At 45.7% G+C, this 57,671-nt stretch carries 39 protein-coding genes and 1 pseudogene (2 of these 40 running past the window's edge); 23 read left to right on the top strand and 17 right to left on the bottom strand.

Features of this window, described 5'->3' with window-relative positions:
• The 8 genes from mnmA to RB604_RS00950 form a co-directional block, all read left to right on the top strand.
• Positions 1 to 63 carry the end of a tRNA 2-thiouridine(34) synthase MnmA gene (mnmA, locus tag RB604_RS00985; protein WP_005934054.1) on the top strand. It extends 1,023 nt beyond the left edge of the window, so 63 of the gene's 1,086 nt are visible here — the last part of the coding sequence; its start codon lies off the left edge, out of view; it ends in the stop codon at positions 61 to 63.
• A 22-nt stretch (positions 64 to 85) separates the two neighbouring features.
• Positions 86 to 1,438 (top strand): S8 family peptidase, encoded by a 1,353-nt coding sequence (locus RB604_RS00980; protein ID WP_055295267.1) that lies wholly within the window; start codon positions 86 to 88, stop codon positions 1,436 to 1,438.
• Positions 1,435 to 2,691: an exodeoxyribonuclease VII large subunit gene (xseA, locus tag RB604_RS00975; protein ID WP_005934050.1), complete on the top strand. Its 1,257-nt coding sequence runs from the start codon at positions 1,435 to 1,437 to the stop codon at positions 2,689 to 2,691. Before RB604_RS00980 ends, xseA begins: the two co-directional genes overlap by 4 nt.
• Before the next feature lie 7 nt (positions 2,692 to 2,698).
• A complete protein-coding gene (xseB, locus tag RB604_RS00970; protein WP_005934046.1) occupies positions 2,699 to 2,908 on the top strand; it encodes an exodeoxyribonuclease VII small subunit in 210 nt (69 codons plus the stop codon).
• Between the two features lie 49 nt (positions 2,909 to 2,957).
• Positions 2,958 to 3,977 carry a branched-chain amino acid aminotransferase gene (locus RB604_RS00965; protein ID WP_005934043.1) on the top strand — a complete coding sequence of 340 codons (1,020 nt, stop codon included), beginning with the start codon at positions 2,958 to 2,960 and terminating at the stop codon, positions 3,975 to 3,977.
• Positions 3,978 to 4,009: 32 nt separating this feature from the next.
• Positions 4,010 to 4,624: a DUF975 family protein gene (locus RB604_RS00960; protein WP_055295265.1), complete on the top strand. Its 615-nt coding sequence runs from the start codon at positions 4,010 to 4,012 to the stop codon at positions 4,622 to 4,624.
• Between the two features lie 152 nt (positions 4,625 to 4,776).
• Entirely contained in the window at positions 4,777 to 5,535 is a 759-nt protein-coding gene (trmB, locus tag RB604_RS00955) for a tRNA (guanosine(46)-N7)-methyltransferase TrmB (RefSeq protein WP_005934039.1), read from the top strand.
• A 150-nt stretch (positions 5,536 to 5,685) separates the two neighbouring features.
• Entirely contained in the window at positions 5,686 to 6,792 is a 1,107-nt protein-coding gene (locus RB604_RS00950) for an Mrp/NBP35 family ATP-binding protein (RefSeq protein ID WP_055295263.1), read from the top strand.
• Between the two features lie 286 nt (positions 6,793 to 7,078).
• Here RB604_RS00950 and RB604_RS00945 read toward each other — a convergent pair whose 3' ends face one another.
• From RB604_RS00945 to RB604_RS00875, 15 genes and pseudogenes are all read right to left on the bottom strand, one after another.
• A complete protein-coding gene (locus tag RB604_RS00945) occupies positions 7,079 to 8,962 on the bottom strand; it encodes a TlpA family protein disulfide reductase (protein ID WP_005934034.1) in 1,884 nt (627 codons plus the stop codon).
• Between the two features lie 144 nt (positions 8,963 to 9,106).
• Positions 9,107 to 11,143, bottom strand: coding sequence for a M56 family metallopeptidase (locus tag RB604_RS00940; RefSeq protein WP_055295260.1), 2,037 nt, complete (start codon positions 11,141 to 11,143; stop codon positions 9,107 to 9,109).
• A gap of 18 nt (positions 11,144 to 11,161) precedes the next feature.
• Positions 11,162 to 11,527, bottom strand: a complete 366-nt coding sequence (locus RB604_RS00935) for a BlaI/MecI/CopY family transcriptional regulator (protein WP_005934028.1) — start codon at positions 11,525 to 11,527, stop codon at positions 11,162 to 11,164.
• Between the two features lie 137 nt (positions 11,528 to 11,664).
• A pseudogene (locus RB604_RS00930) lies at positions 11,665 to 12,450 on the bottom strand (helix-turn-helix domain-containing protein); the annotation flags it as partial.
• A 647-nt stretch (positions 12,451 to 13,097) separates the two neighbouring features.
• A complete protein-coding gene (locus tag RB604_RS00925; RefSeq protein ID WP_229103624.1) occupies positions 13,098 to 15,809 on the bottom strand; it encodes a glycosyl hydrolase family 28 protein in 2,712 nt (903 codons plus the stop codon).
• A 27-nt stretch (positions 15,810 to 15,836) separates the two neighbouring features.
• The gene (locus RB604_RS00920; RefSeq protein ID WP_007482499.1) at positions 15,837 to 17,132 is read right to left on the bottom strand and encodes an acetylxylan esterase; all 1,296 of its coding nucleotides are present in this window, start codon (positions 17,130 to 17,132) and stop codon (positions 15,837 to 15,839) included.
• Positions 17,133 to 17,149: 17 nt separating this feature from the next.
• On the bottom strand, positions 17,150 to 18,556 hold the full coding sequence (locus tag RB604_RS00915) for a glycoside hydrolase family 28 protein (protein WP_007482497.1): 1,407 nt from the start codon (positions 18,554 to 18,556) through the stop codon (positions 17,150 to 17,152).
• A 57-nt stretch (positions 18,557 to 18,613) separates the two neighbouring features.
• Entirely contained in the window at positions 18,614 to 19,711 is a 1,098-nt protein-coding gene (locus RB604_RS00910) for an SGNH/GDSL hydrolase family protein (RefSeq protein ID WP_005934013.1), read from the bottom strand.
• Between the two features lie 44 nt (positions 19,712 to 19,755).
• Complete coding sequence (locus RB604_RS00905; protein ID WP_007482495.1) at positions 19,756 to 20,145, bottom strand: SGBP N-terminal domain-containing protein; 390 nt, start codon at positions 20,143 to 20,145, stop codon at positions 19,756 to 19,758.
• Between the two features lie 31 nt (positions 20,146 to 20,176).
• Entirely contained in the window at positions 20,177 to 21,985 is a 1,809-nt protein-coding gene (locus RB604_RS00900; RefSeq protein ID WP_227096948.1) for a RagB/SusD family nutrient uptake outer membrane protein, read from the bottom strand.
• Positions 21,986 to 21,996: 11 nt separating this feature from the next.
• Positions 21,997 to 25,062 (bottom strand): SusC/RagA family TonB-linked outer membrane protein, encoded by a 3,066-nt coding sequence (locus RB604_RS00895; protein ID WP_227096949.1) that lies wholly within the window; start codon positions 25,060 to 25,062, stop codon positions 21,997 to 21,999.
• A gap of 179 nt (positions 25,063 to 25,241) precedes the next feature.
• Complete coding sequence (locus RB604_RS00890) at positions 25,242 to 26,651, bottom strand: T9SS type A sorting domain-containing protein (protein ID WP_227096950.1); 1,410 nt, start codon at positions 26,649 to 26,651, stop codon at positions 25,242 to 25,244.
• A 46-nt stretch (positions 26,652 to 26,697) separates the two neighbouring features.
• On the bottom strand, positions 26,698 to 27,756 hold the full coding sequence (locus RB604_RS00885; RefSeq protein ID WP_195558475.1) for a glycoside hydrolase family 26 protein: 1,059 nt from the start codon (positions 27,754 to 27,756) through the stop codon (positions 26,698 to 26,700).
• Positions 27,757 to 27,852: 96 nt separating this feature from the next.
• On the bottom strand, positions 27,853 to 29,049 hold the full coding sequence (locus RB604_RS00880; protein ID WP_005934000.1) for a glycoside hydrolase family 130 protein: 1,197 nt from the start codon (positions 29,047 to 29,049) through the stop codon (positions 27,853 to 27,855).
• A gap of 246 nt (positions 29,050 to 29,295) precedes the next feature.
• Positions 29,296 to 31,434, bottom strand: coding sequence for a glycoside hydrolase family 97 protein (locus tag RB604_RS00875; RefSeq protein WP_007482488.1), 2,139 nt, complete (start codon positions 31,432 to 31,434; stop codon positions 29,296 to 29,298).
• Positions 31,435 to 31,985: 551 nt separating this feature from the next.
• Here RB604_RS00875 and RB604_RS00870 point away from each other — a divergent pair.
• Positions 31,986 to 33,221 carry a site-specific integrase gene (locus tag RB604_RS00870; protein ID WP_004291422.1) on the top strand — a complete coding sequence of 412 codons (1,236 nt, stop codon included), beginning with the start codon at positions 31,986 to 31,988 and terminating at the stop codon, positions 33,219 to 33,221.
• Between the two features lie 11 nt (positions 33,222 to 33,232).
• The gene (locus tag RB604_RS00865; RefSeq protein ID WP_004291423.1) at positions 33,233 to 33,595 is read left to right on the top strand and encodes a hypothetical protein; all 363 of its coding nucleotides are present in this window, start codon (positions 33,233 to 33,235) and stop codon (positions 33,593 to 33,595) included.
• Positions 33,596 to 33,672: 77 nt separating this feature from the next.
• Here RB604_RS00865 and RB604_RS00860 read toward each other — a convergent pair whose 3' ends face one another.
• Together RB604_RS00860 and RB604_RS00855 are read right to left on the bottom strand one after the other, a co-directional pair.
• Positions 33,673 to 33,978: a helix-turn-helix domain-containing protein gene (locus RB604_RS00860; protein ID WP_004291424.1), complete on the bottom strand. Its 306-nt coding sequence runs from the start codon at positions 33,976 to 33,978 to the stop codon at positions 33,673 to 33,675.
• Positions 33,979 to 34,009: 31 nt separating this feature from the next.
• Positions 34,010 to 34,309, bottom strand: coding sequence for a helix-turn-helix domain-containing protein (locus tag RB604_RS00855; protein ID WP_004291426.1), 300 nt, complete (start codon positions 34,307 to 34,309; stop codon positions 34,010 to 34,012).
• Positions 34,310 to 34,447: 138 nt separating this feature from the next.
• Between RB604_RS00855 and RB604_RS00850 the strand changes: the two genes are divergently transcribed.
• The 13 genes from RB604_RS00850 to RB604_RS00790 all read left to right on the top strand — a co-directional run.
• Positions 34,448 to 34,873 carry a helix-turn-helix domain-containing protein gene (locus RB604_RS00850; protein WP_004291432.1) on the top strand — a complete coding sequence of 142 codons (426 nt, stop codon included), beginning with the start codon at positions 34,448 to 34,450 and terminating at the stop codon, positions 34,871 to 34,873.
• A 3-nt stretch (positions 34,874 to 34,876) separates the two neighbouring features.
• Entirely contained in the window at positions 34,877 to 35,227 is a 351-nt protein-coding gene (locus tag RB604_RS00845) for a helix-turn-helix domain-containing protein (protein ID WP_004291454.1), read from the top strand.
• A 20-nt stretch (positions 35,228 to 35,247) separates the two neighbouring features.
• Positions 35,248 to 36,819, top strand: coding sequence for a DUF3945 domain-containing protein (locus tag RB604_RS00840; RefSeq protein WP_004291455.1), 1,572 nt, complete (start codon positions 35,248 to 35,250; stop codon positions 36,817 to 36,819).
• A 60-nt stretch (positions 36,820 to 36,879) separates the two neighbouring features.
• Complete coding sequence (locus RB604_RS00835; RefSeq protein WP_004291456.1) at positions 36,880 to 38,967, top strand: type IA DNA topoisomerase; 2,088 nt, start codon at positions 36,880 to 36,882, stop codon at positions 38,965 to 38,967.
• A 162-nt stretch (positions 38,968 to 39,129) separates the two neighbouring features.
• Positions 39,130 to 39,582 (top strand): DUF1896 domain-containing protein, encoded by a 453-nt coding sequence (locus RB604_RS00830; RefSeq protein WP_004304266.1) that lies wholly within the window; start codon positions 39,130 to 39,132, stop codon positions 39,580 to 39,582.
• Positions 39,572 to 45,388 carry a helicase-like domain-containing protein gene (locus RB604_RS00825; protein ID WP_004291462.1) on the top strand — a complete coding sequence of 1,939 codons (5,817 nt, stop codon included), beginning with the start codon at positions 39,572 to 39,574 and terminating at the stop codon, positions 45,386 to 45,388. Before RB604_RS00830 ends, RB604_RS00825 begins: the two co-directional genes overlap by 11 nt.
• A gap of 657 nt (positions 45,389 to 46,045) precedes the next feature.
• Positions 46,046 to 47,971 carry a tetracycline resistance ribosomal protection protein Tet(Q) gene (tet(Q), locus tag RB604_RS00820; protein WP_004291466.1) on the top strand — a complete coding sequence of 642 codons (1,926 nt, stop codon included), beginning with the start codon at positions 46,046 to 46,048 and terminating at the stop codon, positions 47,969 to 47,971.
• Positions 47,971 to 49,686: a sensor histidine kinase gene (locus RB604_RS00815; protein WP_370527591.1), complete on the top strand. Its 1,716-nt coding sequence runs from the start codon at positions 47,971 to 47,973 to the stop codon at positions 49,684 to 49,686. Before tet(Q) ends, RB604_RS00815 begins: the two co-directional genes overlap by 1 nt.
• The gene (locus RB604_RS00810) at positions 49,683 to 50,780 is read left to right on the top strand and encodes an efflux RND transporter periplasmic adaptor subunit (protein WP_117588714.1); all 1,098 of its coding nucleotides are present in this window, start codon (positions 49,683 to 49,685) and stop codon (positions 50,778 to 50,780) included. Before RB604_RS00815 ends, RB604_RS00810 begins: the two co-directional genes overlap by 4 nt.
• Positions 50,781 to 50,798: 18 nt before the next feature.
• The gene (locus RB604_RS00805; RefSeq protein WP_117588715.1) at positions 50,799 to 53,990 is read left to right on the top strand and encodes an efflux RND transporter permease subunit; all 3,192 of its coding nucleotides are present in this window, start codon (positions 50,799 to 50,801) and stop codon (positions 53,988 to 53,990) included.
• Complete coding sequence (locus RB604_RS00800) at positions 53,987 to 55,354, top strand: efflux transporter outer membrane subunit (RefSeq protein WP_117588716.1); 1,368 nt, start codon at positions 53,987 to 53,989, stop codon at positions 55,352 to 55,354. Before RB604_RS00805 ends, RB604_RS00800 begins: the two co-directional genes overlap by 4 nt.
• Before the next feature lie 171 nt (positions 55,355 to 55,525).
• A complete protein-coding gene (locus RB604_RS00795; RefSeq protein WP_117588717.1) occupies positions 55,526 to 56,002 on the top strand; it encodes an HU family DNA-binding protein in 477 nt (158 codons plus the stop codon).
• A gap of 87 nt (positions 56,003 to 56,089) precedes the next feature.
• Positions 56,090 to 57,671, top strand: the 5' portion of a protein-coding gene (locus RB604_RS00790) for a hybrid sensor histidine kinase/response regulator (protein WP_117588718.1). The gene runs 758 nt beyond the window's last position; only the first 1,582 of its 2,340 coding nucleotides appear in the window; its start codon is at positions 56,090 to 56,092; its stop codon lies off the right edge, out of view.

Here is a 57,671-nt window from a genome sequence, read left to right as displayed (position 1 = left end):
GGAGCGTTTATCGCTTCACAACGGGGAATCGGACTGGTTATGGAAGAGAATAAGGATTTTTAATAAAAAGCTGATATATAACAATATGAAGAAATTAATATTTGCCGCTTTACTGCTTTCTGCTATCGGGGCATCGGCGCAACAGGACACGTTGAAATATCGTATTAACCTGACAGACAAGGCTGTTACAGATTATGCTTTGGATCGTCCTGAAGAGTTTCTTTCGAAAAAAGCAATTGAGCGTCGCCAGAAGCAAGGGCTGGCAATAGACTCTACAGACTTACCGGTGTGTCGGAAATATGTGGACGCTATTCGTAAAAAAGGAGTGAAGATTGTGACCACGGGCAAGTGGGACAATTTCGTTACTGTGTCGTGCAATGATACGACATTGATAGATAAAATAGCCCAACTGCCTTTTGTCCGTACTACGGAGAAGGTCTGGACTGCTCCTGATCCGGAGCAGCCGGCGATGGCTACCAAACGGGATTCATTGATCAATACGCCTTTATGGATGGAAGAAGTGTATGGCCCCGCACGGCGTCAGATAGAGATTAGTAACGGAAACAAGTTACATGATGCCGGATTTAAGGGGCAAGGCATGACGATTGCCGTCATCGATGCCGGTTTTCATAATGCGGACAGCATAGCGGCAATGAGAAATATCCGTGTGTTAGGAGTGAAAGATTTTGTGAACCCTGATGCCGACATTTATGCCGAAAGCAGTCATGGTATGAGTGTGCTTTCGTGCATCGGTATGAATCAGCCTCATGTGATGGTCGGTACGGCACCTGAAGCTTCATTCTGGCTGCTGCGCAGTGAAGATGAGTATTCGGAGCATTTGGTAGAACAGGATTATTGGGCGGCCGCACTCGAGTTTGCAGATAGCGTGGGAGTGGATGTAGTGAATACTTCATTAGGATATTATGCTTTTGATGATCCATCGAAAGATTACCGTTATTGTGATTTGGATGGAAAATTTGCCTTGATGTCCCGTCAGGCTGCGAAAGCGGCGGATAAAGGCATGGTTATAGTATGCAGTGCAGGGAATGCCGGTTCCGGTTCTTGGAAAAAGACTACTCCTCCGGGTGATGCGGAAAATGTGCTGACCGTAGGTGCCATTAACAAGCAAGGCGTGTTGGCTCCTTTTTCATCTATCGGAAATACGGCGGACGGTCGTGTGAAACCGGATGTGATGGCAGTCGGATTGGGTTCGGACGTAATGGGGACGGATGGAATAGTGAGAGGGGCCAACGGTACGTCATTTTCTTCACCGATCATGTGTGGCATGGTGGCTTGCTTGTGGCAAGCGTTGCCTGATCTGACGGCGAAAGAACTGATAGAACTGGTACGGCGTTCGGGTGATCGGGCCGATTCTCCCGATAATATTTACGGATATGGGATTCCTGATATGTGGAAGGCTTATCAATCGGCAAAATGAAACAGGAAGCACTGACCCTTTTGGATCTCAATGCATTGGTACGGCGGAGTCTGGAACAATGCTTGCCCGATGAATATTGGATACAGGCGGAGTTGAGTGATGTACGATCTAATGCTACCGGACATTGTTATCTGGAATTCGTGCAGAAAGATCCGCGCAGCAATAATCTGATAGCTAAAGCCCGGGGAACTATCTGGAATAATGTATACCGCCTGTTGAAACCTTATTTTGAAGAGGCTACCGGGCAACTGTTTACTTCCGGCATAAAGGTGTTGGTGAAAGTGACCGTGCAATTTCATGAATTGTATGGATATAGCCTGACTGTACAGGATATTGACCCCACATATACATTGGGAGATATGGCTCTGCGCCGGCGGGAGATTTTACAGCAATTGGAAGCGGAAGGGGTACTGACACTGAACAAAGAACTCGAGATGCCTGTATTGCCACAGCGTATAGCCGTCATATCTTCGGCTACTGCTGCCGGCTATGGAGACTTTTGCCATCAGTTGCAACACAATTCCCGGGGATTCTTTTTTTATACGGAGTTATTTCCGGCCTTGATGCAAGGCGCCCAGATAGAAAGCTCTGTTTTGGATGCGCTCGATCGTGTCAACAGGCGGTTGAATGATTTCGATGTGGTTGTTATCATCCGGGGAGGGGGGGCCACGTCCGATTTATCCGGTTTCGATACCTATCTTTTGGCTGCAGCCTGTGCGCAATTTCCATTGCCTATCATTACCGGTATCGGTCACGAACGTGATGATACTGTGCTCGATTCTGTGGCGCATACCCGGGTGAAAACCCCGACAGCTGCTGCCGAATTATTAATAAATTGTATGGAGGAGGCTGCCGGCCGGTTGGAATATTTGTCCGCTCGTATTCAAGAAGGTGTTTCTTCTTTTCTTGAAAGGGAGTATCGGAGGATCTCTTCTTGTCAGGCACGCATTCCGTCTCTTGTTGTCAGGAGATTGTCGGATGCCCGCCTGCGTTTACTAACTGTACACAAAGATTTGATGCAAAGCTCGGTGACAATGCTTTCTCGCCACCGGCATAAGTTAGAATTGTTGCAGCAACGTATTGCCGATGCATCACCCGATAAGCTTCTGGCTCGCGGTTACAGCATCACTTTGAAAAACGGAGTTCCCGTAACCGACCTGTCCGGGATTGTTCCGGGGGATGAAATCGTTACCCGTCTGCACAAAGGAGAACTGACTTCAATCGTAAATCGTAAATCGTCCAATCGTAAATAACAAAAAGATGTCTGCAAAAAAAGAAACCTACTCTCAAGCAATGGAACGCTTGGAAAAGATTGTCCGTCAGATTGACAATAATGAACTGGAAATAGATGTGTTGGCAGAAAAGATAAAGGAGGCCAATGAAATTATAGCCTTTTGTACAGAGAAACTGACGAAAGCTGATCATGAAGTCGAAAAATTGTTGCAGGAAAGGCAACAATCTAAAGAATAAAAGTTATTTTTGTTGTCTGATAGGAGAATTTAACTAATTACTTAATAATATGAAAGAAATAGATTGGTCTAATTTGTCATTCGGATATATGAAGACAGATTACAACGTGAGAATTAATTTCCGCGATGGCGCATGGGGCGAACTGGAAATAAGCAGCAGCGAAATTCTTAATCTGCATATGGCAGCTACCTGTCTGCACTATGGTCAGGAAGCTTTTGAAGGGCTGAAAGCCTTTCGTGGCAAAGATGGTAAAGTCCGTATTTTCCGTCTTGAAGAAAACGCCGCGCGTTTGCAATCTACCTGCCGGGGAATTCTAATGCCGGAACTTCCTACCGAACGTTTCAAAGAGGCAGTTCTGAAAGCGGTAAAACTGAACGAGCGTTTTATTCCGCCTTATGAGACGGGGGCCTCTCTTTATATCCGTCCGTTACTGATCGGTACCGGAGCACAAGTCGGTGTACGTCCTGCCGACGAATATCTTTTTGTTATTTTCGTCACTCCGGTAGGTCCTTATTTCAAAGGAGGATTTGCCACTACTCCGTATGTCATTACCCGAAAATATGACCGGGCTGCTCCGTTGGGAACAGGAACTTTTAAGGTGGGGGGTAATTATGCTGCCAGTCTGCGTGCCAGCCAGGAGGCTCACAAAGCCGGTTATTCTGCTGAATTCTATTTGGATGCAAAAGAAAAGAAGTATATGGACGAGTGTGGTGCGGCCAATTTCTTCGGTATAAAGAACAATACCTATATCACTCCGTTGTCTACATCCATTCTGCCTTCCATTACCAATAAGAGCTTGATGCAGTTGGCGGAAGATATGGGGCTGAAAGTGGAACGCCGCCCGGTGCCCGAAGAGGAGCTGGCGACATTCGAAGAAGCGGGTGCTTGCGGTACGGCTGCCGTAATCAGTCCGATACAACGTATCGATGATCCGGAAAATGATCATTCTTATGTCATCTCGAAGGATGGCAAGCCGGGCCCGGTTTGTACGAAGTTGTATAATAAGCTGCGTGCTATCCAGTATGGTGATGAGCCGGATACACACAATTGGGTAACTGTAGTGGAATAACTTTTATTAATCATATATTAATCTTATATCTTATGTTGAAACAAAATTCAGAATTACGTGCAGAAGCGCGTGCTGCTCTTACTGATAAATGGGTGATGGCGGCGATTGCTACCTTAATTTACAGTGCAGTGGTTGGTGGATTGTCTGCCATTCCGGTAGTCGGAATATTGATCCTTCTGTTAACGTTGCCGATAGCTTATGGTTATGCCATTGTGATATTGGATGTATTCAGAGGCAGTGATGTGAATATCGGAGGACTGTTTGATGGATTCAGCGACTATGGACGTATCATCGGCACAAAATTGCTTCAAGCCGTTTATACAGTGTTGTGGACCTTGTTGCTGGTTATTCCGGGTATTATCAAGTATTATTCGTATGCAATGACCGATTTTATCTTGAAAGATCAACCCGAATTGGCTAATAATGGCGCTATTGAGAAAAGTATGGCCATGATGGAAGGCAACAAGATGAAGCTGTTCTTGCTCGATCTTAGCTTTATCGGCTGGGCCATCCTGTGTCTTTTCACATTGGGTATCGGATACTTCTTTTTGCAGCCTTACATGCAGGCAGCTCATGCTGCTTTCTATGAAGATTTGAAAGCACAGGCAGTAGAAGAAGTCATTGTAGAGGGTACGGTGGAAATCTAAGATAATACTTTTCGACCTGTTTTTGTGTTCTGAGAGAAACTAAAGCAGGTTCTTATATCCTTAATAATGGAGTATGGAGAAATCTGTACTCCATTTATTTTTGCCGTTTCCGCCGAAAGTAAGTAACTTTGCAATCTAATTGCAATTATTATATGGGAAAAGGGAAATTAGAGAAATTTGCCGATATGGCAAGTTATCCGCATGTGTTTGAGTATCCTTACTCGGTGGCGGACAATGTGGCTTTTGACATGAAAGGCAAGTGGCATGAAAAGTTTTTCGGCAATGACCGTCCGATTGTGCTTGAATTGGGCTGTGGTCGGGGAGAGTATACCGTAGGACTGGCACAGATGTTTCCCGATAAAAATTTCATCGGTGTCGATATTAAAGGGGCGCGTATGTGGACCGGAGCCACCGATGCCTTGCGATCGGGAATGAAGAATGTAGCCTTTTTGCGTACAAATATCGAGATTATAGACCGCTTCTTTGCTCCGGAAGAGGTGAGTGAAATTTGGCTGACTTTTTCTGATCCGCAGATGAAGAAAGCGACCAAGCGATTGACCTCCACATACTTCATGGAACGCTATCGCCGCTTCCTTAAGCCGGACGGCATTATTCATCTGAAAACAGACAGCAACTTTATGTTTACTTATACCCGCTACATGATTGAGGAAAACCGTTTCCCGGTAGAATTTATTACGGAGGATCTTTATCATTCCGATCTTGTAGATGATATCTTGGGCATTAAAACTTATTATGAACAACAGTGGCTCGATCGTGGTTTAAGTATAAAGTATATCAAGTTCCGGCTTCCCCAAGCAGGAGAATTGCATGAGCCGGACATTGAAATAGAGCTTGATTCGTATCGTAGCTATAACCGTAGCAAGCGGAGCGGATTGCAAACCAGCAAGTAAAGGGATTTACGATTTGACGATTTACGGTTTTGCGATTGATAAATGATGATCTCTAAGTTATCAATCGTCAAATCATCAATCGCCAAATCATAAATCATCGGTCATCATTTATCAATCGTCAAATTGTAAATCGTCAAATCGTAAATAATTATGGCACTTTATCCAAAGTTAATATTAGATGCATTGGCAACAGTGCGTTATCCCGGTACCGGAAAGAATCTTGTTGAAGCCGGTATGGTGGAGGATGACATCCGTATCGAGGGAATGAAAGTTTCTTTTTCCCTTATTTTTGAGAAACCTACCGATCCGTTTATGAAGTCGGTGGTTAAGGCTGCCGAAACGGCTATCCTTACTCATGTAGGCAAAGAAGTGGAAATCGTAGATAATATCAGTGTGAAAACAGTTCAGGCGGCGCGTCCGGAAGTCGGGAAGTTATTGCCGCAGGTAAAAAATATTATTGGTATTTCTTCCGGAAAAGGAGGGGTGGGGAAATCTACCGTAGCTGCCAATCTGGCTGTGGCTCTTGCCAAGTTAGGCTATAAAGTGGGATTGCTGGATGCCGATATTTTCGGTCCTTCTATGCCGAAAATGTTTCAGGTGGAAGACGCCCGTCCGTATGCCGAGAAGATAGACGGGCGTGATATGATCATTCCTGTAGAAAAGTATGGGGTGAAACTTCTTTCCATAGGCTTTTTTGTCGACCCGGATCAGGCTACTTTGTGGCGTGGGGGGATGGCCAGTAATGCATTGAAACAGCTTATTGGCGATGCTGCCTGGGGAGAACTGGATTATTTCCTTATCGATTTGCCGCCGGGTACGAGTGATATCCATCTGACTGTGGTACAGACATTGGCCATGACCGGTGCTGTAGTGGTTAGTACTCCGCAGGCGGTTGCTTTGGCAGATGCCCGCAAAGGTATCAATATGTTTACCAATGACAAGGTAAATGTACCGATTTTGGGTTTGGTGGAGAACATGGCTTGGTTTACTCCTGCCGAACTGCCGGATAATAAATATTATATTTTCGGCCGTGAGGGCGCCAAGAAGTTGGCAGAAGAGATGAATGTACCTTTGTTAGGGCAGATACCTATCGTACAGAGTATCTGTGAAAACGGTGATAAGGGTACTCCTGTTGCATTGGATGAAAATACGATGACCGGTCGCGCTTTCCTATCATTGGCGGCTGCTGTAGTCCGGCAGGTAGATCGCAGGAATGTAGAGAAAGCTCCTACTCAGATTGTAGAAATGCACAAGTAATCCCGAAAAGGGAATGAGATGCTTTCCCGTTACTTTTGCGAGTAAGGCAATGCATGGTTTCTATTTATTGAAACGTTCGGTTCCATCAGTATGAAACGGATGGTTTCTATAGCATGGAACGAACCGTTTCATCTGTATGGAACAATTAGTTTCAACGTATTGAAACTAATGCGGGCGTTATTCAAACCGACACGGGCATTATGACGGTGGTCCGTTAATGGAAGACTTACAATTCCGCCTCTACTGTTTGTATTAGTATACATCCTGTAGAGGCGGAATTTCGTTATTATTTATCAAGTGTTTTCAGTAATTCTTCTTTCATCTTGTCTGTCCCGGGAAATCCGGTTGTTTTGTAGGTAATGTTTCCTTCGCGGTCGACGAGAAGATAGGTAGGCACTCCTCTGATGCTGAATGAATCCATCAGATAACTCCACTGTTCGTCTGTTACCCGAAAGTGCTCACCGTGTATATCCGGTATCATATTTTCCCATGTCCCTTTTGGCGAGGTCTCTCCCGTGAGATACACATAAACGATGTCTTTGTCTTTCAGCTCTTCTTTCATGGGGATCATTGCCTTATTTGCCGTGCGGCACGGACCACACCAGGTTGCCCAAAAATCCACCAGTAATGTATGTCCGCGATATTTGGAAATGATGGAAGCGAACAAATCCTCATTACTGACTTCTCCCGCCTCATTGATGGTGAATCCGGTCTTCTTTTTATTCTGTTCTATTTTAGCTAAAAGTTCGGTATTCTTCTCTTTCACGGTTTCCAGATAGGCCGGATTGTCCAAACCTGCAATCTGTGCCAGTTGTTCCTCGGATGCGGGAGTAAATTCACTGATCCCGTTGAGTACGTTTGCTACTATAGATAAGTCGAAATAAATACCTTTGTCCGTTCCGAGTGCTTTGCCGAATGCTTTTCTGAATGTCTGGCTTGCGGTAAGGCGTGCATATTGGGGGGTATAGAGAGCTTCCGGAGTGTTGAGGTTGGAGAAATCCTTTAATAGATCGTAGAAATTATCCGGGAGTTGCACCGGATTGTTCTTTACATACTCCTTACTTGCTTCACCTTCCAGCTTATAATTAACGATATGCACACGTTGTACAATTTGAGGAACGAACATAAGGAGGGATGCTGCCGATGCATTCACTGCATTGTGAAGCACTGCCTTGCAGGCTTTTGTGGCTTTCAAATTTTCTATCTCCCGGAGTTTGCTTTGCTGTTTTTCCAGAATATAGGCCTTTACTTCTTCTGCATTCTTATCTTTTAGTTCTTGAATGAATAGCGGGTAATCAGAATCTATTTCAGTTTGGAAGTTCAGTTTATTGATTTCGGCCGATAATCCGGCTAAGTATCCTCCGTAGTAAACGTTTGCTTCATCGGATTTCTTTTCTCTGTGTAACTTGGATTGGCGGCGACAGATTTCACGTTGGTTGATAAAGATATTTGTTTTTTCTCCGGGAGCTAATAAGAGGCTGATGGCACCGGATCCGGTGTACATGATGGCAGGAGTAGTGGTCAATACCGGTATCTCTTCAGAAAAACTGCCGTCATCTTTTATTTTTATCTTTACTTTCTGATTCAGGTTCAAGGCCCCGGAGAGGTAAATGGTAAAGTCAGAGGATGCTCCTGGGTGATAATTGAGGAAGCAACCTTCTAACAGGGCTTTTCCTTTTTGGATGGCAGGGATGGGGAGGGACGATAACTTCTTGACGCGTACTGTTGCTTCTGCCGGCAACTTTAGTTTGGGAAGTTCGCCGTCCAGTCGGATACCCCAGATTTTGAAAGCACCTTCTGTATCGCCTTCCGAGAAATCAATGGAGGTGACCGTTTCGGGCAAGGGTGGGAAGACGAGTTTAAATTCTGCCTGTCCGGATTCCGGCATCCAGAATTCCTGGTCGGGAGCAATGCCTATGCCGTAGCGAAGAGGGTATAATTCTCCGTCATCTCCTTTCAGAAAACTACCGGATGCTATTCTTATCCAGTTTTTGGGGCGGTAGAACGCTTTGATGTGCAATACGGTGGCTGTGTCGCTCAGTGCCACTTTGTCTACTTCGATACTTGTAGAGCTCCAATCGGAAAAGGGAGGCTGTTCAATCATTTTTTCTTGGGCTTGCGTATATGCCACATTTAGTAGAAAGCAGGCAATGAGCGCTAATTGTTTCATGGTATATTCATTTATAGAGTTATATACAAAAATAAGAATTATATAGTTAGAATCTGTGTTTTGTGTATAAAAAAAGAAGAAGTGCGCCATAAAGTAATGGGCCCTTCTTCCTTTTTCAATTAATGTAGTGTAAGAGAGAGTTTTTTACTGGAGTTTGAAGTTGATGGGGAGCGTGTATTGCACGGCTACCGCTTCTCCTTTATTTTTCCCGGGTTCCCAACGTGGCATGCCTGTTACTACGCGTATTGCTTCTGCGTCCAACGAGGGTGACACGCTTTGCGCGATCCTCGGACTGGTAACACGGCCCTCCTTATCGACTATGATCTGTACGACCACGCGTCCTTGCGTTTTACTTTTCTGGGCATCGACCGGGTATTTGATGTTTTTGGCCAGATAGCGCATCAGACCTTCGGTTCCACCGGGGTATTTAGGCATTTCTTCTGCATTCTCGAGAATAGTATCCGATGCATCTGTAGCTGTGTTTTCGTCAGCGGCATACGCTACTACGACAACTTCGTCCAGTTTGCTGTTTTTTATTTCTTCCGCTTCCGGTTCGCTCAGTTTGAAGAGGATGGGAACGGTATAGCGGACACGTACTTCTTTTCCTCTTTGAGTGCCGGGAGTCCATTTAGGCATGGTCGATAATACCCGTATGGCCTCTGCATCCACTTCCGGACTGACAGATCGTACAATTGTCGGCGTACTGATCGATCCGTCTTTTTCTACAACAAAACCGGCGATAACCCGTCCTTGGATTCTTTCCTGATGTGCTTTTGCAGGATAACGCAGGTTTTGGCTTATATATTCCATCAGAGCCGTTTGCCCTCCGGGAAAAACAGGCATTTTTTCAACAATGTCGAATACCTCCAAATTTTCCTCCATTTTCTTTCTGGCAGCTGCACTTAGAAGCACTATCTTCAGATTGAGACGGTCTTGGTTTTTGATATTCATAGAAGCAGAAATGTCTTTATTGTCAATGGTAATCGTGGTGATGCCCTCTATTGCAGTGAAAGAAAAATTACCATTGGCGTCTGTTTTTGTATTCGGAATATTTATTTTCTGAAAAGTCCCGTCATTCAGAATTTCTGCTCCTAATGTGGCGTTAGCCAGTCCTTTTCCAGTGTCGTCAACTACTACTCCTTTGTATTCCACTTTTTTTTCCTGGAGGGGAGTTGTTGTCGGAGTTGTCGGTTCGGAGGTTTCTGCGGCAACAGGTTGTAGCGTTTCGCCTGTTTGCCCTGTTTTCTCTTCAACAGCCTGTATCACATCTTTGGCAAAATCCTTTGTTGTCCGGGCCACTGCCTCGATGTTACTGATTATCATCAGCAGGGCAGCCAGTGGAAGAAACATCAGATATTTGGTTCTTCCTATCTCTTTCGTTCTTTTTTTATTCATCATTGTAATTCGGTTTTTGAGTGGTAAAACATTGAAACTATTATAAAGAGTTGCTGCAGCCTTATGATGAGCCAGTCCCAACAAGTGATACTGGTATGTTTTATGATCATATCCTGTTTGTAATACATGCTGGTCGGCCATGTATTCCAGATTGTTTCGTATTTCGCGTTTCATGAGCCAGGCAAAAGGATTGAACCAACAAGCGATGCACATCCATTCTCCGAATACTACGTCCGCCGAGTGTATTTGCCGGGCATGGGTAAGTTCGTGTACCAGTACTTCGGCCAATTCTTCTTCCGTATGTGATTCCGGATGAATGAAGATCCAATGGAAAAAGGAGAATGGACCGCTTGCTTTATTCAGGGCATATATACGTACACCTTGTATTTGCATTGCTTTACATCGTATCCTTAAACGGATGATACTGATTAGCTGTACTATGAAACGAATGGAGAAGAGGATTACTCCACACAGATAAATCGCCTTTAGCGACGTGAGCGTTATGTCTTGCCAATTGATACCGGCGGTTATCGTCACTTCATCAAATACAATTTCCGGAAGCAGTGTCGTGGCATAAAGGTCGGCCATTGCTACCATAGGCTCGTGTGCTTTCACCCATTCTTGCAGATTGAGCATCGGGTAGAGGAGTGAAACCCCGAAAAAGCAGAGTAGTGCCGTCCGCCGCCAATGAAAAAAGGTATCCTTGTACAAGAACAACCGGTAAAAGGCGTAGAATAGTGCAATGCCTACGTTGATTTTCAGAAAATATGCAAGTTCCGGAGTCATGATTTTACTGTTTATTCGTTATTCTTCTTTACCTTTTTCAATCATGTCGATGATCTCTTTCAAGTCGCTGGTCGAGATTTTCTGGTCTTTGGCAAAAAAGGAAACCATCTCTTTATAGGAATTCTCAAAGTAATTCCGTACTACTCCGCTCATAAAACTTCGTTTGTATTCGCTTTCCCGTATGGCGGGAGTGTATTGATAGGTATTACCTACGCGCCGGGCCGTTACATACCCTTTTCGCTCAAGGTTTTTTACTATCGATGCAATGGTAGTATAAGGAGGAGCAGGTGGTTCGAATTTGGCCACTATCTCTTTTACAAAACAGTTTTCCAGTTCCCAGATGTAAATCATCACTTCTTCTTCTTGTATAGTTAGCTTTTCCATGGAGTTTGTTTAATTACGATTATGATGCAAATCTACGAAACTTTCGTAATTAAACAATAGTCAATGGGTTAAATAATGCAAATAGGGGAGAAGTATATGTCCGGACGAAAGTTTGTTTTTGTGTAATGTTTCCTTTTTCAGTTAGATAAAGAGTTGTCTTTCTGCTTATTGGTCTCCCTGTATTCCTTTGGAGTCTGGTTGTAGCGTTTGGCAAATGCTCTATAAAAGTGAGAGCGGTTTGTGAAAGCCGTTTGATACATAACCTCTTGTATTGTTAAAGTTGTGGTGAGTAATAGTTTGGCTGCATAATTGATTTTTTGTTCTTTTATAAAATCTTTTGGAGGCAGCTGATTCAGGTTTTTGAATTTGCGATACATGTTTCGGCTGCTTGTCTGCATGGCGGCAGCCAATTCTGTGGGACCGAACGATATGTTGTCCATATTATCATTAATTATTTCTGTGGCAGTTTGCAGATACTCCTTGTCTTCTTTGGATAGTAACTGCCCATGACTGAAGTCGAACGCACTGGCAGAACTCGTATAGTATTGCTTCAGATCTTTTTGTCTTTTGATAAGTTGTTTGACTAAGACTCTTAAGTATTCGTTATTGAAAGGTGTGGAGATATAAGCATCTGCTCCTGATTCGATGGCTTTTATCTTTTCATCGGTTGTATTCTGGTCGGATAGAACGATTAATGGAATATGTACTGTGTACTTGTTGTTTTTTATTTGTTCGGTTAGGATAATTCCATTAATGTTAGGTACTGTAATGTCTATAATTATCAGATTTGGGGGTTCCTGTTTCACCATAGATAGTCCTTCCTCGCTATTTGGGGCGGTAAAAATTGTGTATTCATCGGATAGCATATTTTTTAGTGTGTCTGGAATGCCCTTATTACTGCTAATTATTAAAACTGTAATTTCGGCTTTTGGATATTCACTTTTGAAGTTTGTGCTGATAGGTTCTTTTATGGTTATATTACTTTTAAGCATAGGGTCGGAAGCCTTCTCCAAAAAGGCAGACGGTTTTTCTGTAATGGTTGGTTGCGGTAAGATAATGGCAGCTTGTGGTTGTTGATAAGGCATATCTGATAGTTTGCCAATAGACATTTTCGGTTCGTATTTTTGCTTGGCATAACGAAGTATTCCAATGATAACACTTAATACGAATAACGTATAAATAATGTATGCTGCCATTATCGGATACCATAGGGGAAGAGTCATGATATAAAAACTATGCAGTAACTTTTTATTATGAAAGAAACTGTATGCTGCTTTTGGAGTATAGTTACTGGAAGAGATGTTGATGGATAGTGCTTGATTAAGGTCTGTAAGTGTTTGAGTTCCGTTTTGAAAGATACCGGTAGTTGAACTGCTGGATAAGTTATTCCAACTGTTTACCTGTTTGGCCGGGGAGGCAAATATATCTTTTACAGAGCATAAAAGAAATAGCAATAGTAAAGTTTGGATATATTTTTTCATGAGTATTCTGTTTACTTAAAGTTTAAACCCTCATGAGAATTTACCATGACTTTTATTCTCATGAGGATTTTAACAAGGAGCTTTATAGCTTATTGGTATATTACCTTGCGCACAATATTACCTTTATCGGTTTGGATAGAGATGATATATATGCCGCGTTCCGGCAGGTCAATATTGATATTATTATTTGTGGTATTACCGTTCTGTCTTGTAGAATAAATTGTTTTTCCGGAAATATCAATGACGTCTACCTTTATATAATTTTCTACATTAGGCAGAATATTCAAAGATCCGTTTTGGAATGTTATCTGGAAATCTTTACCTTCAACAATCGGAGATATGCCGGTTATTTCTCCTCCGGTTACGTCATCGAATACATAATCCGGACGTACATCAGCTCCTGTCAAGTTAAATTTTACATTTTCGAACTTCACATTATTGGCATGTCGTACATAAAAGCCATAAGCCGGCAATGCTTTTCCAAACATGTTGGATTCCGGATAGGCATCAATCATTTCCGGAATACTTGCATTGGCATCGTTTATTGTACCGCCACCGGGTAAGGTGATCTCTACATTTTTGATTAATACATTATCGATAATTCCTCCCGGCACACCTACAATTGAACTGGCTACTTTACTGACGCAAGTGGCTTTGATATCTGAAATTACTACGTTTTTCAGTTCACTCATTTTTGCGGAACCTTCACGTTTTCCTAATCGGAGGAAAATAGCCGTATGTACATCTTTCATTTGGATATTTGATATCGTGACACCGTCTAATACTCCTCCATTTACTGATTCCAAGGCTATACCGGAGATAGTTGAAGGTCCTTGGAGAGTTATGCCGCACCAGGCAAGCTTGTCACTTTCATAGTGTTTACGGAAATTGTCTTCACTGGCTTTTTCTATTACACAATCGGTATATGTGATGTTTTTGAATCCGGTTTTTCCTGCAGTTCCTAATTTTATTGCATTGCAATTAGTCCGTATTGTACAATTTTTTACAGTAACATTTTCTACGAAAATTCCTCGGTCGCTTTTCATGCATATGCCGTCATCGTCACAGTCAATATAGCAATCTTCGATTTCTACATTTCTGGAGTCAATGTCCAATCCGTCATTATTCCAATTTGAATGGCTGTAGATTTTTACTCCTTTTATTTTTACTCCATCGCACAGCAGGAAATGAGCTGTCCAAAAAGCAGAGTTTTGTAAGGTTACATTCTCTACAACCACGTCTTTACAATTAACAAAATGAAGTACTTTAGGACGATCGCCTTTGCTATTGCCGAATTGGAAGTCGGGGGCAGTTCCACGTCCGTCAATTAACCCCGGCCCTATTACTTTTACATTTTCAATATTCTTACCGAATACCAAAGCGCTGGTTTCGATAGCACCGGCTTCGGGGAATGCATCACGGTAGTCTTGAATAGTACGGCTTCCTAATAATTGTGCACCCTCTTCCAGTTTTAATGTCATGTTGGAACGTAAAAAGATGGGACGGATCGAGTAACGGCCTTTAGGTACGATAACCGTTGCTTTTTTCATAGAACAAGCATCAATAGCCTGTTGCATTAACTCTGTGACATCATCTCGTCCATTATTTGATACCCCACAAGATTCTACTACATTCAGTTCTCCTCCTTTAGGAACCAAGTCGACAAATGGATTATCCGACTCTACTCCTAAATTATATTCGTCAACGGGCTGTTTGGATAATGAAACTGTTTTCAGTACAGGAAGTTGGTATGCTTCATTTCCCAAAGTCCATACCGACTCAAAATCCCAGCCATCATAAGTTGATTGTATTGCTAATTCTTCTGCATCTTTATCCTGTCCGTTCTTGCCATTGGCATCAGTGCTTGAGAAGGGAGCGTCATTGATGATGCATCCTGAAAAAGCGAGGTTGTTGCTTAGTGTTATTTTATCTTGTTTGGCCCAGGCAAAGATACGGCTGGGAGTTGCGTCACGCACAGTGATTGTTTTATTAATAGCAACGCAGTTGGAGATTGTTGCATTCATTTGTTCGATGGAAGCATCCGGTGCGCTGACTGTACCTAATATGCCACCGGTAGATCCACCGCCATCTACTTGAATATTGTTTAAAACATAGCATTTGTCAATGAGAGTTGTACATGCTCCGTAAGAACTTCCCATGATACCGCCAACTCCATCAGCCGTTGCAAAAACATTTCCTTTTACATAACAATTGACGATTGAGATGTTTTGGTTATTATTCCTTCCGACAATAGCACCTACTAAGTTTCCTTTTGATTCTACATTTCCTGCTACATATACCTCTTCTATCTGGGTCTGTTTATTACCTTCCACCGCAGTAGAAAGTCCGGTAAGGATACCTACATTACTGGTTCCGGTAATTCTTTTGCCGTCTGCAATGATTATTGCTAATCTTTTTATAGTGACGTTACCGCCGACAGCTCCGAAGAAGCCTACATTTTCAGAATCCATACTTATCCAGATATTCTCGATAGCATGTCCATTGCCATCAAAATTTCCAGTAAAAGGTGTGGCAGATGTTCCTATAGGTTGCCAACCGGTTTCTGGGGAATTTGTTTCAATCCATGTCGATAAGTCGATATCAGCCTCTAATTTGTAATGGGCGGCCAAATTATTTCTCATATTATTCAGTTCGTCAGCCGTGCTGATGACAAAAGGATCTTCCATTGTTCCTGTACCGGAAGAAAAATCGATAGCCCATGTATTGAACGATATACCAGTACAGAGAATGAGGGACGTCCCCCAATACCTTAGAGATTCAAACATTTTTATCTTTTTCATAATACTTAAATATATAAAATTAAACAATTATTTTTTGGGGGCTTTCAATAGTTCTTCACCCCATTTCCATGCTTCTTCCCATAATTCCGGATAGTTATAATGTTCTGTTTCCGGTGCCGGTATAAAAGTCTTGGGTGAGGAAATACTATTATATACAGCGTATGATGTTGTAGGAGGGCATACCATATCGTTATATCCGAAAGAGAAGAACACTGGCTTATTTAGTATCCGGGCAAAATTGGTAACGTCATAATATGCCATTACCTGCTCTTTCTTTCTAATAATGGGATCGTTTATATGTTTATCTTTAAAATAGTGTGGCCAACCTCCGGCTCTTCCGTGTAGATAGCCGTTCAGATCTGCTAATGCAGGAAAAAAAACGACACAGCCTGTTACCCGGTTGTCCAATGCAGCTGTTATGAGCGATAGTGCACCGCCTTGGCTACCGCCATAAACAATAAGGTCACCATTGAACTCTTGCATAGAGTATATATAGTCGATCATACGGATACAGCCGAGATATACACGTTTATAATACACCATATCTCGATCTTCCCAGTTAAAATTCCAATATTTATCGAGAGAACCGGACCGTAGGTTGTGGTATACGGAAGCCGGCATGGTCACAGGTATTCCATGTATTCCGATATCCAATGTTATGTATCCTTTTTCCGCTTCGGCAATATGTCCTTCATAGGGACGGACACCGGCTCCCGGAAGCCGCAATAGAGCAGGGCATTTTTTCTCGGTTTTAGGTATACAAAGTATTCCGAACATACGGCTGCCACGCTGGAAAGATTGTACGCTTAATTCATATACATCTACTTTGGAGGTACATTTTTCGGGAAGTAGACGTAAACAGGGATTCATTGCTATCTCTTTGTTCCCGGCTTTTGCCTGTTCCCAGAAAAGTTGGAAATCGGCCGGCATTTCAGTTGTTGGCAAGAGAGTGTGTGGTTCATATCCGGCCGTACCTCTGCCTTCATATGTATTTCCCTTTATCGTTACAAAAGCCCGGCAGCGTAAGAAACCGGCCTTTCGTAAAGTTCCTGCATTGATAGTGGTTATTCCGTCTTTTAATAGGAGTTCTTTTTGTTTAAAAGGCTCTAACATATCTTGGGATAACTCATAGCGTATTTTTATTCCTTTCATTGGAATACCGTCCTTGGTTACAGTGACGGTAAACACAGCATCTTTTCCTAATTTATAAAGCCAGTTTTCACTGTTCGGAACCACTGAAACCTGAATCATCTGTTTCATGGGCTGTGCGATACAACCCCATGAATAGCAGATAAAAAGAAATAATATATTTAATTTTTTCATAATTTGTAATTGTTATATTATTCCTTTTTTAATGTTACCTTCGCATTGTTGAGCGTACATCCTTGTTGGGTGAAGTTCTTTACGTCGTTAAGATGGAACATCGGACGTTCGTCTTTATTTGTCGTAGTCATCTTTATATTGTTAAAAGCAATACCATTTACATGGCGTACGTAGAAACCGGAAGCCGGTAAGATCGTTCCGAACATTCTGTTTTCGGGGTATTTATCAATTGCTTCGGGGACTTTTAAATCAATATCTGTTTTTGCTACTTCAGCATCGGTAACTAAAATTACATCGCTGATAACAATGTTTTTGATATCACCACCCGGAACTCCTGTTATTGAACAGGCTATTTTTCCTTCACTACGAGCAATGATGCGGCTTATCATTACATCATTAATGCGACTCATTTGCTTGCTGAAAGTCCTTTTGCGATCACCTAAGCGGACAAATATCGGAGTTTGTACTCCTTGCATCGCTATATCCGAAATAGAAACATTCTCAATGATCCCTCCGTCTACAGATTCTAATGCAATACCTGCTACTACTGTTTTATGTTTAGTTCCAATCCATGGATAATTTTTGTACCATTGGCGAATGTGATCTTCGGATGCTCTGTCTATTGTACAGTTTGAAATTGTGACATTTTTGAATCCGCTATAAGAAGATGTCCCGAATTTGATAGCATTACAGTTTGATTTTAAAACACAATTGGTGACAGTAACATTTTCGCATGGAGTATCTGTGTCGCTTTTCAGGCATAATGCATCATCGTCACAGTCGATGTAGCAATCTGAAACCACTACGTTGCGGCTGTCAATATCAAGACCGTCGTTGTTCCAGTTTGCATGGCTGTAAACTTTTACCCCACGTACAATAACACCGTTGCACTTCTCATAGTCCTGTGTCCAATAAGCCGAATTGCGCAGAGTAACATCTTGCACCCGAACATTATTACAACCGATAAAGTAAATGATTTTGGGACGTCTGGGACCTCCTTTCGAATCGTTTCCGTGTTGGAAATTTTGATGTGCGCCTTGTCCGTTAATAGTACCTGAACCCGTAATAGCGATGTTGGCGACTCCACGTGCAAAAATTAGTGCCGGGCTTTCTTTGCCTTTCAATTCAGGAAATACTTTATGGTAAGAATCCAAATCGGTACTACCTAAAAGTTCTGCTCCAAAATGTAAGTGCAGGTTCACATTTGATTTTAAAAAGAGGGTTCTGGTTAAAAAATGCCCGGATGGAATTTCTACGGTTCCCCCTTTGCGGGCTGAGCAATCGTCTATCGCTTTTTGTATGAAAGCTGTGTTGTCAGTAATTCCATCTCCTTTTGCCCCCAGTGTGGTAATGTCAACCGTATATGCAAAAGTTGGTAGTATGTAAAAACAAACAATCAATGTTATTAAAATTCTTCTCATCATAAGCTGATTTTATTTTTATAATATAAGATTAATACTGTCAGGACGACTTTGATGTTTTTAAAATATCAATTCATTCTCTTGTAATATATTCATTAATACCGGTTCCAAAAAGTTGACCATTCGCTGAAAGCCTAAATCATTGGGATGTATTCCATCACCGGTTCCTTCATGGTCATGGCCTATTAAATCTTCCCCTCTGATGAAATAAAGTTTCTTGATGCCATCATGTTGAAGTTGTTCTATTTGTTGTTGGATTGTTTTGTCTTTTATGCGTAAATCGTTTTTTATTTTCAAATTAAAGTTTCCTATATCCATTGCAATGCTTTGCATGACAATAATAGGAGCTTTCGCGTGTTTTGCTCTGATGGTTCTGACCAGATAACCCGTGCGTTCGGCAATCTGTTTTGCAGTTGCATTGGGAACGCAATCTAATATATAGGCATCGGCTTCTATGTCAGCTAAACAGTCGGCCATACTGTTCTCCATACGGGCATTGCCGCTGAATCCCAAGTTGATGAAATTAATACCTGTGCGGCGCGATAATTTTGCTACATAGGTTGTTCCCGCACGTGAAGCTTCTGCACCATGTACAATGCTTGAACCGTAAATCAGAATCTTCTTTTTAAATGGATAATCGATTGCCGATATATTTGCACTTTCTTTTATACCGATTCTTAATGATTTGATTTCACTAAATAAAGGTAGGTACAGCAAACATTCTTTTTCTGTATTATCCATTTCTTGCACAATCACATATTCGCTTCGGGTGTTTTGCGGTGTCGGTTTACCGACACCTGCAAACTCCCATTTTCCATTTCGTTTTATATATAAGTCTAATCCGCTATGGGCAATGTCCGATAAGTTTTGTGAGGGCTTGTCCGGTTTAACTTCCCAGTTAGCTGCAATAATCGGGCTATTCGTCTTGAATCCGATAGCTAATCCACATGAGAGTGTAGAGAGATATTTAACCTTTGGAGACAAATCTTTATACAGAGCCGTATCGATTCGATGATAATATTCCGTGTTAGGCTGTGCTTTACCAACCATCAGTAATTTTTGAGCATCGACATATTTTAATGTTTGTGCTGTGAATTCACCGGAAAGTAGTAAAAGCACAATTCCTAAACAGACTTTTTTATATAAAACTTTATCCATCGGATGGTGGTTTATTTATCATTTTGTTAAATGTTAGCATATCATCATTGACCATCCTGAGGCGATGTGGCCACATGGATCGTCCAGCTTTTCTGGACAATCCCGTTTGGTGAGGTAACCGTATACTTTTTGGGAGAACTTAAGTCAGTAAAACCATTTATTACCGGAGTGAGAGAAGCTCCGGTAGATATGGTTAATACTAATCTCAAATGAGTCAGATCGGTTCCTTCGGGTACGAATGCATATACCGATGCATTTTCTGTGTCTATTTCGAAAGACTCAATGATATTAACAGGTTTATCGCTTACAGCATAAAGGGTGATACCGGTTATTGCAGCAGTCTCATAAGCATCGTTAATTTTATAGTCGATTTTAGAGCAAGCTGTCACTGCCACATACAGGGAAGTGAATAATATATATATCAACTTTTTCATAACTTTTTCTTTTTGTTTATTCATTAGCTATTTACCATCCCGGATTCTGGTGTCCTACCAATTTAGGATTACGATTGATCGCATGTTGTGGTATAGGTAACAGATAATTTTTCTGTGTGTCGAAAATCCTTTCAAAATATATAGCACGAGGGTTGTAGAGTGGAGTTGAAACAGAGGTCGGTACTTTTTCTGGCGGCTCTTGATAGGTAATTTCCATTTTATAGAAAGGACCTGTCAGGCTTTTATCCCCAATTTTCCAACGCATGATGTCAAAATATCTTTTATTTTCAAAGGCCAGTTCTACACGCCGTTCATTGCGGATCTGTTTACGCATATCTTCTTGTCCCAATCCGGAAATTTCCGGTTGTCCGGCGCGACGGCGCACTGCATTAATAGCATCATATATTGACTGATCAGGGCCTGATACTTCATTTTTAGCTTCAGCATAAGTCAATAATATTTCGGCATAACGTAGCACTATTAAATTGCCTCCCTCTCCATCCATGTTCATGTACCTGTTCTTGGTACCACAACTGACAGTTTCGTTTTGATGTTTACGGATGAAATAACCGGTTTTGGTGGATTCTACTTTCGAACAGTACATTCCATTGGGTAGATTGTCTGTTATATTTTTCCATTTTCTCCGGTCGTTCTCATCCCATATATAACGGTTGACGCTGAATGAGAGTGTCGAATCTTTCCATACTACTCCATCGTATAAAATGGAGGCATAGAATCGGGCATCCCGATTCTCATATGGATGTGCTGCTTGTTCGGGATTATTCCAGTCGAAAGGTGTTCCGTTTTGCATTTCGAAAGCATCGACCAGCATTTGTGAAGGATTGGAACATCCCCAGCCGTAATCACTGCCGATACCCGGATAACCTGGAGCTGCAATAGTTTGATATCCTTGTTGATGGCGATCAGGGTTTTTGTATTGTACATCAAAAATAACCTCTTCGTTACCTTCGTATTCTTCTAAAAAAAGATTGGCAAAATTCTCTGCTTTCTTACTTAGCTTTTTGGTTGTAGATTTTTCATTAGGATCTCCATCGTTTTCGCGAAACAAACGATACTCTCCTTTCAGTTCACCGGTTATTAATATGTCGGCGGTATTTGCTGCATCTTCATAATATTTAGCGTCAATAACACCGGCTGCATGGAGATAAGCAACGGCTTGGAAACCGATAGCTGCCCCTTTGGTTGCCCTACCATACTCCTCGGCCGGAAGTTCCGAACGTTTAGGCAAACGATTTGCTGCTTCCTTAAGGTCTTCGATAATGAATTCTAAAGTTTCTTTGGACGAACTCCTCGAATAGTAAATATCGTCTACGTCTTTATTCAGTGTCTTTTTTATCAGTGGTACACCACCCCAAAAACGCCAGAGTTCTAAATAATTGATAGCACGTAGGAAATACATATCTCCCATGAAACGTTCTTTTTCGGCTTCAGTCAGGACTTCAGAAACTTTTATTTTTTCCAATCCGAGATTTGTCCTGCGGATGTTTTCATATAAAGCATCCCATCTGCTTTTAAAAGGTTCGGGCAGTGTTGCTGCTGTGAAACTGAATTCCGATAGGGAGATAAATCCTGAGATTCCCATATCGTCTGTCCAAGCGTGATCGAACGAATACCAGTCTCTGATCCCTTTAGTCATACAGTATAAAGGACCATCTAATGTTTTGTTGTAGGTTTCGTTTACGTATAGGCCGGTAGCTGATTTGCTTGACCAAACGGCTTCATCGGTAATAGATGTTCTGGATTCTATGTCCATAAAGTCGGTACATGAACTGAAGAACGCTATTATCCCGGCAGTAATAAATATCATTATTTTTTTCATGATTGCTTTCATTAGAATGTAATATTAACCCCCAAAGAGGTTACAAATTGCTGTGGATATGCATTGTAATTTTGATTTTCTACGTCGAAATCTTTCGGCATATCAGAGTAAATAGTCCACAAGTTGTAAAAGTTTAGGTATACTCTCAGATTATCTACATGGAGTTTCTTTAATAGACGTTGCTCGAAGTTATATCCTATCTCCAGAGATTTTAGTTTTAAATATGCTGTATTTACCACCCAGAAGGAAGAGGACACATAATTCATTCCTTCAATAGTGGATAAACGTGGGTATTTGGCATTCGGATCGGGATTGTCTGTTGTCCATGAATGAATATGGTCTTTCCGGGGTTTATCATTTTTGAATGGGAAACGTACTCCACGGTCAGAAGCACCGCTTGCGTCTTGTCCGATATAGAAATCGGAATGTCCGGTTCCTTGTAAAAACAGGCTGAAGTCAAAGCCTTTATATTTTGCACTGAATGTATATCCGTACATGATTTCCGGTACACGGGTACGACCGATAATTGTTTCGTCTTCATTGTCAATTTTACCGTCACCGTTGATGTCACGATATTTGATGTCACCAGGGCGGGTTGAAGCGCTTTGGTAAGCCCAATTGTCAATTTCTTCTTGGTTGGCAAACAATCCTTCGGCAATATATCCTCTTAACTGTGATGCGGATTTACCGGTTCTGCGGAAACGTGGAATACTATAAGTACCCATTGACTCGGCGATATCTATTTGCTTATCGCGGGAGAATCCGAATACAAATGAATTGTCTATTGAGAAATCCCGATTGATCTTCGTATGGTTGGAGACGGTGAGGTCTACACCATAACGTTCTTCCTTTCCTGCATTGTATTGCGAAGGCTTAATACCATATTCTGTTGGAAAATCGTCGGTCGGAATGATGATTTTATCTCGTCTTAAATCACGGTATACATCGAATTCTACTCCCAATAACCCGTTCCACATGGAAAGATCAAATCCTATGTTGGCTTTTAAGACGGTTTCCCACGTCAGAAAAGGATTTGCTTCTGCACTTTCGTATAAGCCGGAGACCGTAGATTGGGAGCCTGTTCCCCATACATATCCGTTACCTACCGTATAGGTAGGGCTCCATTGGAATGGGTTTCCTACCGGATTTCCGGATTTACCATAAGAGGCGCGGACTTTCAAATTATCGATAATGTGAATGTCTTTCAAAAATGCCTCTTCTGAAATGCGCCATCCCAATGATACCGAAGGGAAAAATGCAGCACGACGATCAGGAGCATATTGATAGGTACGGTCATAGCGTCCGGCTAACTCGATCAGATATTTTTGTGCATAATCATAATTGACACGGAATACAAAACCGTCTTGAGCTTCGGCTGAAGAGGTACCGGAGTTGTATTGATTATTTTTCGATCCCATATCCAATTCGGGTATTGAGACATCGAATTGTGTCCGTCGAGCACTATAATCTATTTTGCGTCCTCCCCACCGGCGTTCGTAAACAAATAAACCGGAGATATTATGATTGCCAAAGGAATTGGCATAATTCAGATAACCCTGCACTGTATAATAAGCATTTACTTTAGTAGATTGGGATAGATCTGCATCGGATTGTAATTCTGATTTATTATACTTGTTATTGGCGGCATCATATACGTAATATTCATAAGGATGGCCCCAGTTTTTGGAATATGTATCTTTGCGATTCATATTGAACAAGCCTTTTACTGACAATCCTTTGATGAAAGGTAGCTCCTGATTGACCGACAAACTCAAATTCTGATAGTTGTTTTCATTGCGTTTCTCTCCACCACCATATATTGTTTGGTACATACTACCACCGATAGACGATTGAAAGGCAGGTAATCCGTTACTGTATACGTCAGCCTCAGTTGCTTTTGCCCGGTAGATATTTAGCATAGCCGCTTCTGCAGAAGAAGAGTTTGTCCTTTTACGATCATATACAAGGCCTAAATCGGCTGAAACGGTTGTTGTTTTAGTGGGCTTTAGGTCAAGATTGGCACGTACATTGTAACGACGGTAATACTGGTCGTCACTAAACATGCTGCCCTGCTTCATGTATCCCAAAGCTACGTAAGCTTTAATCAGATCATTACCACCCTTAAGTACTATATTGTGTTTTTGGCTGGTAGAAGTATTCATATAGTTTTTCACCCAATTAGTATTGGGATAAGCATCTGTTCCTTGTTCATGTGCAGCAAGTATTTCATCAGTAATTGCATTTGCTTCATCTTTCATGCCATCCATTTCATACGCTTGTTTTTTCAGGCGTAGTCCTTCAGCTGCACTCATAAATTCAGGTGTATTGGTCGGTTTCTGCCAACCGAATTCACCATTATAATTGAAAGAAATCTTTCCTTGTGTGTTACCTCCACGTTTTGTTGTAATTAAGACAACGCCATTAGCTCCTTTTAAACCATAAGGGGCCACTGCCGATGCGTCTTTTAGTAAAGTTACGGATTCAACCTCTTCCATATTGATCATATTGTATTCACTTTCAATACCATCGACCAAAACAAGAGGGTTTTTATTTCCTCGGAGATATAATGTCGAGGCGTCATTACCGGGTTCACCGGTAGCTTGTTGCGTGACTAATCCCGAAACCCGGCCACCCAATGCATTGGAAACATTGGCAACAGGCATAGTTGTCATTTTTTCACTTTTTACTGAAGCTACAGAGCCTGTCATGTTCACTCGTTTCTGTACACCATAACCAACGACTACCACTTCATCAAGTAATTTGTCGTCTTCTTTCATGATGACATTTAATGTATGTTTATTGTTTACAGATATCTCTTGCTTCAGATAACCGACATAAGTGAAGATTAAAGTGGCTTTTTTATTTTCATCGGGTATGTTTAATGAGTACCCCCCATTAAGATCGGTTACTGTGCCGATGGTAGTTCCTTTAACAACAATACTCACTCCTATCAATGGCTCACCGGACAGGTCACTTACTATTCCTGTGAGTTTCTTTGTCCCTTGAGCAAATACAGATGATACAGTTATCAGCATTAATAAGGTTATTAGTGCGGCAATCTGTCTTCTGCTTTTCATGGTGTCAGAAACTTTTGCTTTTACATTTTTAGTCATGTTATTCTTAAAATTAATATAGTTTCTCTTCAAAAGAAGAACTAACAATAAAAGTGTTTTTGTTTTTGACGGATAAATTTTTTGTCTGTTATTACTTAGTCTTTATTGTTAGTTCTTCACTCTTATTTAAAAGATATAGAAGCCTATTCTTTTACAATTTTTACTACAGTTCCTTGGACGTTCAGTAAATATATGCCGGAATTTAAGGTGGCTATACTGATTTCCGAATCAAAACTTGTCATTACCAACTTGCCAACTTGATCGTATATTGAAACTTTGGCATTATCTGCTTTATTTGTTATTGTAATCTTATCTTTTGTTAGAGTTGGATAAACTGATAATTTTTCAGAAGATGACATTGTTATGCCCGTACTGGTTCTTTCCGGTAAGTGAGCTACTTTGGTATCAGGCTGCTTGTCCGCTGCAAAAGCTTTTAGAATGGGTAGTTGATATTTACCGTTTCCCATGGACCAGATAGCTGGATCCCAGAATAAATAGTCGTTGTTGTTGTCTCCAAAATAAATTGTTTCTTGTATGACATCATTTGAAGATTGGTTTAATCCGTTTTTATTGGTTTCCTGTCCGTCTGTAACAGCTGCGTCGTTTACCAGCATATCAGCCCAAGCGTAAGATACTTCATAATTGTACTTACCTGTGTTGTCCGGCTTTTCAAATCCAACTAAACGTCCAATGTGTAAATCCGGAGAATTGGGCGCTTTTACGGATGGGTTCAATGCGATGGAATAAATCACATCGTGGCGGATTGCATTGCCATTGGGAAAACCGCATTCTCCGATAAGACCACCGGCTTTTGACTGAGATTTGTTTGTACCGGCTTCTACTTCACAGGTAGAGTAGGAAGATTCGATTTTGATACCACGGTATCCTTGTCCTACCAAACCGCCGGCTTTACAAAAACCATAAACTTTTCCTGCAGCATAACAATTTAGCAACTCAACGCGCCCTAATGCAGACGTCATAGCTATTATAGAACCGGCGGTTCCTGTGGCTGTACCGGTAACGGCACCATTACCTTCGGCGGTGATATTGCCAATTACAAAGCATTCTGTAATTTTGATAGTTTGTCCGGTGTAGGGAACTTGACCGATTATTCCGCCTACATTATCCAATCCTTTTACTTCTTTGCCATCGGCAATAATAAGCCCTAATTTTTTTACACTAAATATTCCGCTTGATTTAATAAAACCGAATAATCCGACATTCGAAGTTTCGGGACGGTTAATGTAAAATCCGGATATGACATGTCCGTTACCATCAAACGATCCTGTTATACCTTCCGGATCACTTCCAATGGGTAACCAACCGTTTTCTGCTGAGTTGGCAGCGAGGTAACTGGTTAAATCAATGTCATTGTCCAGTCGGAAATTGTTTCCGTCCAAATAATTACGTACTTCATTTAATTGCTCTGCTGTTTGGATAATATACGGGTCGCTTTCTGTTCCCGTACCACCTGCGAACTGGGCATTTACATTTGCTGATAACATTGTGGCAGAAAATGCCAGAATCAAACTTTTGTAGAATACTTTTTTCATAATTTCAACTTTTTCAAGATTAAACATATTGGTTTGTAATAAAATTCTATTGTTGGTATACATCTTTATTTGTGAGGATTAAAGGCTGATCGACAAATTGTTTGAAATCAGATTCTGAAGAGTGTCCCGGATAGGGTAGGTAGTAATGATTAGGTTTGTCGGGTTCCCAAGCGTTACGCCAAAATAAAATCCATCCGAGTTTATATTTGTTTATTATCGGATAAACTACATTGGTGAAATAGGTAGGATCCCATATCGATTCTTCCCCGGTTTCGCCAATTACCGGCAGTTTGCCGGACTGTTCTGCGCATTTTGTTACTATTTTGATATTTCTTTCAAAATCGATTTTGTATTGTTCGACATTTTTTTGTTCCCGTCCTTTCAAGTAATGGTCGAATCCCAGAATATCGACGTACTGATCACCCGGATATCGTTCCAGATAATGTTCTTCACTCTGAACGTTGGAAGAAGAATAAGCATAAAGTAGATGATGTACTTGTTTCGTTTTTTGTAAATAATCGCATGTCATTATCCACAGCTGTTTATATTCTTCGGGAGTAGATTGTTGGCTACTCCACCAAAACCAGTCTCCTGTATGCTCGTGATACATCCGAAAAATAACAGGGATATACGCTCCATTCTCATCTTTCAAATCCAGAAAGAAATTAGCTAAACGCTCCAACCATACCAGATATTCTTTATGTAAACTACCTCCGGGCAGGATAGAGCGTACAACTGTGTCTTGTGCGCAATCCCAAGTAGAATTTCCTGTTGCTATATTATCGGCATGCCAGCTAAAGGAGGAAATACCTCCTCGTGCATGATGTTCTTTTACGTGCTTTTTTATCTGGCTAAAGTATACAGAATCCAAACTATATTCAGAATCTAATTCGATATGTCCCAGTTCGAAACCGAATATGGCGGGATAGTCTCCAATCATGCCTTTGACATCAGAACGATCCTGTTCTCCATACCAGCCATGCCCGTACAACGGATCATCCTGATGTCCCAGCATAATGCCTTTTTCTGCCAGATTAAATAAACGGTTATACAATGCGACAGTCTCATGAGTCGCTTGTGGGTCAGTTGGCATTTTATTCTTCATCGGTGTTTTACACGAGAAGAAACTTATTATAATTATACCTATTAAAAAACTGTTTTTCATGGATTAAAAAATATTAATTCTGTAATTTGTAATATATTAAGAATTGACAAATGTTGTTTCTTCTATACATGCGAAGTTTTTGTCAACTAAGGTGCGTAGAGTCTGCACGGAAGTTGCTGAACGCAATCCGTCCGGTTTTGTATTTAAGCAATAGTCCAGTAATTGATCTATTGTGGAAACTGCGACATGCATGCGTGTATCAGAAGAGGCGTAATAGATGAAAACAGTTCCGTCTTCATCTGGTATCCAACCATTACAGAACAATACATTGGAAACATCGCCGATTCTTTCCATTCCTATTGGAGCCATAAAATAGCCGGCAGGTTCTGCGATTATTTTTTCGGGATGTTTTAAGTCTGTTAAATACAGGTACAATACATACCTCAATCCTGCGGCACATCCTCTTACGCCATGCGCAAGATGTAACCAACCTTTAGAGGTTTTTATAGGATGAGGACCTTCTCCGTTTTTTAATTCTTTAATGGTATGATAATAACGGAAGTTGATAATTGTTTCTTCTTTTATTTCTGCATGTTCAATATCGTCAATTAATGCCCAGCCGATACCACCTCCGCTACCGGCATCTATAAAACCATCTTGAGGGCGGGTATAAAGTGCATATTTACCGTTCACGAATTCGGGATGTAAGACTACATTTCGTTGCTGGCTTTTCGATTTCAAATCGGGCAGGCGTTCCCATTTCTTTAGATCTTTTGTACGAACAATTCCTGCAGTGGCAATAGCAGCCGATAAATCTCCCTCCGGTGCGTCAGGATCTTTTCGTTCAGAACAGAAAATACCGTATATCCAACCATCTTCATGTGCCGTTAAACGCATATCGTATATATTAATATCGGGATTTTCTGTTTCCGGGATTGCTACCGGATAATCTATAAAACGGAAATTATCTATTCCGTTCGGGCTCTCTGCAATTGCGAAAAAGGATTTTCGGTCATTACCTTCAACCCGAACTACCATAATATATTTACCATCCCATTTTATTGCACCTGCATTGAATGTTCCGTTTATTCCAAATCGCTCCATTAAAAAAGGATTACTTGCAGGGTTGAAATCATATCTCCACATCAAAGGAGTGTGCATGGCAGTTAAAACTGGATATTTATAACGTGTATAAATTCCATTTCCCGGTATGATCGGTTCGTTTTTACGTTTCAACAATGTTTCATGTTCTTGCGTAATTTCCTTTAATCTCTGATCAAAAAGAATATTCATAATTATCTGTTGTTTTAATATTTTAATATTTGCAAATATACGGGTTGATATATATCAAAAAAAGTACTTTGTTATCCAAAACTTATACTTTCTGAACAAAAGATTTTTTGATAAACTCTTTTGCCTTTATCGTATTAGTGTTTTGTAAAATATTGATTTTTAATGCAATAAATATGTTTGTGATAACGAATGTTATAACTGATATACATTTTAAACGAATGCTGATAATTTACTTGCTAATTGGTTTTATTTCCATTTTTTGATCTTTTTATCTTGATCGGTGGCTTCTGTCAGACTTAAAGCGAACCCGCCGCTACGAGCCAGTTTTACGGTGATTTTTGTTTTGTTGGTTACTATGCCTTTCTTTATCTCATAAGAAGTGGGCATTGTATCATAATCGGCGTCTTTTCCGTCATGATATAAAGTAGCAACGTATTGTTTCCCTGGCTTCAAAAAGTTTAGTTGAAAAGAGGATATTCTACTGTTTTCATCTGTTATTCCCCCGACAAACCAGTTTTCTTTTCCTTTCTCTTTACGGGCTATCGTCAGATAGTTTCCCGGTTCAGCTTCCAGATATCTACTTTCATCCCAATCAACTGCAACATCTTTAATGAACTGAAAGGCGTCCATGTATAGGTCATAATTTTTTGGAAGGTCTGCTGCCATTTGTAGAGGGCTATACATGGTTACATAAAGTGCCAGTTGTTTTGCCAAAGTAGTATGTACCCAACCTCTTTTCTTGGAAACGAAAGAAATTTTTGTATCGAAGATACCGGGAGTATAGTCCATCGGTCCGCCAATCAGGCGGGTAAATGGTAAAATGGTAGTATGGGAGGGGGTGTTACCTTGGAATGCCTCATATTCTGTACCTCGAGCCGATTCGTTAGCCAACAGGTTGGGATAAGTACGGCATAATCCGGTAGGACGTACTGCTTCGTGGGCATTTACCATAATTTTGTAATCTGCTGCTTTTTTTACTGCATACAAATAGTGATTATTCATCCATTGACCGTAATGGTATTCTCCCCGTGGAATAATGCTTCCCACGTATCCGCTTTTCACAGTATTATAACCATTGTCGGCCATAAATTGATAAGCTTTGTCCATGTGGCGTTCATAATTTCGGACGGAAGAAGAGGTTTCGTGATGCATCATCAGACGTATGCCTTTGCTTTTTGCGTAGGCTTGTAATTCTTGAACATTAAAATCAGGGTAAGGTGTGGTAAAATCAAAAACATAATCCTTTGATTTATTATGCCAGTCCTCCCAACCTTCATTCCAACCTTCTACTAATACCTGGTCGAATCCGTGCTTTGCTGCAAAATCTATATAGTATTTTGTGTTTTTATTATTAGCAGCATGGCTGGGGCTTGCTTTTGCCTTAGAATAATCTGTACTACCTAACTTTACTGATGGAAAATCCCAAGTGTAAGCCCATCGTTTGTAACCGGAAATCATTTCCCACCAGATGCCTATATATTTGACGGGCTTGATCCACGATACGTCTTTATATGCACATGGCTCGTTTAAATTGAGTGTCAAACGGGAAGCTAATATATTTCGGGCATCATCGCTGACAATTACCGTACGCCAGGGAGAATTGCAAGGGGTTTGCATGTAACCTTTATTACCTATGGCGTCTGGAGTAAGCCAAGATTCAAAAATCAAATTACGGTCATCCAAGTTTAGGTGCATACATGAATAATCTACTAAAGCTGCTTCATGCAGATTAATATACAATCCGTCTTTAGACTTCATCTGAATAGAGGTTTGTACACCTGTGGGAGAGAAGCAGCTATTTGGAGTATGAGTAATTGCTTTTTTCATTGTTTCGCGTATTTCGCTCAAACGACATTCGGTATATTCATATTCCTGTGTATCATAATTACCTGGAATCCAGAAAGCTTTATGATCATCTGCCATTGCGAATTGTGAGTGTTCTTCTTGAATAATAAAATAGTTGAGATTCTTTTGCTGAGGGAATTCGTAACGAAACCCTAAGCCATCATTAAAAAGACGAAAACGGATGGTAATGTATCGGCTGTTCGTTATTTGCTCCAATGTGACAGCCAATTCATTGTAGTGGTTGCGAATCTGATTTTCTTCTCCCCAAACCGGAGTCCAGGTCTCATCGAATGTTGTGCGTTTGGTATCCATTAATGAAAAGTCGTTCATTAATCCTTTATCATTTTTTATTTCTATTCCTAATTTCGACGGTTTTATGACTACTTTACTTTTATAAAACAATTCGTATACAGGCTCACCCTGCTTGCTTAATGAAAAAAGAAGTTTGAGATTACCATCAGGCGATGTTAAGCTTTCTGCTGCGATTAGAGTACTGCATAATAACATATAAATGCAGCTAATAATATACTTTTTTTGCATGTTTGTATAATTTTTTATTGAATATTGTATTTTACTAAAAAAATAAATGTCGTAGAGAATAATAAGAATGGAACAGATTAATAATTAAAGCTATATTTATATTCTTATTATATTGTTTTAAACCGTTTTGATACGATTGATTGTTTCTTATTAGTATGTATATATTGTGAATAGAATTTATTTAACTGTTTTTCTTCATTAGTATTTTATTGTAATGTCGGTGCAAAGTTACTACAAAAAAGTGAAATGCGGAAAGATATAGTGATAGAATTGAGTTACAAGGGTTTTGGTTGAAGTGGCGATAATCCGTGAAGCCATTACAATCCCTGCCGAAGCCAAATCCTGACGCCGCTACGTTACTTGTTCGTAACCATGCCCGAAAATGCGACAAACGGGTACGAATAGCGAAACAAGGCTCTAAGGAATAGTGAGTTATCCATAACTCATGCGAAAAATCAGGTTACGGAAAAAGATTGCGCCGTTCCTCCCCGTTTTGCGTACCAACACCGGACTCTTCACCAACTAATTTTGAAACCCAAAAATTAAGGACAATGAAGAGTACATTTTCAGTAATCTACTACCTCAAGCGTCAGGTAGTGAAAAAGGACGGGACAGTTCCCGTCATGGGACGCATCACGGTGGACGGCAGCCAGACACAGTTCAGCTGCAAACTGACTGTCGATCCGAAACTGTGGGACACCAAAGGTGGACGTGTCACGGGCAGAAGCACGGCGGCACTCGAAACGAACCGTATGCTTGACAAGATGCGGGTACGCATCAACAGGCATTATCAGGAAATCATGGAGCGTGACAACTTCGTCACGGCGGAGAAGGTGAAGAACGCCTTTCTCGGACTGGAACACCGCTACCACACGCTGATGCAGGTGTTCCGCCAGCACAACGAGGACTACGAGAAGCAGGTGGAGGCAGGCATGAAAGCCAAAGGCACGCTGCTGAAGTACCGCACCGTTTACAAGCACATGCAAGAGTTCCTCGACATCCGCTACCATGTGAAGGACATCGCCCTAAAAGAGCTTACCCCGGCTTTCATCTCCGACTTCGAGATGTTCCTGCGCACGGACAAGCACTGCTGCACCAATACCGTGTGGCTGTACGTCTGCCCGTTACGGACGATGGTATTCATCGCCATCAACAACGAGTGGCTGACGCGCGACCCGTTCCGCGAGTATGAAATCAAGAAGGAGGAAACAACACGCAGTTTCCTGACCAAAGATGAGATCCGCCTGCTGATGGAGGGGAAACTGAAAAACGCCAAACAGGAATTGTACCGCGACCTCTACCTGTTCTGCGCCTTCACGGGGCTGTCGTTCGCGGATATGCGCAACCTTACGGAAGAGAATATCCGCACCTACTTCGACGAACACGAGTGGATAAACATCAACCGCCAGAAAACGGGCGTGGTGTCCAACATCCGCCTGCTCGACATCGCCAACCGCATAATCGGCAAATACCGGGGACTGTGCGGGGACGGCAGGATATTTCCCGTTCCGCATTATAACACGTGCCTTGCCGGTATCCGTGCCGTCGCCAAGCGTTGCGGCATCACCAAGCATATCACGTGGCATCAGAGCCGCCACACGGCAGCCACGACGATATTCCTCTCCAACGGTGTTCCCATCGAAACGGTCAGCTCCATGCTCGGACACAAGAGCATAAAGACGACGCAGATTTACGCAAAGATAACCAAAGAGAAGCTCAATCAGGACATGGAGAACCTTGCCGCAAGATTGAACGGCGTCGAGGAATTTGCAGGTTGCACCATCTAAAAAGAAAAGCCATGAAACGTGACACAATCATCATCGAGGACAAGGCAGTCAGCGTAACCGGTAACGACGTGTGGATGACCGCCACCGAAATAGCCGGATTGTTCCATACGACCGTCCCGGCAGTGAACGCCGCCATCAGAGCCGTCCGCAAGTCGGACGTGCTGAACGACTACGAGGTGTGCCGCTACATGCAGCTTGAAAACGGGCTGCACGCGGACGTGTACGCCCTTGAAATCATCATCCCGGTCGCTTTCAGGGTGAATACCTACAACACCCACCTGTTCCGCACATGGCTGGTGGGAAAGGCACTCTCACAAGAGAAACGGCAGACATACGTGATGTTCATACAGAACGGAAAAGCCGGGTATTGCTGATTGCACATACCCCATAAGACAAGTAAACGGGTAGCACCACAAAAGGTGTCACCCGTTTACTTTTTCATGAAACCGCCTCACTCCAGCGGCTTGCGGTAGTTCGCTTCCAGTACCCCGCGCAGCCCCGTTTCCGGGTAAAGCACCTTCCCTCCCAAAAGTATGAAGGGCAACACGCGGTTGTTGCGGTATTCCTGCAAGGTGCGCCGGCTCACACGGAGCAGTTCCGACACCTCGCCGTCCGTCAGGTAACGTTCCCCGTCCAGCGGAGGACGGTAGCTTTCCAGAAATGCGGACAGCCATTTCGAGCCTTTGCGCATATCCTGCACCACAGAGGCTATCGGCTCGTCTTCCATCGTAAAAACATCGTTGTTCTCGTTCATCATAACTTCGGATTCAGTGGGTGAATAAATCAAATCATCTGCCGTGCGGATAGAGCGTGCCGACAAGCGGTATCAGCCGCTTCACCTCCTCTGGCTTGTAATAGAACCTGCGGTTTATCTGCGAGTAGCCGATAAGCCGCCTGTCACGCAGCGTCTGCAACGTGCGCGGGCTTATTCTCAACTGCCCGCAGACCTCCTCGCCCGTGAGCCATCTTTCCATGCGCCCCGTGTCGCTTTTGCGCCTCAGGGCGGCGACCTTCTCCGAGAGTGCGCCGAATGCCGCCACCATCATCTCGAAAGTCTTTTTCTCGATAGATACTATTTCCATATTCATGTCATTTAGAGTTTGCCGCAAAGGTAACGAAACGGCATACAAGACGTATCGTTTTCCGCTGAAAGGCTGCCTGTTGCGCCGTTTGACCGGGTTACGGAGCCATCTTCCGCAAAAATCTTACGTGAGTCACGTAGTGAGTTGTTAAAGCCCCTTTTGTTTATTGCCGAATTTTGTCGCAGAAACAAAAAGAAAGGACTGAACATGAAAGTGATAACAATGGAAAGTTCCGCCTACAAGGAGATGATGGCGCAGATTGCGAACATCGCAGGGTACATCCGCGAGGCAAGGGACGAGAAGAAACGGAAGCGGGAAACCGAAGACAAGCTGCTTGACACGGCACAGGCGGCGAAGATGCTCAACGTGAGCAAGCGCACCATGCAGCGTATGCGCACCGACCACCGTATCGAGTATGTGGTGGTACGCGGAAGCTGCCGCTACCGCCTTTCCGAGATACTGCGGCTATTGGAGGACAACACAGTAAGGAACGAGGAAGGGACAATAGACACCCTGTTCCACAACCACACGCTGCGCACGGGCGGCAAACCAAAAGGAAGGAGGACATAGGTCATGGAACTGCTCACACGAAACAACTTCGAGGGCTGGATGCAGAAGCTGATGGAACGGCTCGACCGTCAGGACGAACTGCTGCTGGCGATGAAGGCTGAGGGGAAACAGCCCACTATCACGGAAAGCATCCGCCTTTTCGACAATCAGGATTTGTGCATGTTGCTCCAGATAAGCAAACGCACCCTCCAACGCTACCGCAGCGTAGGCGCATTGCCCTACAAGACGCTGGGCAAGAAGACCTATTACAGCGAGGAGGACGTGCTGACATTCCTTTCCAACCATATCAAGGACTTCAAAAAGGAAGATATAGCCTTCTACAAGGCTCGTATCCATAATTTCTTTCATAAATAACCCATTAAAACATTTTTCAGATGGCAAAGAAAAAAGACGAAAAGGACGTGCTGGTAGTCCGTGACGAGAAGACAGGCGAGATCAGCGTGGTAGCCGGGCTGAACGCGGACGGCACACCCAAGCGCACCCCCGCAAAAGCGGAGAACGCGCAGAGTTTCCTGCAATTCGACCGACATGGCGACGTGCTGGACAACTTCTTCAAGAACTTCTTCCGGCAGTGCAAGGAACCCAGCCGCTTCGGTTTCTACCGCATTGCGGCAGACCAAGCTGAAAATCTCTTAGAGGTGATGAAGCAACTGCTGAAAGACCCCGAAGCGAACAAGGAGCTGCTCGCCCCTCACAAGGTGGACACCTCCGACTATGAGAAGAAGGTGCAGGAAGAGATGGCAGCACAACAGACAGAGAAACAAGAACCTCAAAAACAGGAGAACATGGAACAACGGAAAGAACAGCAACAGGACAAATCCGAACAGATGCAGGGCAAACGTGGCTACCAGCCCATCGACGAGAGTAAAATCAACTGGCAGGAGCTGGAGGACAGATGGGGCGTAAAGCGGGACAACCTTGAAAAGTCCGGCGACCTTACGAAGATGCTCAACTATGGCAAGTCCGACTTGGTAAAGGTCAAACCGACCTTCGGCGGCGAATCATTCGAGCTGGACGCCCGCCTCTCCTTCAAGAAGGACGGTGAGGGAAACATCAGCCTCGTGCCGCACTTCATCCGCAAGGAGCAGAAGCTGGATGAGTACAAGGAACACAAATTCTCCGACAATGACCGGAAGAACCTCCGCGAAACGGGCAATCTCGGTAGGGTCGTGGACATTGTGGACAGGGAAACGGGCGAGATCATCCCCTCCTACATCAGCATCGACCGCAAGACGAATGAAATCACGGACATTCCGGCAAGCAGGGTGCGCATCCCGGAGCGCATCGGCAAGACGGAAATCACCACGCAGGAGCGGGACATGCTCCGCGCCGGACTGCCCGTACGCGACAAGCTCATCGAGCGCAACGACGGCAGAAAGTTCGTCACCACCCTGCAAGTGAACGTGGAGCAGCGCGGCGTGGAGTTCGTGCCGGGAACCGGCAAGTCGCCCCGTACCGCACAGACACAGGAAACCAAAGGCGACACATCGAAAAGTCAGGCGCAGGGCGGGGAAAATGCCGCACAGACCAAGAAGGAGCAACGCCGCAACACGTGGACGAACGAGGACGGCAGCATCCGCCCCATCAGCAAATGGAGCGGCGTGAGCTTCACCGACCAGCAGAAAGCCGACTATGTGGCGGGTAAAGCCGTGAAGCTGGAGAACGTGACCGACAAGCAGGGCTTCCATGCCACGATGTATATCAAGTTCAACCCGGAGAAGGGACGCCCGTACCGCTACGACACGAACCCTGACAATGCACAGCAGGTTGCTCCGTCCAACGAGAGCCGCACGCAGGTGGCGGTGAACAACGATGGCAAGACCAACGAGGCTACAAAGAATCTGAGAGAGCCGTTGCAGAAAGGTCAGACCAACCCGAAGGACGCCCGCCAGCAACAGCAGCAGGAGAAGCCGCAGAAGAAAACGGGCAAGGGCATGAAAATGTAATCCCGTGTCCGCCACTGAATCCAAAATAAAATCCAAAGTATCAACAAAAAAGAAGAAGACATGAAGACAATCATTGCAGAAAAGCCCTCCGTGGCACGTGAAATCGCCCGCATCGTGGGCGCGACAAAGAGAGAGGAAGGATATTTCGAGGGAGGCGGTTATGCCGTGACATGGGCATTCGGACACCTCGTTCAGCTTGCCATGCCCGACGGCTACGGCGTGCGCGGATTTGTCCGTGACAACCTCCCGATTATTCCCGACACATTCACGCTCGTCCCCCGTCAGGTCAGGACGGAGAAAGGTTACAAGCCCGACAGCGGCGTGGTGTCGCAGATAAAAGTCATCAAAAGACTGTTCGACACAAGCGAACATATCATCGTGGCGACCGATGCCGGACGCGAGGGAGAGCTTATCTTCCGCTACCTCTACCACTATACGGGTTGCACCACTCCTTTCGTGCGCCTGTGGATCAGCTCTCTCACCGACAAAGCTATCCGCGAGGGACTGCGGAAACTCGAAGACGGCAGCAAATACGACAACCTCTACCTCGCCGCCAAAGCGCGGAGCGAATCCGACTGGCTCGTGGGCATCAACGGCACACAGGCGTTATCCATCGCCGCCGGACACGGCACGTATTCCGTGGGGCGGGTGCAGACACCAACGTTGGCTATGGTATGTGAACGCTACTGGGAGAACCGCCGCTTTACGTCCGAAGCATTCTGGCAGCTCCATATCGCAACGGACGGTTGCGACGGCGAAGTCGTGAAATTCTCATCCTCCGAGAAATGGAAAGAGAAAGAACCGGCGATGGAACTATATAATAAGGTAAAGGCGGCAGGTTGCGCCACTGTCACGAAAGCCGAGCGCAAGGAGAAGACGGAGGAAACTCCCTTGCTCTACGACCTGACCACGCTCCAGAAAGAAGCCAACGCCAAGCACGGCTTCACGGCGGAACAGACGCTTGAAATCGCGCAGAAACTCTACGAAAAGAAGTTGATAACCTATCCGAGAACGGGAAGCCGCTACATCCCCGAAGACGTGTTTGCCGAAATTCCCAAACTGCTCGCTTTCATCGGCACACAGCCCGAATGGAAAGACAAGGTGCGGGCAAAAGCCGCCCCGACACGCCGCAGCGTGGACGACGGCAAGGTGACAGACCACCATGCCCTGCTCGTCACGGGTGAGAAACCGCTCTTCCTCTCCAAAGAGGACAATACCATCTATCAGATGATTGCCGGGCGCATGGTCGAGGCATTCTCTGAGAAATGCGTCAAGGATGTGACCACTGTCACGGCGGAATGTGCCGGAGTGGAGTTTACCGTAAAAGGCAGCGTCGTGAAGCAAACCGGATGGCGTGCCGTCTATGGCGAGGAAAAAGAGGAAATTACCATCCCCGGCTGGCAGGAAGGCGACACGCTGACACCGAAAGGCTCGTCCATTACCGAAGGAAAGACCAAACCCAAGCCGCTGCATACCGAAGCCACCCTGCTCTCGGCAATGGAAACGGCGGGCAAGGAAATTGAGGACGACGCACTGCGGCAGGCGATGAAGGACTGTGGCATCGGTACTCCCGCCACACGCGCCTCCATCATCGAAACGCTTTTCAAGCGCGGTTACATGGAACGCTGCAAGAAGTCGCTTGTTCCCACCGAAAAAGGACTTGCCCTCAATTCCGTCGTCAAGACGATGCGCATCGCCGATGTTGCCATGACGGGCGAATGGGAAAAGGAGCTGGCGCGTATCGAGCGCGGGGAACTGTCCGACGACACCTTCCGCAAGGAGATAGAGGCGTACACACGTGAGATAACCTCCGAACTGATCTCGTGCGACAAGCTCTTCGGCAGCCGTGACTCCGGCTGCGCGTGTCCCAAGTGTGGCACGGGCAGGATGCGGTTCTACGGCAAGGTGGTACGCTGCGACAACACGGAGTGCGGACTGCCCGTGTTCCGGCTGAAAGCGGGACGCACCCTGTCCGACGATGAAATCAAAGACCTGCTCACCGAAGGGCATACCAAGCTGCTCAAAGGGTTCAAGAGCAAACAGGGCAAGAGTTTCGATGCTGTTGTCGCCTTTGACGGGGAATATAACACGACTTTTGTGTTCCCGGAGGCTAAAAAGGACAAGAAATTTTCAGGACGGAAGAAATAGTATTAACTTTGCCACTTGTTCAGAGTAATGAATTGTTCTTCGATACCGGATTACACTCATACTTTGGATTTAGTGGTGGCACTCGGAGGGATACCGAGTGCCTTTTTCTTCCTTTTTCCAACCGATTATCCCGTTAATTATCAATCCGCTAAATCCAAAGTAATGAACAACAAGAAGAAAAACGAGGGTCAGACCGACTTTTCCTATTACGGTCTGTACCTGCTGGACTATCTCCGCACGAACAAGTTTGAACAGGCTGACGACACCGCTTTCATACGGGAACGGGCCGACCGTGCCGCCGAAACGTATGAGAGGGCACGGCTTGAAGGCTATCCCGCCGATGGTGCGCAGGAACTGGCGATGGACACGCTGCTGCGCGGGCTGCATTATTCCCGTTACGCCATCCTCCGCGAAGTCGTGGAAAACGAGTTTGCCGATGAAGTGCCGGAAGAGAAGCGTGAAGCCTTTGTCCTGAAACTGCTGCCGCTTGTCGGCAACGTGTTCTCCGTCTATGACCTCTCGGATGACAATTTCGCCCTGTCTTCCGATTACGACCTGCTCTACACGGAGCTGACGGGAGCAACCGTCCTTTACTTAGACGAATATGGCGTTTAACCGCAAACAGAAACTGCGGGACAACATCGAGGCGATACGGACGGCATTCATCCTTGACAGGGAAAATAGGACAGCGACAACCGAAGAGCGTGCCATACTTCAAAGGTACTGCGGTTTCGGCGGTCTGAAATGTATCCTCAACCCTGCAAAGGAACTGACGGATGCCGTCCGGTGGGCGAAATCCGACCTCGAACTGTTCGCCCCGACGGTGGAGCTGCACAGGCTTATCCGTGAGAACAGCAAGGACGAAACAGAGTACAAGCGGTTTGTGGATTCGCTGAAAGCGTCCGTGCTGACCGCTTTCTACACCCCCAAAGAGATAACCGACACCATCGCGGACGTGCTGGCAGATTACAGCGTCCGCCCCGCCCGTATGCTCGAACCGTCGGCAGGTGTCGGCGTGTTCGTGGATTCCATGCTGCGGCACAGCCCCAATGCGGATGTGATGGCTTTCGAGAAGGATCTGCTCACGGGTACAATCTTGAGGCATCTCTATCCCGACCAGAAAATGCGCACCTGCGGTTTTGAGAAAATCGAAAGACCGTTCAACAATTATTTCGACTTGGCGGTGTCCAACATTCCGTTCGGTGACATTGCCGTGTTCGACGCGGAGTTTCAGCGGAGCGACTCTTTCGGCAGACGCTCCGCCCAGAAAACCATCCACAACTATTTCTTTCTCAAAGGACTGGATGCCGTGCGTGACGGCGGTATCGTGGCGTTCATCACCTCGCAAGGGGTATTGAATAGCACCAAGACCTCCGTGCGTAACGAGCTGTTCAGTCAGGCCAATCTGGTATCCGCGATACGCCTGCCCAACAACCTGTTCACGGACAACGCGGGCACGGAGGTGGGCAGTGACCTGATTGTCCTGCAAAAGAACCTCAGCAAGAAGGAAATGTCGCAGGACGAGCGGCTGATGACCGTGATACAGACGGACACGAAAACCGCCCTGACCGACAACGCCTATTTCATCCACCACCCGGAACGCATCGTGCATACGATGGCGAAACTTGACACAGACCCCTACGGGAAGCCCGCTATGGTTTATCTGCACGAGGGCAAGGCAGCAGGCATCGCCGGGGATTTGCGCCGTATGCTCGACGAGGATTTCCATTACAGGCTTGCCATGCGCTTGTATTCGGGTTCAATCCGGCAGGCAGGAACGGAAGAAAAAGTTGCCGTTCAAAATAAAGTAGAGCGTCCTGCCATAAAATTGGAAACAGTATCCTCGGCGCAGACGGTGGAAACTCCGACAGAAAAGCCGCAACCCGCAGATGAAAAGCCGGAGATAGAACCGCGCCCGCAATATTCCGCAGGCGTGCAGCTCACCCTGCTTGACCTCTGGGGGATGACGGAAGAGGTCAGCCAACCGAAAACCTCCAAAAAGAAAAAGACGGTGAAAAAGGCAGTTACGGCAAAGTCCACTCCGCCCAAACCGAAAGTCACGGTTACACCGACAGCTCCAACTGCAAAACCCGCAATGGAGAATAAGGAGGTGAAAGCGGAGAACACCGCCAAGCCTGCCGACCCGGACGACATCTATGCCACACTGGACTGGGATACCAATCCTCCCATCAACGGTTTCTATGAAATGATGATGGGTTTGACGCCGGAGCGTAGGAAAGAACTTCGGGAACTGGCAAGGCAGCATAACGAGAAACAAGTGGCGGAAAAGACGGAAGTGAAAGCCGTGCCGGAAACTTCCCGTGAGCAGCCACGACAGGAGGAAACACAGCCGGAGGCAGTCGCCGCACCTGCCGTTACAGATACCCCATCGGAAGCGGTGGGGACTTTCCTTTTCCCCGACATCGAAGCGGAAAAGCCGAAGGAGGAAGTCGTGGACCTTTCTCCGCGTGCCTACCACCGCACGCCGGAGATGCACCTGCGCGAAGGGTCGCTGGTGGCTGACCGGGGGCGTCATAACATCGGCTACCTGAAAGACATCACGCCATACGGGGCGACATTCCAGCCGCTCGACCTGAAAGGATACCAGAAGGAAAAGGCGTTGTTGTATGTGTCGCTGCGTGACGCCTACGAGCGTCTGTACCGTTATGAATCGCTCCGGCGCGAGGCAAATGTTCCGTGGCGAGAGCATCTGAATACCTGTTACGATGAGTTTGTCATGCGCTACGGCAACCTCAACGCCAAGCAGAACGTGAAGTTAGTGATGATGGATGCGGGCGGGCGCGACATCCTTTCGCTGGAACGGATGGAAAACGGAAAGTTCGTCAAGGCGGACATCTTCGAGCATCCTGTTTCCTTCGCGGTGGAGAGCCATGCCAACGTAGGCTCTCCCGAAGAAGCCCTGTCTGCGTCGCTCAACAAATATGGTACGGTCAATCTCGACTATATGCGGGAGATAACCGACAGCACGGCGGAGGATTTGCTCACTGCCCTGCAAGGGCGCATCTACTACAATCCGCTCGTGACCGGTTACGAAATCAAAGACCGTTTCATCGCCGGAAATGTCATAGAGAAAGCGGAACGCATAGAGGCATGGATGGGTGACAATCCCGAAAATGAGCGTATGCCGGAGGTGAAGCAGGCGTTGGAGGCTCTGAAAGATGCCGAGCCGCAGCGCATCGCCTTCGAGGATCTGGACTTCAATTTCGGGGAACGCTGGATTCCGACGGGTGTCTATGCCGCCTACATGAGCCGGCTGTTCGACACGGAGGTGAAAATCGCCTATTCCGCAAGCATGGACGAGTTTTCGGTGGTGTGCGGCTACCGCACCATGAAAATCACGGACGAGTTTCTGGTGAAGGGGTATTACCGGAACTATGACGGTATGCACCTCCTAAAACACGCCCTGCACAACACCTGCCCTGACATGATGAAGTCCATCGGCAAGGACGAGCATGGCAACGACATCAAGATGCGCGACAGCGAGGGAATACAACTCGCCAACGCCAAGATTGACGAGATACGAAACGGCTTCTCCGAATGGCTCGAAGAGCAGTCGCCGCAGTTCAAGGAGCGGCTTGTGACGATGTATAACCGCAAGTTCAACTGTTTCGTGCGCCCGCGCTACGACGGCTCCCATCAGACCTTTCCCGACCTCAACCTGAAAGGGCTGGCAAGCCGGGGTATCAAGAGCGTCTATCCCTCACAGATGGATTGCGTCTGGATGTTGAAACAGAACGGCGGCGGAATTTGCGACCACGAGGTGGGAACCGGTAAGACGCTGATAATGTGCATCGCCGCGCATGAGATGAAGCGTCTGAATTTGGCACACAAGCCGATGATTATCGGGCTGAAAGCCAACGTTGCGGAGATTGCAGCCACCTATCAGGCGGCATATCCCAACGCACGTATTCTGTACGCTTCGGAGAAGGACTTTTCGACCGCCAACCGTGTGCGCTTCTTCAATAATATAAAGAACAACGACTACGATTGCGTCATCATGTCGCACGACCAGTTCGGCAAGATACCGCAGTCGCCGGAATTGCAGCAGCGCATCCTGCAAGCAGAGCTTGACACGGTGGAGGAAAACCTCGAAGTGCTACGGCAGCAGGGAAAGAACGTGTCGCGGGCGATGCTGAAAGGATTGGAGAAGCGCAAGCACAACCTTGAAGCGAAGCTGGAGAAGGTGGAACACGCCATAAAGTCACGCACGGACGACGTGGTGGATTTCAAGCAGATGGGCATCGACCACATCTTCATAGATGAGAGCCACCAGTTCAAGAATCTGACTTTCAACACGCGCCACGACCGTGTGGCGGGATTGGGAAACAGCGAGGGAAGCCAGAAGGCACTTAACATGCTCTTTGCCATACGCACCATACAGGAGCGCACAGGAAAAGACTTGGGTGCGACCTTCCTCTCCGGCACGACTATCAGCAACTCACTGACTGAATTGTACCTGCTGTTCAAGTACCTGCGCCCGAAGGAGCTGGAACGGCAGGACATAAGGTGTTTCGACGCTTGGGCGGCGATATTTGCCAAGAAGACGACGGATTTTGAATTTAACGTGACGAACAATGTGGTCCAGAAGGAGCGTTTCCGCTACTTCATCAAAGTGCCGGAGCTTGCCGCCTTCTATAATGAAATCACGGACTACCGCACGGCGGAGGATGTGGGCGTTGACCGTCCTGCCAAGAACGAGATACTGCACCATATACCGCCCACGCCGGAACAGGAGGACTTCATACAGAAACTGATGCAGTTCGCCAAGACGGGCGATGCCACCTTGTTGGGCAGGCTGCCGCTTTCGGAAACGGAAGAAAAGGCGAAGATGCTCATCGCCACGGACTATGCCCGGAAAATGGCACTCGACATGCGCATGATAGACCCGAATTACGAAGATCATCCCGACAACAAAGCGAGTCACTGTGCCAAGATGATCGCGGAGTATTATCAAAAATACGACGCCCAGAAAGGCACGCAGTTCGTTTTCTCTGATTTGGGGACATACCAGCCGGGCGACGGGTGGAACGTCTATTCGGAAATCAAGCGCAAACTGACGGAGGACTACGGTATACCGCCAAGCGAGGTGCGCTTCATTCAGGAGTGCAAGACCGACAAGGCGCGGAAGGCGGTGATAGACGCCATGAACGCCGGGACGGTGCGTGTGCTGTTCGGCTCTACCTCTATGCTCGGAACGGGTGTGAACGCCCAGAAACGGTGTGTGGCTATCCATCATCTCGATACGCCGTGGCGACCGTCCGACTTGCAACAGCGTGACGGACGCGGAGTTAGGGCAGGTAATGAGATTGCCAAACATTTCGCCGGGAACAACGTGGATGTAATCATCTACGCGGTGGAGAAGTCACTGGACAGCTACAAGTTCAACCTCCTGCACTGCAAGCAGACTTTCATAAGCCAGCTCAAAAGCGGTGCGATGGGTGCGCGTACCATCGACGAGGGGGCAATGGACGAAAAATCGGGCATGAATTTCTCGGAATACATGGCGTTGCTCTCCGGCAATACCGACCTGTTGGACAAGGCGAAACTGGAAAAGCGGATCGCATCGCTCGAAGGGGAACGCAAGTCGTTCAACAAGGGCAAGCGTGATTCGGAGTTCAAGCTGGAGTCAAAGACCGGCGAGTTGCGCAACAACACGGCTTTCATAGATGCCATGACGGAGGACTGGAACCGCTTCCTGTCGGTGGTGCAGACCGACAAGGAGGGCAACCGCCTTAATATAATAAAGGTGGACGGAGTGGATTCCGCCGATGAGAAGGTCATCGGAAAGCGTTTGCAGGAGATAGCCAAGAATGCCACGACCGGAGGGTTGTACACGCAGGTCGGTGAACTTTACGGTTTTCCGATAAAGGTGGTGAGCGAAAGGATACTCAAAGAGGGATTGGAGTTCACCGACAACCGCTTCGTGGTCGAGGGGAACTACAAGTACACCTACAACAACGGGCATCTGGCGATGGCTGACCCGTTGGCCGCCGCCCGCAACTTCCTCAACGCGATGGAGAGGATACCCTCCATCATCGACCAGTACAAGGCGAAGAACGAGGTGCTGGAGATGGAGATACCGCAGTTACAGGAGATAGCGGGTAAGGTGTGGAAGAAGGAGGACGAGCTGAAGCAGTTGAAGTCCGAACTTGCCGCCCTTGACCGAAAAATTCAGCTGGAGCTTGCGCCACCCACGCCCGAAGTCGCAGAAAAGGAGAATGAAGGGCAACAGCTCAAGCCGGAAGCGGAAGATGTGAGGAACAGGCAGGCGCAATATCCCGAAAATGCACCGCCGCAGATACGCAGTCCGGCGGATAGTATCGTTGCCAACCATGTCATAATCGGGCGTCCGGGACTGTATGCCAAGGAGGAAACCCGGTCCAAAGGATTGAAAATATAACCTAAGGAATTTTATCTGAAGTATTAATAAGGGCTATCCCAAAAGGTCTAAAAGTAAATTTTATCCTTTCTGCAAGTATCTATAGGATGGCAACTGCATTTTTTTCTTTTTGGGCAGCCCTTATTAAAATTTATTCTTATTTTAGGTTATATACATTCATGTCCATTTATGTAAAAAATTCCTGCTGACCTTGTTTATGTCTTGTCAGTCACCATTTGCAAAACCATATTTGACCCTCAAAGAGGCTGAATTTGATAAGTAACTTGCTACATACTCATAATAAGGAGCTAAATAGAACACGAATGGGAAATACACAAATGCTAAACTAAAGAAGATATTGGCCAAAATAAACGCTATACCGAGAGAGAAACTTGATTTTTCAACTTCCTAAAACGGTGTTGTTCAAACATTTCTACTTATTTGTACTTGCCAGTTGAACCTACGCTTCCCTAATAAAATGTCTATGGTAAAAAGTTAAAAAATCCTCCCACTTTTGTTAGATATATTTTTTTGTGTAATTTTGTAATCGTTATGCGGCAGTAATAATATACATATTAATACGAGTTAGTAATCCTGTAGTTCTCATATGCTACGAGGAGGTATTAAAAGGTGCGTTTCGACAATGCATCTACTGTAGTATATTATTGCTTAATCCAAATGAATATTATAAATTTAGGAATTCTTGCTCACATTGATGCAGGAAAAACTTCCGTAACCGAGAATCTGCTGTTTGCCAGTGGAGCAACGGAAAAGTGCGGCCGTGTGGATAATGGTGACACCATAACGGACTCTATGGATATAGAGAAACGTAGAGGAATTACTGTCCGGGCTTCTACGACATCTATTATCTGGAATGGAGTGAAATGCAATATCATTGACACTCCGGGACACATGGATTTTATTGCGGAAGTGGAGCGGACATTCAAAATGCTTGATGGAGCAGTCCTCATCTTATCCGCAAAGGAAGGCATACAAGCGCAGACAAAGTTGCTGTTCAGTACTTTACAAAAGCTGCAAATCCCGACAATTATATTTATCAATAAGATTGACCGTGCCGGTGTGAATTTGGAGCGTTTGTATATGGATATAAAAACAAATCTGTCGCAAGATGTCCTGTTTATGCAAACTGTTGTCGATGGATCGGTTTATCCGGTTTGCTCCCAAACATATATAAAGGAAGAATACAAAGAATTTGTATGCAACCATGACGACGATATATTAGAACGATATTTGGCGGATAGCGAAATTTCACCGGCTGATTATTGGAATACGATAATCGCTCTTGTGGCAAAAGCCAAAGTCTATCCGGTGCTACATGGATCAGCAATGTTCAATATCGGTATCAATGAGTTGTTGGACGCCATTTCTTCTTTTATACTTCCTCCGGCATCAGTCTCAAACAGACTTTCAGCTTATCTCTATAAGATAGAGCATGACCCCAAAGGGCATAAAAGAAGTTTTCTTAAAATAATTGACGGAAGTCTGAGACTTCGAGACGTTGTAAGAATCAACGATTCGGAAAAATTCATCAAGATTAAAAATCTAAAGACTATTTATCAGGGCAGAGAGATAAATGTTGATGAAGTGGGTGCCAATGATATCGCGATTGTAGAAGATATAGAAGATTTTCGAATCGGAGATTATTTAGGTGCTAAACCTTGTTTGATTCAAGGATTATCTCATCAGCATCCCGCTCTCAAATCCTCCGTCCGGCCAAATAAGCCCGAAGAGAGAAGCAAGGTGATATCCGCTCTGAATACATTGTGGATTGAAGACCCGTCTTTGTCCTTTTCCATAAACTCATATAGTGATGAATTGGAAATCTCGTTATATGGTTTGACCCAAAAGGAAATCATACAGACATTGCTGGAAGAACGATTTTCCGTAAAGGTCCATTTTGATGAGATCAAGACTATCTACAAAGAACGACCTATAAAAAAGGTCAATAAGATTATTCAGATCGAAGTACCACCCAACCCTTACTGGGCCACAATAGGGCTGACTCTTGAACCCTTACCGTTAGGGGCAGGGTTGCAAATCGAAAGTGACATCTCCTATGGTTATCTGAACCATTCTTTTCAAAATGCCGTTTTTGAAGGGATTCGTATGTCTTGCCAATCTGGTTTACATGGATGGGAAGTGACAGATCTGAAAGTAACTTTTACTCAAGCCGAGTATTATAGCCCGGTAAGTACACCTGCTGATTTCAGACAGCTGACCCCTTATGTCTTCAGGCTGGCTTTGCAACAGTCAGGTGTGGACATTCTCGAACCGATGCTCTGTTTTGAGTTGCAGATACCCCAAGTAGCGAGTTCCAAAGCTATTACAGATTTGCAAAAACTGATGTCTGAGATTGAAGACATCAGTTGTAATAATGAGTGGTGTCATATTAAAGGGAAAGTTCCATTAAATACAAGTAAAGACTATGCCTCAGAAGTAAGTTCGTACACTAAGGGCTTAGGCATTTTTATGGTTAAGCCATGTGGGTATCAAATAACAAAAGACGGTTATTCTGATAATATCCGCATGAACGAAAAAGATAAACTTTTATTCATGTTCCAAAAATCAATGTCATTAAAATAATGGAGCGGTCAGGAAATTTCTATAAGGCAATACGGTTGGGATATATACTTATCTCCATTCTTATCGGATGTATGGCATATAATAGCCTCTATGAATGGCAGGAGATAGAAGCATTAGAACTTGGCAATAAAAAAATAGACGAGCTCCGAAAAGAAATAAACAATATCAATATTCAAATGATAAAATTTTCTCTATTGGGTGAAACAATACTGGAATGGAACGATAAAGATATCGAGCATTACCATGCACGGCGTATGGCAATGGACAGTATGCTCTGCCGTTTCAAGGCCACCTATCCAGCAGAGCGCATCGATAGTGTGCGCAGTCTTTTAGAGGATAAGGAACGACAGATGTTCCAGATAGTCCGGTTAATGGATGAACAACAATCTATTAACAAGAAGATAGCCAATCAAATTCCGGTTATTGTACAGAAAAGTGTGCAGGAACAGTCCAAAAAGCCAAAACGAAAAGGTTTCTTAGGCATATTCGGCAAAAAAAAGGAAGTAACTCCAGCAGTATCAACCACTATCCTTCATTCGGTCAATAGAAACGTAATCAGCGAACAGAAAGTGCAGGATCGCCAATTGTCGGAACAAGCCGACAGCCTTGCAGCTCGTAATGCAGAACTTAACAGACAACTGCAAGAATTGATTTGCCAAATAGAAGAAAAGGTACAAACCGAACTGCAAAGCCGGGAAAACGAAATAGTTGCCATGCGTGAAAAGTCATTTATGCAAGTAGGCGGTTTAATGGGATTCGTTCTTCTATTGTTGTTAATTTCCTACATCATCATACATCGTGATGCAAAAAGCATTAAACAATACAAGCACAAGACAACTGATTTGATAAGGCAACTGGAACAATCCGTACAACGGAACGAGGCACTGATAACGTCAAGGAAGAAGGCGGTACATACTATCACCCATGAACTGCGCACACCGCTGACAGCAATAACAGGCTATGCCGGACTGATACGGAAAGAACAGTGTGAGGATAAGTCCGGGCAGTATATCCAAAACATACTGCAATCCTCCGACCGTATGCGGGATATGCTTAACACTTTGCTTGACTTCTTCCGCCTGGACAACGGCAAGGAACAGCCCCGTCTGTCACCCTGCCGGATTTCAGCAATCACGCACACACTTGAAACGGAGTTCATGCCTGTTGCCGTGAACAAAGGGCTGTCCTTGTCCGTGAAGACTGGACACGATGCCATTGTATTGACCGACAAAGAGCGAATAATACAAATCGGGAATAACCTGCTGTCAAACGCTGTCAAGTTCACAGAAGAAGGCGGTGTTTCTTTGATTACTGAATATGATAATGGAGTTCTGACACTGGTCGTTGAAGATACAGGTACAGGCATGACAGAAGAGGAACAGAAACAAGCGTTCGGTGCGTTTGAACGTCTATCAAATGCCGCCGCTAATATCGCACAAGAGGGACTTCCCTATTTCTCTGTCGCATTTCTGTTCTTCGCTCTCAATTTGGTATGTGTGGGGTACTATCAAAGCCTTGGATGTTTCAAGACCGCCATCTTGCTCATGCTATTGCGAGGTCTTGTTTTCGTAGTTCCGGCTTTTCTTGTGTTACCGCGTGTCATCGGCGTTCCGGGACTTTGGCTGTCAGTTCCCCTATCGGAAATAATGACACAAATCCTTATTTTAGTTTATTATCTGCTAAACAGAAACAACAAAAACATATCGAACTTATGAAAAAGTATTTCTTGAGTACGTTGATACTCTGTTCAACATCATTTACTGCCTGTCACCAAACGGAACCGGAGCAGGAAGAAGTCAATTATTCGGTCATGACCGTAGGAAAAGGAGAAGTGACGCTGACCGAATCTTATTCCGCATCCGTACAGGGAAGGCAGGACATTGAAATCTATCCGCAGGTGTCCGGGACGATACAACAGGTATGCGTGAAAGAAGGGCAAGAGGTACGTCGGGGTGAACGGTTGTTTATTATAGACCAAGTTCCTTACCAAGCAGCCCTGCGGACAGCTATTGCCAATGTCCATTCTGCCGAAGCACAGGTACAGACCGCCCGGCTGACCTACGAAAGCAAGCAGGCACTTCATCGTGAAAAGGTCATTTCGGAATATGACCTCTCCACAGCCCGCAATGCGCTTCTCGTGGCCGAAGCCGCGTTGGAACAAGCCAAAGCGCAGGAGGTGAATGCCCACAACGACCTTTCTTATACAGAAGTAAAGAGTCCCGCAAACGGAGTAATAGGCACCATCCCTTACCGCGTGGGCACATTGGTCAGTTCCGGTTCGGCACAACCGCTTACTTCCGTATCGGATAATTCGGAGATGTATGTCTATTTCTCCATGTCGGGGCAGCGATTGCAGTCATTGATACGCTGTTACGGCTCCATCAACCGAACCTTGGAAGAGATGCCTGCCGTCCGTCTGCAACTGGGTGATGGAACTATCTATGAAAAGGAAGGGCGTATTGAGAGCATCAGCGGCGTACTTGACCGACAGACCGGAAGTGGCTCCTTGCGTGCCGTATTCCCCAACGCCGAACGGGTGCTGCTGAGCGGAAGCACGGGAAATATACTTATCCCGCAGACCTTGCAGGATGCTATTCCCATTCCGCAAGAAGCCACCTACGAATTGCAGGACAAGCTGTTTGTCTATCGGGTAGTGAATGGCAAGGCGGTGGCTACCCGTATTGAAGTCAATCCGGTGCATGACGGCATCCGCTATACCGTCACTTCCGGATTGGATGTTGGCGATGTGATTGTGACTACAGGCGTAGGCTTGCTCAATAACGGCGATGCCGTAACCTTAAAACCGTAATAAGAGGAGGAAGAAGTTATGAATTTACGATTCTTTATAGACCGCCCGGTCTTTTCCATCGTTATTTCCGTAATTATTGTTTTGTTGGGCATCATATCCCTGACGGGGCTGCCTGTGGAGCAATATCCAGACATTGCGCCGCCCACGGTGCAAGTAACGACTTCTTATCCCGGTGCCAATGCCGAAACGGTGCAGAAGTCGGTCATTGTCCCGTTGGAGGAAGCCATCAACGGTGTGGAGAACATGAGCTACATCCATTCGGAAGCCTCCAATACGGGAGATGTTACAGTGAATGTCTATTTCCGTCAGGGAACTGATGCCGACATGGCGGCAGTCAATGTGCAAAACCGCGTATCGAAGGCACAGGGATTGCTTCCTGCCGAAGTAACCAAAATCGGGGTGCAGACGCAGAAACAACAGAAGTCGCTATTGAAGGTGGTCGCCCTCTACAGCCCGGACGATTCATACGATATGCAGTTTATCAACAACTACATGAAGATAAATGTGGAGCCGCGCGTCAAGCGTATTGCCGGTGTGGGTGAGTTCAATGTATTGGCATCCAACTATTCCATGCGCATTTGGCTGAAACCGGACGTGATGGCGCAGTACAAACTGATACCGTCAGACGTGACCAATGCCCTCGAAAAGCAGAATTTGGAATCGGCTACGGGTGCTTTCGGCGAGAACCACGAGAATGCCTACGAATATACCATCAAATATAGGGGACGCTTCTCCACGCCCGAAGAGTTTGGTGATATTGTTATCCGTTCGCTTTCCAACGGAGAAATCTTGCGTCTGAAAGATATTGCCCGCATCGAGTTGGGTGATGAAGCCTATACCTATCGTGCCATGACGGACGGTCATGCGGGATGTATCACCGAGGCTTACCAGAGTGCCGGTTCCAATGCTACGGAGGTGGTACAGGAGATTGATGCGCTGATAGATGAAATATCCGAAGACTTGCCTGAAGGATTGAAGTTTGCCAGCTTGTTGAGCGTGAACGACTTTCTCTTTGCCTCCATCGAGAATGTGCTTTGGACGCTGATAGAGGCTATCATTCTCGTTGTACTGGTGGTTTATGTGTTTTTGCAGGACATCCGTTCGACACTGATTCCCACCATATCCATTATCGTCTCTTTGGTCGGCACGTTCGCTTTCATGGCGGTGGCGGGCTTTTCCATCAACTTGCTGACGCTGTTCGCACTGGTGCTTGCCATCGGTACGGTGGTGGACAATGCCATTGTGGTAGTCGAGGCAGTACAGGCGAAGTTCGATGCCGGTTACTACTCATCGTATATGGCGACGAACGAAGCCATGTCGGGCATTACGGCTGCCATCGTCACCTCTACGCTGGTGTTCATGGCGGTATTCATCCCGGTTTCCATGATGGGCGGCACGTCCGGCGTATTCTATACGCAGTTCGGCATCACGATGGCGGTGGCGGTCGGACTGTCGGCAGTCAATGCCTTGACACTTTCACCGACTCTGTGTGCCTTACTGCTTGAACCTTATATAGATGCGGACGGCAAAGAGAAAAGCGGTTTTTCGGCACGCTTCCGCAAGGCGTTCAATGCGGCTTTCGAGGTCTTGGTGAAGCGGTACGTTCGGGGTGTCATCTACTTCTGCCGCCATCGGGTGGTGACATGGGGACTGCTGGTGGCTACGGTGGCGCTGGTGGTGGTGCTGATGCGCACTACCAAGACCGGACTTGTGCCCGATGAAGATACGGGTACGGTCATGGTGAGCGTCAATACCAAGCCGGGCACTTCGCTCTTCCGCACCACCCAAGTATTGGCGCAGTTGGAAAAGGAAATCCAACAAATGCCGCAGGTGAAGCATTATGCCACCGTCAGCGGATATTCGCTCAGCGGTTCGGGAGCCAGTGCGGGACTGATTATCATCTCCCTGCGCGACTGGTCGGAACGTGACGGCAAGGAAGATGATGTAAACTCTATCATCGGACGCATCAACACCCTTTCACAGAAAATACCGGATGCGCAGTTATTTGCCGCCGCCCCGCCCATGATTAACGGCTACGGCATGGTGAACGGTTTTGAACTGCACGTGCAGGACAAGACGGGCAAACCTGTCAGTGAGTTGGACGATGCCACCAAGGGATTCATTGCCTCCCTGAGCCAATGCCCGGAAATCGGGACTGCCTATACCGCTTTTTCAGCAGACTATCCGCAATATACGCTGGACATTGATGCCGCCCGTTGCGAACGTTCGGGGCTTTCTCCGGCAGAGGTGCTTTCCACGGTGTCCGGTTACTATGGCGGGCAGTATGTCTCCAATTTTAACCGTTTCTCCAAGCTCTACCGTGTCATGATACAGGCGGAGCCGGACACACGGGTCACACCGGAATCGCTGAACCACCTCTATGTGCGTACCGGCAACGGTGAAATGGCTCCCATCAGCCAGTTTGCCCGGCTTACCAAGACCTACGGGCCACAGTCGCTCAACCGCTTCAACCTCTATGGCTCCATTGCGGTCAACGGTTCGGCTGCCGACGGCTATTCTTCCGGCGACGCCATCCGTGCCATCGGCGAAGCGGCGTCCACGGCATTGCCCAAAGGCTATACCTACGAGTTTGGCGGCATCACCCGCGAGGAAAGTCAGTCGAGCAGCAACACGGTGATTATCTTCGCCATTTGCTTTGTGCTGGTCTATCTCATCCTGAGCGCACTTTATGAAAGTTTCCTCATCCCGTTTGCCGTGGTGCTCGCCCTTCCTTTCGGCTTGCTGGGCAGTTTCCTGTTTGCCAAGCTGATGGGATTGGAGAATAACATCTATATGCAGACCGGTTTGATTATGCTCATCGGATTGCTGGCAAAGACCGCCATCCTGATAACGGAATATGCCGTCAAACGCCGACAGGCGGGCATGTCGCTGATACAAGCTGCCGTTGGAGCCGCCAAGGTGCGATTGCGCCCCATCCTAATGACAGCCCTTACAATGGTGTTCGGACTGCTACCGCTGATGGTATCAACGGGAGTAGGAGCCAACGGTAACCGCACGTTGGGTTCCGGTGCGGTGGGTGGTATGCTGGTCGGTACACTTGCCTTGCTATTTGTGGTTCCGGCACTGTTCATTGCTTTCCAGTGGTTGCAAGAGAAGGTACGTCCCATGCAGGCTGTTTCCTCCGGCGAATGGTCGATACAAGGTGAAATGGAAGATTTGAAGAAACATAAAAAGGAAAAGGAATCATGAGAAATATATTACTGACAACAGTTACCGCACTGCTGCTTGCCTCGTGCGGAGTCTATAAACCTTACTCCCGTCCGGAGGAAGTGAAAACCGATGGGCTGTATGGCACCGACATACAAGCGGAAGACACAGCCTCCATCGCCTCCTTGCATTGGAGCGAACTGTTCACCGACACACGCTTGCAATCCCTCATCCGGCGAGGACTGGAGAATAACAACGACCTTAACGTCGCACGTCTGAAAGTGGTGGAGGCAGAAGCCACGCTGATGTCTTCGCGCCTTGCCTACCTGCCCTCAGTGTCGCTTGCCCCGCAAGGTACGTTGAGTAGCTTCGATGGTAGCAAGACGACCAAGACCTACACCCTTGCTGCTTCCGCCGAGTGGGAGCTGGACTTGTTCGGCAAGCTGACCAATGCCAAACGTGGTGCCCGTGCCGCCTTAGAGCAGAGCCGCGCTTACCGGCAGGCAGTGCAGACACAACTCATCGCCACAATTGCCAACAGTTATTACAACTTGCTGATGTTGGATGTACAACTCGACATCAACCGCTGCACCGCCGAGAGTTGGAGCGAGTCGTTGCGCACGTTGGAACTGCAAAAGCAGTTCGGCAACACCACCGAAGCTGCCGTGCAGCAGGCACGTGCCAACCTGCTTACCGTGGAAACGAATGTGCTTACTCTGGAACAGCAAGTCAAGAAACAGGAAAATGCCATCTCCTTGCTCTTAGGCGATGTGCCTTCCCATATCGAACGCGGTACGTTGACAGAACAGCAATTTCCCGATACACTCTCCGTAGGTGTACCCCTGCAGTTGCTTGCCCGCCGTCCCGACATCCGTCAGGCAGAAGCATCGCTGGCACAGGCGTTCTATGCCACCGGTGCCGCCCGCTCCGCCTTTTATCCCAGCATTACGCTGGGCGGGTCTGCAGGTTGGACAAACAGTACCGGTGCCGCCATTATCAATCCCGGACGCTGGCTACTGAGTGCAGTCGGCTCATTGACACACCCCCTCTTCAACCGTGGGCGTAACATCGCCAACCTGCGCATCGCCAAGGCACAGCAACAGGAAGCGTTACTCTCTTTCCAGCAAAGTCTGCTGAAAGCGGGTAGCGAGGTGAACGATGCTCTTGCACAATGGCAGACAGCCGACCGCCGTTTGCAACTTGATGGCAAGCAGATAGCCGCTCTGCGCCGCACCGTGGAAAGTACCCGCCAGCTGATGGAACACAGCAGTAGCACCACCTATTTGGAAGTGCTTACCGCTCAGCAATCCCTGCTCTCCGCTGAACTGACGGAAGCAAACGATCATTTCGACAAAATACAGGGGATGATAAATCTGTATCATGCGTTGGGAGGTGGAAGCTGGTGAAAGACAAAGTGGCACTTCGAGGCGCACAAGGTGCCACTTTGTGGTGGTCGAAGTGGCACTTCGGAAAATCAAGAGTGGAGGTTAGTTCAGGCAACAGCAAAACGGATGCTTGCAAAGGCATCCGAGTGAGACAATAAACATTATTCATCAACCAATTAAAAACGTAAGACTATGCCTTTTGGGGAAAAAGCGTTTCAGAAGCAACAGGGCGTTTACTATCCCCAAGCCGTAGTGCAGGGCAAGCCCGTGGAAACGGAGACCATAGCAAAGGATTTGACGAAAATCTTCACAGTAAGTAACAGTGACGTGCAAGCCGTGTTGGGCGACATCGCAGGCGTGATGCACACGCGCATGGCGCAGGGCAAGAGCGTCCACATCAAGGGGCTGGGCTATTTCCGCTACACGCTCGACACGAAGGGCGTGAAGGATTTGGCGGACTTCGACAAGCAGGTGCAGGCGGTGCGCGTGCAGTTCACACCCGAACGGGAGCGGCTGTCGAACAAGACCTACACCCGTGCCCTTGTGGACAGCGATGATTTGGAATGGATTGAACTTTCTGCCGATGCGAAGGACGATGACCCGGCGCAGGGTGGCGGAAGCACAGACGGTTCCGGTAATGGCGAAGATGGTGACAATCCTTTGGGATAATGTCATTGCTGACAAAGATTGCTATAATGTATGCAGCCTGTGGTTTTAGATGGACTACGGGCTGCATGATTAAAAAGGAATAATCAAATGAGAAGTACCATAGGAACAAAATTTCTCCGCACGCTGATTGCCGCAGGTTATTTATTGATGTGCCTGCTGGCAGTCGGCATCATGTACCTGTGGTTTTATGAATGGAAAGAGATTGAAGCATTGGAAACGGAGAACCGACGTATAAATGCTTTTCGTCAGGAAGTGCATCTTGTTTATGGGGAAATGACGGGGCTTTCCCTTTTGGGCGAAAGTGTGTTGGAGTGGGAAGACGAGGATTTGGAGCATTACCATATCCGGCGCATGGCGGTGGATAGTCTGCTGTGCCGTTTCAAAACCGTTTATCCGGCAGAGCGGATAGACAGTGTGCGTCATTTGTTAGAAAGCAAGGAAAATTTGCTTTGTAGCATTGTGGAAGTATTGAATAAACAGGAAAATTTGAATCGGGAAATTGCTAAGCGTGTACCCTTCATTGCGGCAAAAAGCACACAGGAACAGCCTAAGAAAACGAAGCGCAAAGGTTTCTTAGGCTTGTTCGGCAAGAAAGAAAAGTCGAAACCGACCGCCACAACCTCCATGCTCCATGCACTGAACCGCAAGGAGATTACACAACAACAGGCGCAAAGCCGCCGCTTGTCGGAACATGCCGACAGCCTCGCCATGCGCAACAGCGAATTGAATCGACAACTGCAATCGCTTATCGGGCAGATGGACAGGAAAGTAGAACGTGACCTGCAAAAGCGTGAGGCAGAGATAACCGCCATGCGTGAACGCTCGTTCTTTCAAATCGGAGGGCTGACAGGATTTCTTTTTCTTCTTTTGGTTGTGTCATACATCATCATCCACAGGGACATACGCCGCATAAAGCGGTATAAGGCAAAGACCGTTAATCTGATAAGGCAACTCCATGAATCGGATATGAGAAACAGGGAACTGATTTCCTCACGCAAGAGAGCCATGCACACCATTACTCATGAACTGCGTACACCGCTGACCGCCATACACGGCTATGCGGAACTGATAGCCAACGGAGAAAATGCAACGCAGACGGAACGCTATTCGGGCAATATCCGGCAGGCATCGCAACGAATGATTGCCATGTTGAACACGCTGCTTGACTTCTTTCGGTTGGATAGTGGAAAGGAGAGTGCGAATACTTCCCCGTTCCGTTTGCAGGGCATGGCAGACGCTTTATCGGCGGAATTTGCTCCATTGGCAGAGACAAAGGACTTGTGTTTGACGGTGGAATGCAATACCGATGTTATCCTCATGGGCGACAAGGAGCGCATTATGCAGGTTTCCGCAAACCTGTTATCCAATGCCATCAAGTTCACGCAAGCCGGAAGCGTATCGCTCCGCATGGACTACAACGGCAATAACCTTTCCATTGTGGTGGAAGATACAGGCAGCGGTATGAGCGAAGAAGAACAGCAACGGGTGTTCGGAGCATTTGAACGGCTCTCCAACGCCGCCACGCAGGACGGTTTCGGATTAGGATTATCCATCGTGAAACGCATCGTGGATATGTTAGGCGGTACTGTCCGATTGGAAAGCAAGAAAGGTCGGGGCAGTCGTTTCACGATAGAAATACCCATGCAAACCGCTGATATTGCTGTCATCG

The organism is Bacteroides salyersiae (assembly GCF_031172035.1).
Lineage (GTDB): Bacteria > Bacteroidota > Bacteroidia > Bacteroidales > Bacteroidaceae > Bacteroides > Bacteroides salyersiae.
Note: the sequence above shows the minus strand (reverse complement) of the source record. Positions and strands in the feature narration are given on the sequence as shown.

Coding starts and splice junctions, on each gene's coding strand:
- RB604_RS00980 (WP_055295267.1), top strand. CDS start 86: ATGAAGAAATTAATATTTGCCGCTTTACTGCTTTCTGCTATCGGGGCA.
- xseA (WP_005934050.1), top strand. CDS start 1,435: ATGAAACAGGAAGCACTGACCCTTTTGGATCTCAATGCATTGGTACGG.
- xseB (WP_005934046.1), top strand. CDS start 2,699: ATGTCTGCAAAAAAAGAAACCTACTCTCAAGCAATGGAACGCTTGGAA.
- RB604_RS00965 (WP_005934043.1), top strand. CDS start 2,958: ATGAAAGAAATAGATTGGTCTAATTTGTCATTCGGATATATGAAGACA.
- RB604_RS00960 (WP_055295265.1), top strand. CDS start 4,010: ATGTTGAAACAAAATTCAGAATTACGTGCAGAAGCGCGTGCTGCTCTT.
- trmB (WP_005934039.1), top strand. CDS start 4,777: ATGGGAAAAGGGAAATTAGAGAAATTTGCCGATATGGCAAGTTATCCG.
- RB604_RS00950 (WP_055295263.1), top strand. CDS start 5,686: ATGGCACTTTATCCAAAGTTAATATTAGATGCATTGGCAACAGTGCGT.
- RB604_RS00945 (WP_005934034.1), bottom strand. CDS start 8,962: ATGAAACAATTAGCGCTCATTGCCTGCTTTCTACTAAATGTGGCATAT.
- RB604_RS00940 (WP_055295260.1), bottom strand. CDS start 11,143: ATGACTCCGGAACTTGCATATTTTCTGAAAATCAACGTAGGCATTGCA.
- RB604_RS00935 (WP_005934028.1), bottom strand. CDS start 11,527: ATGGAAAAGCTAACTATACAAGAAGAAGAAGTGATGATTTACATCTGG.
- RB604_RS00925 (WP_229103624.1), bottom strand. CDS start 15,809: ATGAAAAAGATAAAAATGTTTGAATCTCTAAGGTATTGGGGGACGTCC.
- RB604_RS00920 (WP_007482499.1), bottom strand. CDS start 17,132: ATGAAAAAATTAAATATATTATTTCTTTTTATCTGCTATTCATGGGGT.
- RB604_RS00915 (WP_007482497.1), bottom strand. CDS start 18,556: ATGATGAGAAGAATTTTAATAACATTGATTGTTTGTTTTTACATACTA.
- RB604_RS00910 (WP_005934013.1), bottom strand. CDS start 19,711: ATGGATAAAGTTTTATATAAAAAAGTCTGTTTAGGAATTGTGCTTTTA.
- RB604_RS00905 (WP_007482495.1), bottom strand. CDS start 20,145: ATGAAAAAGTTGATATATATATTATTCACTTCCCTGTATGTGGCAGTG.
- RB604_RS00900 (WP_227096948.1), bottom strand. CDS start 21,985: ATGAAAAAAATAATGATATTTATTACTGCCGGGATAATAGCGTTCTTC.
- RB604_RS00895 (WP_227096949.1), bottom strand. CDS start 25,062: ATGAAAAGCAGAAGACAGATTGCCGCACTAATAACCTTATTAATGCTG.
- RB604_RS00890 (WP_227096950.1), bottom strand. CDS start 26,651: ATGAAAAAAGTATTCTACAAAAGTTTGATTCTGGCATTTTCTGCCACA.
- RB604_RS00885 (WP_195558475.1), bottom strand. CDS start 27,756: ATGAAGAATAAAATGCCAACTGACCCACAAGCGACTCATGAGACTGTC.
- RB604_RS00880 (WP_005934000.1), bottom strand. CDS start 29,049: ATGAATATTCTTTTTGATCAGAGATTAAAGGAAATTACGCAAGAACAT.
- RB604_RS00875 (WP_007482488.1), bottom strand. CDS start 31,434: ATGCAAAAAAAGTATATTATTAGCTGCATTTATATGTTATTATGCAGT.
- RB604_RS00870 (WP_004291422.1), top strand. CDS start 31,986: ATGAAGAGTACATTTTCAGTAATCTACTACCTCAAGCGTCAGGTAGTG.
- RB604_RS00865 (WP_004291423.1), top strand. CDS start 33,233: ATGAAACGTGACACAATCATCATCGAGGACAAGGCAGTCAGCGTAACC.
- RB604_RS00860 (WP_004291424.1), bottom strand. CDS start 33,978: ATGATGAACGAGAACAACGATGTTTTTACGATGGAAGACGAGCCGATA.
- RB604_RS00855 (WP_004291426.1), bottom strand. CDS start 34,309: ATGAATATGGAAATAGTATCTATCGAGAAAAAGACTTTCGAGATGATG.
- RB604_RS00845 (WP_004291454.1), top strand. CDS start 34,877: ATGGAACTGCTCACACGAAACAACTTCGAGGGCTGGATGCAGAAGCTG.
- RB604_RS00840 (WP_004291455.1), top strand. CDS start 35,248: ATGGCAAAGAAAAAAGACGAAAAGGACGTGCTGGTAGTCCGTGACGAG.
- RB604_RS00835 (WP_004291456.1), top strand. CDS start 36,880: ATGAAGACAATCATTGCAGAAAAGCCCTCCGTGGCACGTGAAATCGCC.
- RB604_RS00830 (WP_004304266.1), top strand. CDS start 39,130: ATGAACAACAAGAAGAAAAACGAGGGTCAGACCGACTTTTCCTATTAC.
- RB604_RS00825 (WP_004291462.1), top strand. CDS start 39,572: ATGGCGTTTAACCGCAAACAGAAACTGCGGGACAACATCGAGGCGATA.
- RB604_RS00815 (WP_370527591.1), top strand. CDS start 47,971: ATGGAGCGGTCAGGAAATTTCTATAAGGCAATACGGTTGGGATATATA.
- RB604_RS00810 (WP_117588714.1), top strand. CDS start 49,683: ATGAAAAAGTATTTCTTGAGTACGTTGATACTCTGTTCAACATCATTT.
- RB604_RS00805 (WP_117588715.1), top strand. CDS start 50,799: ATGAATTTACGATTCTTTATAGACCGCCCGGTCTTTTCCATCGTTATT.
- RB604_RS00800 (WP_117588716.1), top strand. CDS start 53,987: ATGAGAAATATATTACTGACAACAGTTACCGCACTGCTGCTTGCCTCG.
- RB604_RS00795 (WP_117588717.1), top strand. CDS start 55,526: ATGCCTTTTGGGGAAAAAGCGTTTCAGAAGCAACAGGGCGTTTACTAT.